Origin of the sequence: Candidatus Methanoplasma termitum, from assembly GCF_000800805.1 — an archaeon.
GTDB classification, from domain to species: Archaea; Thermoplasmatota; Thermoplasmata; order Methanomassiliicoccales; family Methanomethylophilaceae; genus Methanoplasma; species Methanoplasma termitum.
This window is the reverse complement of record NZ_CP010070.1, coordinates 115,343-173,013: the sequence shown is the minus strand read 5'-3', so window position 1 is coordinate 173,013 and position 57,671 is coordinate 115,343. Positions and strand designations below refer to the sequence as shown.

Annotated in this window: 54 protein-coding genes, 2 tRNA genes and 1 rRNA gene (2 of these 57 running past the window's edge); 17 read left to right on the top strand and 40 right to left on the bottom strand. The window is 47.7% G+C overall.

Annotated elements, in window-relative coordinates:
* Positions 1–819: the 3' portion of an NOG1 family protein gene (locus Mpt1_RS00810; RefSeq protein WP_048111376.1), read on the top strand. The gene continues 180 nt to the left of window position 1, outside the view; the window shows 819 of its 999 coding nt (coding positions 181–999); the start codon falls outside the window, past its left edge; the stop codon is at positions 817–819.
* Positions 820–821: 2 nt separating this feature from the next.
* The gene (locus tag Mpt1_RS00805; protein WP_048113563.1) at positions 822–4,196 is read left to right on the top strand and encodes a DNA polymerase II large subunit; all 3,375 of its coding nucleotides are present in this window, start codon (positions 822–824) and stop codon (positions 4,194–4,196) included.
* Positions 4,197–4,230: 34 nt separating this feature from the next.
* Here Mpt1_RS00805 and Mpt1_RS00800 read toward each other — a convergent pair whose 3' ends face one another.
* The 19 genes from Mpt1_RS00800 to Mpt1_RS00710 form a co-directional block, all read right to left on the bottom strand.
* Positions 4,231–5,064 carry a DNA-directed RNA polymerase subunit D gene (locus tag Mpt1_RS00800; protein WP_048111374.1) on the bottom strand — a complete coding sequence of 278 codons (834 nt, stop codon included), beginning with the start codon at positions 5,062–5,064 and terminating at the stop codon, positions 4,231–4,233.
* A 12-nt stretch (positions 5,065–5,076) separates the two neighbouring features.
* Positions 5,077–5,463, bottom strand: a complete 387-nt coding sequence (locus tag Mpt1_RS00795) for a 30S ribosomal protein S11 (protein ID WP_048111372.1) — start codon at positions 5,461–5,463, stop codon at positions 5,077–5,079.
* Positions 5,463–6,110, bottom strand: a complete 648-nt coding sequence (locus tag Mpt1_RS00790) for a 30S ribosomal protein S4 (RefSeq protein ID WP_048111369.1) — start codon at positions 6,108–6,110, stop codon at positions 5,463–5,465. Before Mpt1_RS00790 ends, Mpt1_RS00795 begins: the two co-directional genes overlap by 1 nt.
* Before the next feature lie 10 nt (positions 6,111–6,120).
* Entirely contained in the window at positions 6,121–6,600 is a 480-nt protein-coding gene (locus tag Mpt1_RS00785; RefSeq protein ID WP_048111367.1) for a 30S ribosomal protein S13, read from the bottom strand.
* A 142-nt stretch (positions 6,601–6,742) separates the two neighbouring features.
* Complete coding sequence (locus Mpt1_RS00780; RefSeq protein WP_048111365.1) at positions 6,743–7,219, bottom strand: YbhB/YbcL family Raf kinase inhibitor-like protein; 477 nt, start codon at positions 7,217–7,219, stop codon at positions 6,743–6,745.
* 109 nt (positions 7,220–7,328) lie between these two features.
* Positions 7,329–7,736, bottom strand: coding sequence for a fluoride efflux transporter FluC (locus Mpt1_RS00775; RefSeq protein ID WP_048111363.1), 408 nt, complete (start codon positions 7,734–7,736; stop codon positions 7,329–7,331).
* 59 nt (positions 7,737–7,795) lie between these two features.
* A tRNA-Leu gene (locus Mpt1_RS00770) sits at positions 7,796–7,880 on the bottom strand.
* A 38-nt stretch (positions 7,881–7,918) separates the two neighbouring features.
* The gene (gene map / locus Mpt1_RS00765; protein ID WP_048111361.1) at positions 7,919–8,809 is read right to left on the bottom strand and encodes a type II methionyl aminopeptidase; all 891 of its coding nucleotides are present in this window, start codon (positions 8,807–8,809) and stop codon (positions 7,919–7,921) included.
* On the bottom strand, positions 8,802–9,431 hold the full coding sequence (locus Mpt1_RS00760) for an L-threonylcarbamoyladenylate synthase (protein ID WP_238603153.1): 630 nt from the start codon (positions 9,429–9,431) through the stop codon (positions 8,802–8,804). The genes map and Mpt1_RS00760 overlap by 8 nt, the downstream gene beginning before the upstream one ends.
* A 9-nt stretch (positions 9,432–9,440) precedes the next feature.
* Positions 9,441–10,082 (bottom strand): MBL fold metallo-hydrolase, encoded by a 642-nt coding sequence (locus Mpt1_RS00755; RefSeq protein WP_048111356.1) that lies wholly within the window; start codon positions 10,080–10,082, stop codon positions 9,441–9,443.
* Between the two features lie 225 nt (positions 10,083–10,307).
* Positions 10,308–13,221, bottom strand: a 23S ribosomal RNA gene (locus tag Mpt1_RS00750).
* Positions 13,222–13,674: 453 nt separating this feature from the next.
* Positions 13,675–16,047, bottom strand: coding sequence for a hypothetical protein (locus Mpt1_RS00745; protein ID WP_048111354.1), 2,373 nt, complete (start codon positions 16,045–16,047; stop codon positions 13,675–13,677).
* Positions 16,048–16,078: 31 nt separating this feature from the next.
* Positions 16,079–16,543, bottom strand: coding sequence for a hypothetical protein (locus tag Mpt1_RS00740; protein ID WP_048111352.1), 465 nt, complete (start codon positions 16,541–16,543; stop codon positions 16,079–16,081).
* A gap of 3 nt (positions 16,544–16,546) precedes the next feature.
* Positions 16,547–19,201, bottom strand: coding sequence for a hypothetical protein (locus Mpt1_RS00735; protein ID WP_048111350.1), 2,655 nt, complete (start codon positions 19,199–19,201; stop codon positions 16,547–16,549).
* Between the two features lie 54 nt (positions 19,202–19,255).
* Positions 19,256–19,873, bottom strand: coding sequence for a hypothetical protein (locus Mpt1_RS00730; RefSeq protein WP_148305785.1), 618 nt, complete (start codon positions 19,871–19,873; stop codon positions 19,256–19,258).
* A gap of 11 nt (positions 19,874–19,884) precedes the next feature.
* On the bottom strand, positions 19,885–20,454 hold the full coding sequence (locus Mpt1_RS00725) for a hypothetical protein (protein WP_148305784.1): 570 nt from the start codon (positions 20,452–20,454) through the stop codon (positions 19,885–19,887).
* 54 nt (positions 20,455–20,508) lie between these two features.
* On the bottom strand, positions 20,509–20,937 hold the full coding sequence (locus Mpt1_RS00720) for a hypothetical protein (RefSeq protein ID WP_048111346.1): 429 nt from the start codon (positions 20,935–20,937) through the stop codon (positions 20,509–20,511).
* Between the two features lie 5 nt (positions 20,938–20,942).
* A complete protein-coding gene (locus tag Mpt1_RS00715) occupies positions 20,943–21,866 on the bottom strand; it encodes a PASTA domain-containing protein (protein WP_048111344.1) in 924 nt (307 codons plus the stop codon).
* A gap of 277 nt (positions 21,867–22,143) precedes the next feature.
* On the bottom strand, positions 22,144–22,530 hold the full coding sequence (locus tag Mpt1_RS00710; RefSeq protein WP_052399214.1) for a DUF61 family protein: 387 nt from the start codon (positions 22,528–22,530) through the stop codon (positions 22,144–22,146).
* Between the two features lie 117 nt (positions 22,531–22,647).
* On the opposite strand from Mpt1_RS00710, the gene nifB reads away from it, so the two are divergent.
* Positions 22,648–23,883, top strand: a complete 1,236-nt coding sequence (gene nifB / locus Mpt1_RS00705; protein ID WP_238603128.1) for a nitrogenase cofactor biosynthesis protein NifB — start codon at positions 22,648–22,650, stop codon at positions 23,881–23,883.
* A gap of 143 nt (positions 23,884–24,026) precedes the next feature.
* Complete coding sequence (locus Mpt1_RS00700; protein WP_048111340.1) at positions 24,027–25,787, top strand: alanine--tRNA ligase; 1,761 nt, start codon at positions 24,027–24,029, stop codon at positions 25,785–25,787.
* 20 nt (positions 25,788–25,807) lie between these two features.
* On the opposite strand, the gene Mpt1_RS00695 is transcribed toward Mpt1_RS00700, so the two are convergent.
* The 3 genes from Mpt1_RS00695 to Mpt1_RS00685 all read right to left on the bottom strand — a co-directional run bounded on the left by Mpt1_RS00695 (position 25,808) and on the right by Mpt1_RS00685 (position 29,701).
* Positions 25,808–27,076 carry an InlB B-repeat-containing protein gene (locus tag Mpt1_RS00695; RefSeq protein WP_158386710.1) on the bottom strand — a complete coding sequence of 423 codons (1,269 nt, stop codon included), beginning with the start codon at positions 27,074–27,076 and terminating at the stop codon, positions 25,808–25,810.
* 316 nt (positions 27,077–27,392) lie between these two features.
* Positions 27,393–28,664 (bottom strand): transglutaminase domain-containing protein, encoded by a 1,272-nt coding sequence (locus Mpt1_RS00690; RefSeq protein ID WP_158386708.1) that lies wholly within the window; start codon positions 28,662–28,664, stop codon positions 27,393–27,395.
* A 113-nt stretch (positions 28,665–28,777) separates the two neighbouring features.
* The gene (locus tag Mpt1_RS00685; protein ID WP_048111333.1) at positions 28,778–29,701 is read right to left on the bottom strand and encodes a DUF6508 domain-containing protein; all 924 of its coding nucleotides are present in this window, start codon (positions 29,699–29,701) and stop codon (positions 28,778–28,780) included.
* A gap of 127 nt (positions 29,702–29,828) precedes the next feature.
* On the opposite strand from Mpt1_RS00685, the gene Mpt1_RS00680 reads away from it, so the two are divergent.
* Together Mpt1_RS00680 and Mpt1_RS00675 are read left to right on the top strand one after the other, a co-directional pair.
* A complete protein-coding gene (locus Mpt1_RS00680) occupies positions 29,829–31,037 on the top strand; it encodes a restriction endonuclease (protein WP_048111331.1) in 1,209 nt (402 codons plus the stop codon).
* A gap of 147 nt (positions 31,038–31,184) precedes the next feature.
* The gene (locus tag Mpt1_RS00675) at positions 31,185–32,168 is read left to right on the top strand and encodes a bifunctional N(6)-L-threonylcarbamoyladenine synthase/serine/threonine protein kinase (RefSeq protein WP_048111329.1); all 984 of its coding nucleotides are present in this window, start codon (positions 31,185–31,187) and stop codon (positions 32,166–32,168) included.
* 5 nt (positions 32,169–32,173) lie between these two features.
* Here Mpt1_RS00675 and Mpt1_RS00670 read toward each other — a convergent pair whose 3' ends face one another.
* The 5 genes from Mpt1_RS00670 to Mpt1_RS00650 form a co-directional block, all read right to left on the bottom strand.
* Positions 32,174–33,517, bottom strand: coding sequence for a DHHA1 domain-containing protein (locus tag Mpt1_RS00670; RefSeq protein WP_048111326.1), 1,344 nt, complete (start codon positions 33,515–33,517; stop codon positions 32,174–32,176).
* Positions 33,518–33,524: 7 nt separating this feature from the next.
* Complete coding sequence (locus tag Mpt1_RS00665; protein ID WP_048111324.1) at positions 33,525–33,980, bottom strand: 30S ribosomal protein S15; 456 nt, start codon at positions 33,978–33,980, stop codon at positions 33,525–33,527.
* A gap of 82 nt (positions 33,981–34,062) precedes the next feature.
* A complete protein-coding gene (gene cls / locus Mpt1_RS00660; protein WP_052399213.1) occupies positions 34,063–35,586 on the bottom strand; it encodes a cardiolipin synthase in 1,524 nt (507 codons plus the stop codon).
* Between the two features lie 75 nt (positions 35,587–35,661).
* Entirely contained in the window at positions 35,662–36,030 is a 369-nt protein-coding gene (locus Mpt1_RS00655) for an NUDIX domain-containing protein (protein ID WP_238603127.1), read from the bottom strand.
* Between the two features lies 1 nt (position 36,031).
* Entirely contained in the window at positions 36,032–36,691 is a 660-nt protein-coding gene (locus Mpt1_RS00650) for a fibrillarin-like rRNA/tRNA 2'-O-methyltransferase (protein ID WP_048111322.1), read from the bottom strand.
* 281 nt (positions 36,692–36,972) lie between these two features.
* Here Mpt1_RS00650 and Mpt1_RS00645 point away from each other — a divergent pair, with 281 nt between their 5' ends.
* Genes Mpt1_RS00645 through Mpt1_RS00635 form a run of 3 tightly spaced genes read left to right on the top strand, consistent with a single transcriptional unit; the run spans position 36,973 to position 39,523 of the window.
* Complete coding sequence (locus tag Mpt1_RS00645) at positions 36,973–37,512, top strand: hypothetical protein (RefSeq protein WP_048111320.1); 540 nt, start codon at positions 36,973–36,975, stop codon at positions 37,510–37,512.
* Between the two features lie 38 nt (positions 37,513–37,550).
* The gene (locus tag Mpt1_RS00640) at positions 37,551–39,149 is read left to right on the top strand and encodes an inositol monophosphatase family protein (RefSeq protein WP_202965149.1); all 1,599 of its coding nucleotides are present in this window, start codon (positions 37,551–37,553) and stop codon (positions 39,147–39,149) included.
* On the top strand, positions 39,146–39,523 hold the full coding sequence (locus tag Mpt1_RS00635; protein ID WP_048111318.1) for a Mov34/MPN/PAD-1 family protein: 378 nt from the start codon (positions 39,146–39,148) through the stop codon (positions 39,521–39,523). The genes Mpt1_RS00640 and Mpt1_RS00635 overlap by 4 nt, the downstream gene beginning before the upstream one ends.
* Here the strand turns inward: Mpt1_RS00635 and Mpt1_RS00630 are convergent, their stop codons facing one another.
* Positions 39,524–40,873, bottom strand: coding sequence for a phosphohexomutase domain-containing protein (locus Mpt1_RS00630; RefSeq protein WP_048111316.1), 1,350 nt, complete (start codon positions 40,871–40,873; stop codon positions 39,524–39,526). It abuts the gene before it with no gap.
* A gap of 185 nt (positions 40,874–41,058) precedes the next feature.
* Here Mpt1_RS00630 and Mpt1_RS00625 point away from each other — a divergent pair, with 185 nt between their 5' ends.
* The 5 genes from Mpt1_RS00625 (at position 41,059) to Mpt1_RS07530 (ending at position 44,269) form a co-directional block, all read left to right on the top strand.
* Positions 41,059–41,277, top strand: coding sequence for a hypothetical protein (locus Mpt1_RS00625; RefSeq protein ID WP_238603126.1), 219 nt, complete (start codon positions 41,059–41,061; stop codon positions 41,275–41,277).
* Between the two features lie 83 nt (positions 41,278–41,360).
* A tRNA-Leu gene (locus tag Mpt1_RS00620) sits at positions 41,361–41,444 on the top strand.
* A gap of 168 nt (positions 41,445–41,612) precedes the next feature.
* Positions 41,613–41,933 carry a FeoA family protein gene (locus Mpt1_RS00615; protein WP_202965148.1) on the top strand — a complete coding sequence of 107 codons (321 nt, stop codon included), beginning with the start codon at positions 41,613–41,615 and terminating at the stop codon, positions 41,931–41,933.
* Between the two features lie 70 nt (positions 41,934–42,003).
* The gene (gene feoB, locus Mpt1_RS00610; protein WP_048111314.1) at positions 42,004–44,118 is read left to right on the top strand and encodes a ferrous iron transport protein B; all 2,115 of its coding nucleotides are present in this window, start codon (positions 42,004–42,006) and stop codon (positions 44,116–44,118) included.
* Positions 44,108–44,269 carry a FeoB-associated Cys-rich membrane protein gene (locus Mpt1_RS07530; protein WP_148305782.1) on the top strand — a complete coding sequence of 54 codons (162 nt, stop codon included), beginning with the start codon at positions 44,108–44,110 and terminating at the stop codon, positions 44,267–44,269. Before feoB ends, Mpt1_RS07530 begins: the two co-directional genes overlap by 11 nt.
* A 16-nt stretch (positions 44,270–44,285) precedes the next feature.
* Here Mpt1_RS07530 and Mpt1_RS00605 read toward each other — a convergent pair whose 3' ends face one another.
* Together Mpt1_RS00605 and Mpt1_RS00600 are read right to left on the bottom strand one after the other, a co-directional pair.
* On the bottom strand, positions 44,286–44,549 hold the full coding sequence (locus Mpt1_RS00605; RefSeq protein WP_048111313.1) for a DUF1634 domain-containing protein: 264 nt from the start codon (positions 44,547–44,549) through the stop codon (positions 44,286–44,288).
* Positions 44,550–44,551: 2 nt separating this feature from the next.
* A complete protein-coding gene (locus tag Mpt1_RS00600) occupies positions 44,552–45,373 on the bottom strand; it encodes a sulfite exporter TauE/SafE family protein (RefSeq protein ID WP_048111311.1) in 822 nt (273 codons plus the stop codon).
* Positions 45,374–45,447: 74 nt separating this feature from the next.
* Between Mpt1_RS00600 and Mpt1_RS00595 the strand changes: the two genes are divergently transcribed.
* Positions 45,448–46,287, top strand: coding sequence for a THUMP domain-containing protein (locus Mpt1_RS00595; protein WP_048111309.1), 840 nt, complete (start codon positions 45,448–45,450; stop codon positions 46,285–46,287).
* A gap of 36 nt (positions 46,288–46,323) precedes the next feature.
* Here Mpt1_RS00595 and Mpt1_RS00590 read toward each other — a convergent pair whose 3' ends face one another.
* The gene (locus Mpt1_RS00590) at positions 46,324–46,953 is read right to left on the bottom strand and encodes a 50S ribosomal protein L15e (RefSeq protein ID WP_082007207.1); all 630 of its coding nucleotides are present in this window, start codon (positions 46,951–46,953) and stop codon (positions 46,324–46,326) included.
* Between the two features lie 196 nt (positions 46,954–47,149).
* Here Mpt1_RS00590 and Mpt1_RS00585 point away from each other — a divergent pair, with 196 nt between their 5' ends.
* On the top strand, positions 47,150–48,802 hold the full coding sequence (locus Mpt1_RS00585) for a hypothetical protein (protein ID WP_148305780.1): 1,653 nt from the start codon (positions 47,150–47,152) through the stop codon (positions 48,800–48,802).
* A 297-nt stretch (positions 48,803–49,099) separates the two neighbouring features.
* Here Mpt1_RS00585 and Mpt1_RS00580 read toward each other — a convergent pair whose 3' ends face one another.
* Both Mpt1_RS00580 and Mpt1_RS00575 read right to left on the bottom strand, forming a co-directional pair.
* The gene (locus Mpt1_RS00580) at positions 49,100–49,630 is read right to left on the bottom strand and encodes an IS630 family transposase (RefSeq protein ID WP_048111305.1); all 531 of its coding nucleotides are present in this window, start codon (positions 49,628–49,630) and stop codon (positions 49,100–49,102) included.
* Complete coding sequence (locus Mpt1_RS00575) at positions 49,627–50,139, bottom strand: helix-turn-helix domain-containing protein (RefSeq protein WP_048111303.1); 513 nt, start codon at positions 50,137–50,139, stop codon at positions 49,627–49,629. The genes Mpt1_RS00580 and Mpt1_RS00575 overlap by 4 nt, the downstream gene beginning before the upstream one ends.
* A 160-nt stretch (positions 50,140–50,299) precedes the next feature.
* Here Mpt1_RS00575 and Mpt1_RS00570 point away from each other — a divergent pair, with 160 nt between their 5' ends.
* On the top strand, positions 50,300–51,247 hold the full coding sequence (locus tag Mpt1_RS00570) for a hypothetical protein (protein ID WP_048111301.1): 948 nt from the start codon (positions 50,300–50,302) through the stop codon (positions 51,245–51,247).
* Between the two features lie 90 nt (positions 51,248–51,337).
* Here Mpt1_RS00570 and Mpt1_RS00565 read toward each other — a convergent pair whose 3' ends face one another.
* From Mpt1_RS00565 to Mpt1_RS00535, 7 genes are all read right to left on the bottom strand, one after another.
* Positions 51,338–53,752 (bottom strand): DNA-directed DNA polymerase, encoded by a 2,415-nt coding sequence (locus Mpt1_RS00565; RefSeq protein ID WP_048111296.1) that lies wholly within the window; start codon positions 53,750–53,752, stop codon positions 51,338–51,340.
* Positions 53,753–53,756: 4 nt separating this feature from the next.
* Positions 53,757–54,944, bottom strand: coding sequence for a redox-regulated ATPase YchF (locus Mpt1_RS00560; protein WP_048111293.1), 1,188 nt, complete (start codon positions 54,942–54,944; stop codon positions 53,757–53,759).
* 97 nt (positions 54,945–55,041) lie between these two features.
* Positions 55,042–55,557 carry a hypothetical protein gene (locus Mpt1_RS00555; protein ID WP_048111291.1) on the bottom strand — a complete coding sequence of 172 codons (516 nt, stop codon included), beginning with the start codon at positions 55,555–55,557 and terminating at the stop codon, positions 55,042–55,044.
* Positions 55,558–55,677: 120 nt separating this feature from the next.
* Positions 55,678–56,478, bottom strand: a complete 801-nt coding sequence (gene rsmA, locus Mpt1_RS00550) for a 16S rRNA (adenine(1518)-N(6)/adenine(1519)-N(6))-dimethyltransferase RsmA (RefSeq protein WP_052399211.1) — start codon at positions 56,476–56,478, stop codon at positions 55,678–55,680.
* A complete protein-coding gene (locus Mpt1_RS00545; RefSeq protein WP_048111289.1) occupies positions 56,475–57,023 on the bottom strand; it encodes a DUF655 domain-containing protein in 549 nt (182 codons plus the stop codon). The genes rsmA and Mpt1_RS00545 overlap by 4 nt, the downstream gene beginning before the upstream one ends.
* Before the next feature lie 25 nt (positions 57,024–57,048).
* A complete protein-coding gene (locus Mpt1_RS00540; RefSeq protein WP_048111286.1) occupies positions 57,049–57,366 on the bottom strand; it encodes an RNA polymerase Rpb4 family protein in 318 nt (105 codons plus the stop codon).
* Positions 57,367–57,387: 21 nt separating this feature from the next.
* Positions 57,388–57,671, bottom strand: the 3' portion of a protein-coding gene (locus tag Mpt1_RS00535) for a 50S ribosomal protein L21e (protein WP_048111283.1). 10 nt of this gene lie beyond the right edge of the window; the window shows 284 of its 294 coding nt (coding positions 11–294); the start codon falls outside the window, past its right edge — the gene reads right to left on this strand; its stop codon occupies positions 57,388–57,390.

Sequence of the window (57,671 nt, the reverse complement as noted above, 5' to 3'; positions counted from 1 at the left end):
TACATCGAAAAATTCCCAAGGATCGAAAAAAGAGAGGATTTCCTTCCAGAACTCATCGACCTTATCATCGGTATCGACCAATACAAAAGATCGCTTGGGGCCCTGAATTGGGCCGCCAACAGAATAGAGAAACTCAAGAACGATTCACTGAGAGATATCCGCGGAACAAAGGATGCCTCAATGATCGAAAGTCACAAGAACAGCTTCTACGGGAGAATGTCCTCCTACATAGACAGGATCGATAAGGACCTTCTTTTCCTGCAGGAAGCTAAGAACAAATTCAGGAAATTACCGGCGGTGGACCCGAAAGTGCCTACGGTCGTGGTGGCGGGCTTCCCTAACGTGGGGAAGAGCAGCCTCGTCGCAAAGATGAGCTCCGCCACCCCTCAGATCGCTTCTTACCCATTCACCACAAAGGGCATAATCATCGGCCACGTGAAGGACGATTGGAGAGTGTTCCAATTAATAGATACGCCCGGGCTCCTGGACCGCGAATTCGATGATAGGAACAACATAGAGAAACAGGCGGTTCTTGCCTTGAGATACCTGACAGATGTAATGGTGTTCATCCTTGATCCCTCTGAGACCTGCGGCTATGATATGAAAAAACAGAATTCCCTCCTGGACTCTGTGAAAAAGAACTTCTCAGGCATACCGATAATAGTTGCTGAAAGTAAAAGCGACATTTTGAAAAGAGAGAACGACCATATCAGTTTCTCTGCCGAGACCGGGGATGGGATGGATAAACTTAACGAGAAGATACTTTCCCTTGTAAGGGTCATTTTCAGAGAAAGGGCGGTCGAGTCGGAAGAGGTTTGATCATGGGGGAGATTGCGGCAAGCGAAGAGATGAAGGAATATTTCAGAACACTTTCCAGAAAGAACAAAGAGTGTTATACTATCGCTGAAGCGGCGAGAAGCGTCGGAAAGGATCCGGAGACATTCGTGGAGATACCTCAGGCAGAGGACCTTGCTTCGAGAGTGGAGAAACTTCTGAAAGACTACGGAGTGGACGGGGTCGCAGAAGACATACGCAGACTTACCAAGATACATGGCAACCGTGAGATCGTTGCCCTGATGATCGCGGGAGAGATCGCCGGGAGGCCCGGAGAGAGCCTTGAAAAGGTTGTTGATCGCGCGATCAGGGTCGGTCTTGCCGTCCTTACAGAGGGGATACTTGTCGCGCCGCTTGAGGGAATTGCCGACACGAAGATCAAAACCAATGCGGACGGGTCATCTTATATCGACCTTATTTTTGCCGGACCTATCCGCGCCGCAGGCGGTACAGGGCAAGCAATGAGCGTCCTTATTGCCGACATGGTCCGTCAGGCGCTCAAGATCGGGAGATACATCCCCACCAAAGAAGAGATAGCGAGATTCAACGAAGAGATACCGCTGTATAAGCAACAGCAACACCTTCAATTCTCACCTACGCCGCAAGAGATCGACCTCATTGTCAGGAACTGTCCCATATGCATTGACGGTGAAGGAACGGAAACCGTCGAGATATCGGGATACAGGGATCTTCCCAGGATCGAGACGAATCGCGTAAGAGGAGGAGCGTGCCTTGTTATTGCGGAGGGCATGTGCCAAAAAGCGGCGAAACTGAAGAAGCACGTGGACAAACTACAGATCAAAGGCTGGGAATTCATCGGTGAGTACGTTGATGCGCACAAGCCCGCCCAAACCGATGAGAGTGCACGGAAGACCGTTCAACAATCATTTACATATCTTAAGGACCTGGTCGCGGGCAGGCCCATATTCGGACACCCTTGTGCGGTCGGAGGGTTCAGACTCAGATACGGCAGGGCAAGGACCACGGGCCTTGCGGCATTGGCATTCAACCCCGCCAGCATGTATGCTATGGATGAATTCATGGCGTTGGGCACACAGATAAAGATAGAAAGACCAGGCAAGGCATGCGTGGCGACTCCCTGCGATCTCCTGGACGGCCCATACGTACTGCTGAAGAACGGAGACCTCATACATTGTCAGACCAAAGAGGAGATCATAGCGGTAAGCAAAGAAGTGGCCGAGGTCGTGGACAACGGAGAGATCCTCGTCCCCTTCGGCGAGTTCAGCGAGAACAACCATCCCCTGGTGCCCTGCGGATATTCGCCCGAATGGCATAAAGCAACGATCATGTCCAAGACCGAGCTCCCAAAGGATTGGGAGAGCCCCACATACGAACGCGCAAAGGAGATGTGCAAACAATTCGATGTTCCGCTCCATCCGAAGTTCAACATGTTCTGGTATGACGTCCCCGTGAAGATGCTTGTCCTCCTTAGATCCAAGATACTGTCAGAGGGGAGATTCGAGAACAATCTCGTGATCCCCAAAGAACCGGACACAAAGAGGATATTAGAGAATCTCTGCGCCACACATTGCGTGAGGGGCGAAGAGGTCGTTATCGACGAACTTTATTCGATGCCTCTCATCGACGGGCTGGGTCTTTGTGTCAAAGACGGAAGGTTGTCATCTTTGATGGAGCTTGAAGGGGACGATTCGTTATCCGCGGTGAGCAAAGCGGCAGGATTCGAGATCCGCGCAAAGGCAAGAACACGCATCGGAACAAGAATGGCGCGTCCGGAGAAAGCGAAAGAAAGAGAAATGAGTCCCAAGGTCCATTCGCTGTTCCCGGTGGGAAGGGATGGGCAATACGGGAGAGACATCGATTCCGCGATAAAAGCATCCAAATCCAAAACACCTCATCTGAATTCGAATGCCGAGCCCACTCTCAGCATCGAGGTGGGAAAACGAATGTGCCCGATGTGCGGGAACATAACATTCCGTACGTGGTGCAGGAAATGCAAGATCCACACCCTTCCCTCCAATGCAAAGAAAACATATGGGAACAGCGGCCAATCGACGCTGAACATCAATTTATCAGACGAATACCGCGAAGCGCTTTTAAGTTTAAAGGAAAGCCAACCGGATGAGCTGAAATGTGTCGAAGGGCTCATTTCCAGGACCAAGACCCCGGAGATAATCGAAAAGGGAATACTGCGGGCGAAGAATGATGTGTCTGTCTATAAGGACGGTACGATAAGGTACGATATGACCGACGTTCCGCTGACCCACTTCAGACCCAGAGAGATCGGACTCAGTGTCGAAAAGGCAAATGAGCTCGGATATTCCCGGGATTGGAACGGTGATCCCCTCACAAGCGTTGATCAGATCTGCGAATTGAAAGTGCAGGATATAATCCCATCAAAAGATTGCGGAGACTTCTTGGTCAAGGTGTCCAAATACATAGATGACGAACTTGAGAAGATATACGGGATGAAAAGATACTACAATATCAGCAAAAGAGAGGGTCTCATCGGACATCTGACGTTCGGTCTGGCACCTCATACGTCCGGCTGCATCCTCTGCCGCATCATAGGATATTCCGACATAAGGGGATGCTACGGCCATCCGTTCTTCCATGCGGCAAAGAGAAGGAACTGCGACGGGGATGAGGACTGCGTCATACTGGCACTTGACGGTCTGTTGAATTTTTCAAGGCTGTTCCTCCCCGACAGAAGAGGAGGTCTGATGGATGCTCCGCTTGTCCTTACCACAAGACTGGACCCCAACGAGATCGACAAAGAGGCACACAATATCGACTGCCTGAGGGCGTATCCATTGGAATTTTTTAATGCTGCGATGGAAATGCGCGATCCGAAGGAACTGGAAAAGATAATGGACCTCGTCGGGGGGCGCATAGGAACAGAGAAACAATATCAGGGGCTCGGATTCACCCATGACACTTCCGATATCTCCGAAGGTCCGAAAAATTCCGCTTATACGACACTTGAGAGTATGACGGATAAGATGGATGCTCAACTTTACCTCGGAAAGAAGATACGAGCAGTGGATGAAAGGGATGTTGCCACCAAGGTCATCAACAAGCACTTCCTGCCGGATATGGCAGGAAATCTGAGGAGTTTCAGCACGCAGACCGTGAGATGTACCAAATGCGGAGATAAGTACAGAAGGATCCCGCTGTCCGGGATATGCAAATGCGGCAACCAACTTACTCTTACTGTACACGAAGCCAGCGTGAAGAAGTATCTGGAAGTGTCAAAAGAGATCAGCGATAAATATGAGCTTGATGACTACACAAAAGAAAGGATAATGATTCTCGAAATGAGCATGGATTCTGTCTTTAACAACGACAAGATCAAAAAGTGCAGACTCTCAGATTTCTATTAAAAAGATATTGGACGGGCTTGCGCCCGGAAAAAGTTCAGATCGCCTCATTAATATGAGAAAAGGTAGCTTCTGATTGTGTGGCGATTATCTCCATCGCTTTGTCAAGGACCTGCTTCGCTGTCAAAGAGCCGTCTGTCTCGTACTTGAAGTAGAAGTTTGAATCATCCGCTCCGACAAGTACCGCTCCCTTGGATGTCGATTCGCACTCTTTGCACATTGAGCAGTTTAGTGGATTCTTCACCTTCAGCTTTCCGCTTTTGACCTCAAAGACACCTCTGGGACACATTTCTGCGCACTTGATTGTGCTTGCATCGCCGGCTTTCTTCTCGTCCACCTTTATAATTGGGACATACTTGTACCCTACGCCGAAAGCGGCTTGCCACTTCGCATGCGTCCTGGCTGTTCCCATCACCGCTGTCGCATAGATGAGGACCGCCTGGCCGTCAGTGAGTTCTGCTATCGGAATGAATTGATCTTTGACTGCGAGGTCGGGGTTCCCGAGAGGCATCATATCTCCGGATAGGACGGTACACGGCCCTATTTTGTTAAGGCTGTACATTATGGTGCAGTTGGGACATCCTTCGCCTCCGCAGACGCAATCCTTCTGATAACCGAAGAGCTGATGGTCTGTGGGAACAGGCACCATTCCGAGTCTGTGAGCGATGATCTCATCGAAGAGAGGCGTCACGCTTTCGTACTCTTTGTCATCCTGCATAATGGGACCCAGATGGAACTCTACCTTATCTATGGCCATTTTCGGGATGTCGGTAAGCATTGTCCTTCTGAGCGCGTTCGCCATGGCCGGCGATGAATTCTTCAGTTTGAAACTGCCCTTCATCTCCCCCATTTCGAGTATCTCTATCTCCATCGGAGTGCCTCCTCAGACCCTGCGCCCTCTGCGTCCGCCTTTCTTCTTGGTACCGTCGTGAGGTATTGGTGTAACGTCTTCGATGCGTCCGATCTTCAGCCCGGCCCTAGCAAGAGCGCGGATAGCCGCCTGAGCGCCCGGTCCTGGTGATGCTGATTTGTTTCCGCCGGGTGCACGCACTTTTACGTGTATGCCGACGATGTCCTTCTCCCTGGCAACTTCTGCGATCTTCTCCGCTGCTTTCTGTGCCGCATATGGTGAAGATTCATCCTTTGCTTGTTTAACGACCATTCCGCCGGTGACCTTGCCGAGCGTCTCGGCGCCTGTTATGTCCGTAAGTGTGATCATTATGTTGTTGTAGCTTGCGAATACGTTCGCTATTCCCCATTTAGCTGTCATCAGACCTCACCATCCTCAAGTGTTATTCCCGCCTCAGCCGCATCGGCTTTTGCTTTTGCGGCCGCTTCTTTGTTCGCTTTTGCCAGTGCTTCGGCTTTGACGGCCGCGTTGGCCGCCGCCTGTTCCGCAGATATCCTCATGGGGTGCATCTCATCTGTGAAAGGCGAGGCGTTGTTGTACATGACTGAAGCCTCTTCTTCCCTGTTGACGATGTAGCCCGGGACAGTGACCCTATGGCCGTTCACGAACACGTGACCGTGAGTGATCATCTGCCTTGCCTGTTTGATCGTCGTTGCCAATCCTTTGTCAAAGACGACCGACTGGAGCCTCCTTGAAAGGACGTCATGTGTTTTCAGCACCAGAACATCGTTGAGATCGCCGGTGGTGGGCATCAGACCCATACGGGAACATTTTCTGATGAGTGCGTCAGCCTCGATCTTGGCCTGTGCGTCTCCTCCTCTGATACGTGCCTGAAGCTCTCTGGACTGTTTTCTGAAGTTTCTGAGTATGGTCTCTGCTTTCCACACTTCTGTCTTATTCTTAAGACCGAACTCGCGTACAACTTCCACCTCTGCCTTTATCCTCTCTCCCTGCCAGGGGTGTGAGGGTGTGTCATATGACCTGCGTGAGAATTTTGGATCTCCCATTCATACCACCTCAGCTTGATTTCCTCTGGACACCGATCGTAAGACCCTTCCTTCCGTTGGAACGTGTCCTCTGACCTCTGACCTTGTGTTTGGTCTCGTGCCTTATTCCGCGGTAACAGCGGATCATCTTCATTCTGTTGATGTCATCCTTCTGGATGATGTCGAGATCGTTCCCGATAAGGTGCATATCGGCGCCGGTCTCATAATCCATCTGCCTGTTGACGGCCCAGTGCGGTGCGTATTCGTAATAGGTAAGGACCATTTTCTCAAGCTCCTTCACCTTGTCGTCAGAAAGCGTACCGATCTTTGCGGTCGGGTTGACGTTCGCTTTTTTCACCACAATCTGTGCTACTCTTTTTCCTACGCCTTTGATACTCTGAAGACCGATTACGGTTCTCTTCTGTCCGTCGATATCGCTGTTTGCGATACGAACGATGAAGTTGAAGTTCTCATCTTCAGCTTTGGGCGCTTCCTTCTTTGGTTTCGCCATTTTGATTCCTCCGTAAATGTTCCCCGAGGGGATGTACTCAAGCGCCTTATCCTGTCGGATGCGCTCTCAGTGTTCGTGCGTGACGGGTCCTGAGTTTACGTTAGGGTTGGGATTGCCTCTTCATTATTAAAGGTTCTTATATTCAAGCGCGTGAGGACCTCTTATAATAGCCCGTCAATTCAGCCCTTTGGAGTGTGTGCCCTTCCATTGCTTTCAGCAATTCTTTCTTTCCGGATTTGGATGGGATGTCCAAAGTGCTGTCAAGAACAAAAACATTGAATTGATATCTGTGAGACCAATTGAACGGCGGTTTTGGGCCCTTGTACCTATGTTTGCCGTAACCGCGTCCCTGCACCGCACCCGATAATTTCTCAACTGTCTCCCCATGAGGAATATTTGAAGGAATGACCTGCATCACAGGGATATTCCATATGACCCAGTGGTTGTAGTTCGGCCTGGGATGATCCAGATCGTCCATGGTTATTGCAATGGATCTGGCGCTTTCGTCTATGCCTGATAATTGCAGTTCTGGAGATATGTCTGCTCCGTGCCCCGTATACTCCAAAGGTATCAGCCCTTCTTTTTCAAAAGCGGGCGATACCAAAACTAGTTCTTTCATTTTTTTCACTCCGTCGGAAGATCTGGCATTGAATCGTTTAAGGTTGGGATCGTCTCTCCCTTATTAGAGGCCGTTATATGGGAGAGCAGGCAGGCATGTACGTCCCTTTTTATCTTGAAATGGTGCGTATGTTCGGAAACTGCAGAGTCGAGGCTAACCATCTTCCCATGAATCCTGCTGCGAGACAAATCGCCGCACTCAACACAAAGAATAAGAATGCACCGACCGGGAACACTTCTGTGGAGTATTGGACCATTTCCAGCGACACGGAGGACATTGTTGTGAATGCGCCGAAGAACCCGATAAATAAGAATAATCTTTTTATCTGGGTCATATCAAAGAACGCAAAAGAGATGAAGCATATAAGGAAGCATCCGATAAAGTTCGCAGCGAACACCCCCCATGATAATGGTTCATCTGACGGCACTATGATTGTGAGAATGTATCTTGCAACCGCACCTACAGCCCCTCCGAGAGCCACCATTGCGAATTGTACGGCAATACTGTCGCCTTTCACAAAAATGCGATATTCGATCGAATATAAAACCTATCTGGCACAGAAAGCTATAGTAATAGTGCCGGCAACCGGATTCGAACCGGTGAACCCCTACGGGAAAGGATCTTGAGTCCTTCGCCTTTGACCAGGCTTGGCAATGCCGGCTTATTTGATTGGGTTAGCAACAAAAGGTAAATAAACCTTTACGGAAGGGTCGTTATTTCCGCCCTTTCGCCGGCTATGTAAAAAGTATGCTCATGCTGAGAGACAATACCTTTCCTTGCCTCGATCATTTGACCGTAGCTCATAAGCACTCCATGTCTGATAAGATCTTTAACATGCTTCTCCGCGTCTGGGAAATCGCAGCTCCTGGCACAGAATGGGAATGATTTGAACTCCCCTCTTGCATACTCGAAGAATTCCTGGGACTTAGGATCACTGAGCTTCCTTTCCCTCAGTATCCTTACGATGTTTCCGGGGGGTCCGTTTGTGACCGTTCCTCCTCCGTTGGTTGCGAATGGCTCTATAGCAACGATCATTCCCGGCTTGAGCCTGTCTGTGTTGCCGTCATTGTAGTTCGGTATCGATACTCCCGCATGTAGGTTGTATTGCTTTATCTGGTGGCCGCACAGGTTAGTGATGGGCTTGACCCCATTCTGCTTCATGCTCATCTCCACCACTCTTCCTATCTCATTGATCGGGGTGCCGACGCCGACAAATTCAGCCACAGTGTCTCTTGCGATCTTTGACGCTTCCACCAAACTGCGGTACTTCTTGGTCCCGACCTCCACAGTCCCGGCGGTGTCACCGACAAACCCATCCAACTCTGCCCCGCAATCGACCTTTACTACGTCGCCTAAAGCGAACACCTTTTTGTCATCGACGCAGGGTGTATAGTGTGCGGCGATCTCATTAATGCTGATGTTGCATGGAAAAGCAAGACCGCATCCTTTTGAACGGATGTACCCTTCGACTTCCTGTGCGACATCATAAAGCTTCACGCCCTCTTTGACCATATCCATTCCGAGGCTCCTTGCCGCTGCCGCGACCTCGCCGGCCTTCCTGAGCTTCGACAGTTCTTCCGCATTAAGCATTGAGAACATCCTCTATCTGTTTGATCGTTATCGCTCCCTGCCTAACTATTTCCACTTCTTTGTTCATTATCCAGACTATAGTAGACGGTTTCTTTAACCTGCTAGGTCCGTCATCTATGTACATACTGATCGAAGAGCCCAGATCCTTTACGGCTGAATTGATGTCGGTCGCATCCGGATGCGAATGTACATTTGCTGAGGTTGCCACGATAGGCCCTGTCTTTTTTATTAATTCTAATGCACCGACATGGTCCGGTATCCTGATCCCGACCTTTTTTGACATGGATGTTACAAGGTTCGGTACCTCTTTTTTCTTCTCGATTATTATGGTCAACGGTCCGGGAAGGAATGCTTTGATCAGTTTTTCCGCTTTATCATCAACGACTGCTATCTTCTCCATCATTCTTTTGTCGCTGACCGCAACTGACAAAGCCATATCGAACGGCCTGTTCTTCGCAAGGAAGACATTCTTCACCGCAACTTCGTTGAATATGTCCGCACCGATACCATAAACGGTCTCTGTCGGATAGACAATGAGATTACCTGCGGCGATCTCCTCGGCGGCCTCTTTTATAACGCTCTCGCTTTTTTGATCGATCGCATTGGCACAATCACATTTCACTATTTTCAATCACATCCCTCCTGCCATGAAGAGGCCGTTTCTTATCGCCCTGTTTCCGTCAGACGTTGTGTTCATATGTCCCGGATACAGCATACTTATATTCATACTGCTCAGTTTCCTCAACGACCTTATCAGCTCTTTTGTTGAACCGGATGGGAAATCCGTCCTTCCGATTCCGCTGGCGAAAACCGTATCTCCCGAAAAAAGAGAGTTTGTTGCCTCGTCGTACAGGCATATGCTTCCGCATGTATGCCCGGGTGTGTTTATTACGCGCAACCTGTGTTCCCCGAGATCAATAATGTCACCTTCCACCAATTCTGTTATTTCGCAGCGACCGAGTTCATCACCGAACAGTCCGGATAGGGTGTATGCCGGGTCCCCATTCGCTATGTACGGAGCGTCTCCGACTCCTGCGAATGCTTCCGACCCGAACTCGTCCTGAATACCCCTTAATCCCCCTATGTGGTCGTAATGGAAGTGCGTGAGGACTATCAGATCGAGATGCCTTCCCTTCAGAAGTTCCTTGATCTTGGCAATGTTTCTCTTATTCTCATTGCCTGTCCCCGCATCAATTAATGCGGCCCTGCTGCCGATAACGAGATAAATATTCGAATCGGAAGTCATGCCCGAATTGACTTGATGAACGACCATGTAAAAACGGAATTATTAACAATATTTAACATTGTTCATTTTCGATCTTCAACTCTTTGCGCTTGCCAGAATAATATTGAAACATCACCTGTGAACCGATATCAGTGTTCACGAGAAATAAAAAAATATTTTGAGGATGAGAATTTTCATACGACTACAAAGGTTATCTACAAAAAATAGAAATTTGGAGTCACATACGCAACCTGTTTGACTGCTAGACCACATCCAGCGACGTAAACGAACTTTAGTGAGCCAGGACTGAATATCTCGGCGAACCTCGATACTTACATCCGGCTTCTATCAAACTCATCATTTATGAGCGTCCTGGTACCTCTTTTTCAAGGTGGCTTCGAGCTTAGATGCCTTCAGCTCTTATCCACTGCCGCGTGGCTACTCAGCATGCCTTGTCAGACAACTGATAAACTAGAGGCGACGAACCCCTGTTCCTCTCGTACTAAAGGGTCCTTCTCGTCAGGTACCTACACCTCCATCAAAAAGCAACAAAACTGTCTCGCGACGTTTTAAACCCAGCTCACGATCCCTTTTAATGGGCGAACAACCCCACCCTTGGCAGCTGCTGCACCACCAGGATAGGGAGAGCCGACAGCGAAGTAGCAAGCCTCGAGGTCGATATGAACTCTTGCTCGAGACAACTCAATTATCCCCAGGGTAATTTTTCTGACATCAATCACCCCCATTCAGGAGGTTGATTGGTTCGCTAGGCCATAGTTTCCTATCTCCGAACCCTATTGTCTGGTTCCGAGTCAAGCTAGCTTATACCCTTACATTCTTCGGTAGATTTCTGACCTACCTGAGCTAACCTTTGGGCGCCCTTGTTATCTTTTCGAGGGCGTGGCGCCCCACCCGAACTACCTGCCTATAGCTGTTCCTCCGAAGAGGTGAGTCGTAAAAACTAATAAGGGCGGTATTTCACCGGTGACTCGGAGCGATGCTAGCGCACCGTCCTGGGTAACGTCTCCCGCCTATGCTACACATATCAATTCTTACAACAACAACAGGTTGTAGTGAAACTCCATGGGGTCTTCGCTTTCAGATGGAGGGGTCTGGATTGTGCACCAGACAGATTGATTTCACTAGCGTCAAGGCGGGGACAGTCGAACTCTCGTTGAGCCTTCATGCAAGTCGCCAATTAAGCGACAAGGTATTACGCTACCTTAAGAGGGTCATAGTTACCCCCGCCGTTTATCGGTCCTTCGTTCCGTTGAAACAGAATTTCAGATGCCGACACTGGGCAGGCTTCGGCCTCTATACACATCCTTTCGAACTAGCAGAGACCTATGTTTTTATTAAACAGTCGGAGTTCGCTTGTCACTGCGACCAGTAGATCTCTCTACTGGCACCCCTTCTCCCGAAGTTACAGGGCTAATTTGCCGAGTTCCCTCGCCTTGATTATGCTAACACGCCTTAGGCTACTCACCTAGGGACACCTGTGTCGGTTCTTGGTACGAACAAAATTTCTGTAACCACACCTTTTTCACGGAGACCGAAAATCATCATAAGCGAGATTACTCTCGCCCCATCATGCTTTCACCCACTTCTCACCATTACGGTTCTTCATGGGCCTATACACTTAGATACACAGACAAATGTACAATGACTATCTCGATCCTACGATGTGGACAAAGGAAATTCTGGTACAGGAATATTAACCTGTTTCCTATTCGATAACTTCGATTAAGAGTTATCTTAAGATCGACTAACCCTTGGCTGACGAACATTGCCAAGGAACCCTTGCCCCTGCGGCGACACGGATTCTCACCGTGCTTTGCTGCTACTCTCTCCATGATCCTCGTTGGTACACGGTCCACAGGACCTCACGGCCCCACTTCTGCCCATGCACCACGCCCCCTTACCAAATTACATTTCTGCATTCTAAAGTATCGGTACTCGGTTTAGCCCCGTCCATTTTCTGGGCCCACAATCTCGACCGGTGAGCTGTTACGCTATCTTTAAAGGATGGCTGCTTCTAAGCCCACCTCCCGGTTGTCTTGGACTGCCGACGCCATTTCATATTACACTTGACCGAAATTTAGGGACCTTAACTTTAGTCTGGGTTGTTTCCCTTATGGCCATCAAGCTTACCCCGGATGGCCTTGCTCCCGACGTCTACAATGAACACAATTTCGGAGTTTGACAGAATGCCGAGAAATTTCTTTCCCTAAACACTCAATCGGTGCTCTACCTCATGTTCGATCTCGATCGAGATCTAGCTGCGACTAGTTTCAGGGGGAACCAGCTATTTCCGGCCTAGATTGGCCTTTCACCCCTATACCCAAGTCATCCAAACGATTTGCACATCAGCACTGGTTCGGACCTCCACCTCCCCTTCGAGAGGCTTCATCCTGCTCAGGCATAGATCGACCGGCTTCGGGTATCCGCACCATTGACTCCAGGCGAGCACACCTTGCCCCTCATTAAAAACTGCGGGCAATCGGTTTCCCTTCGGCTTCCTAATTGAATAGTTAACCTCGCCAATGATCAGAACTCCATGGATCGTTTTTCTAAACGAACAAAATAACACTGGTCCACCAATTAATGGTTTCTTTCCTTTGATGCTATTTAAATCTATAACCGCATGGTTTCAGGTCTTTTAACCTCCCGTTAAGGGTACTTTTCAGTTTTCGTTCACACTACTACTGCGCTATCGGACTAGAGTTGTATTTAGGGTTGGAAGTGAATGTCTCCCAGATTCACGCGCGATATCCAACGCACGTTACTCAAGAACTTCTAAAATTTCCATATCGACCTTCTCCTAAGGGGCTATCACCCTCTATGGCATGACTTTCCAGTCAATTTTGGATCTTTCGCTTTAGGAATAAAAGAGCCTACAACACCACATCTCCCTTATATTTCTATAAGGGATTCAGTTTGCCCTATACCGTGTTCGATCGCCTTTACTAACGGCATCTCGTTTTGATTTCTTTTCCTGCGGGTACTAAGATGCTTCAATCCCCCGCGTTCCCGTTCATTACTGAACATTCCGAAGAATAGGAAGTCCCATTCGGTGATCATCGGATCATAGGCTTCTTGCACCTACCCGACGCTTATCGCAGCTTGACACGACCTTCTTCAGCACTCTAGCCGAACCATCCCCCATGCGGCGTAGCATCGCCGCTGGCGTATGATCTAGCACACGTCCAGGTTGCGTATGATCGACGGTCATTGGGCTGTATCCGATCTCATCCTCCATTACGGAGCCCTTCCGTCTCTTCCCCGAAAGAGGACCTCTCTCCGGGTGCATGATTGTATGTCCAGGCTTATTTTTCAAAGCTCAGGGTACTCCCGATGTAGGAGTAGTATATAATATCTACTACAGCAGCAGGAATAGTGTCACGAACTTGCGTTCTGTGAGCGTAATATTCGCGAAATAAATCACGAATCACACGATGGGTTTCATCGCGCAAGACCCCTTTACTCACAAATTGTATATAAATCTTTTTCAGAATGGCCAGCGTAAGAGAACAAATACAACATTGATCACGCTGGGCACAATTTTTCTCAGTTCCTTATTTGCTCATTCATTATTTCACTAATAAGGACGAACGAACAATTCATACCAATAAAGAAAACATCATATTTTCTCTTGTGGTGACTTATCTTCTTTTTTCATGGTCTGATCCATCTCCTTCCCATCGCCATCATTGGTCTTTTTGTTTTTCCCATTAGCGTTATCGATGCTCATTTTTTCGTCTTCGTCCGCTTTCTCGGGAATTTTCATCTTTTCTTTCTTTACGCCAAAAAAAGAATAAAGAATGTCCATGAAACTTGAGATATCGAAATATTTCGCCCATGGATCCGAACCATCTTTCGAAGATGTTTTACTGCCCTTACCGGAGGCAGTTTTTGACGCCGATTTCGAATCCGATTGGGAGGATTTGTTCTCATACACTGCGCGGAAAATTACAAATTCTTTGTACTCCCAAGACCGGTACTTCGCGGGGTTCTCTCCGGTTATGTCTCTACCATTAAGACTATAGTTCCAAGATACTATCGCGGACGGCACCTCAAACTCTTTATCGCCCTCGAAAGGATTCTTAACAGGTTCGATCTCAAACCCTTCGTCCTCACCTGTGGAGAGGCTGTTTTTCATTGTGCCTAAAGATCTTTTTGTATCTGCGTCCAATAATTCAGCTGTTTGGATATTCCAAAAATCCATTCCTTTTATTGAAATATTGAATGCTTTTATGTCATCATACGGGATCATTCTGTGAAGATCCAATGTTTTTTCAATAGACTTCCCATTGCCGAACTTACATTCTATGCGCGTCCTTAAGGTACCTGTTTTTTCAGCGCGTACCTCGAATCGTATCGGACCGTATTCTATCGGTTCGATCTCATCATAATCATTCTGCCTTGCCGTTACCTTCAGCGTCAGTTTTCTGACGGCGTATGCGGGAGCGGCAGCTTTGTACGCATCTTTTTGGCCCAAATAGTCATTGAGGCCCTTGTTCCCTATCAAGCACAGCTTGGAGACAGACATACCCAAAGAAAAAGCACGGAATTCTTTTTCTGCTATGCCATACGGGTATTGGAGGACAACTCTTGATAGCCTCTCTTTTAGTTTGATCATTGTGGCTTCGTCATATGGTTCGGGGGAACCGAATCCCTTCATGTCGTTGTCAAGTGATCCATACAGGCCTGTGGCACCGTCGAATTTGCTGTCAAAGAGAGTATTCACATCCTGATCGCTGAGTTTCTTGAACTCTCCCACTTTGTAAGCTTCTTTCATCCATAAGTACTGATTAGGGAACAGGACCTCCGATATTTCTTTGCCCTCTTCAAATTTCAATGCCCTTAGTTTCGATAGTTCGGAGATCTTTTCATATTGCTCGATTACCTGTTTTATCCCATCTTTTTCTTTATCCAACCCTTCCGGCACTGCAGTGATCTTCTTCCAATGATCTGCATGCCATGTTTTGACGAGTTTTTCCACGCACGGGGCGCCTTCGGCGTTCAAAACCCCCTGCATGATCTTCCCCCATACAGAAATCCACTCTTTGACAGCTTTTTCGATCTCGTCCGCCCATGCTGCGACCTTCTCAGTGGCTCCGTCCGACCCCAGCACTTTTGTATGCACAGACGTTTCTTTTTCGGGGTCATAGACAGTGAAACTTCTGACTGTGTTGAGAATGACAGAAAAATGACGCAAAAGCATGTTCCCCGCCTTGTAGGTCGATAATGTCCCATCAGAGCGTTCGGTACCCTTTTCATCAGCGTATTCCTTCTTTTTTGTTCCTTCTTTAATTAGTATTGTATATTTGCGCTTCTCAATACTTTTTATTTTTTTCTCGATGCCGTCTACATCGGAAAAACATGCTTTCAGGAAGTCTGAAGGTATCGCAGCATTCCTGTCGGCAGTCTTCACAACGCCGGAGACCTTGCTGTCCATGTAGTCTTCTATCGCATTGATGCGTTTTGCGATCGTATCAACCGTACCCGATGACCAGCCAGCGGCATATTCGCTTACATATGCATCGACGAACATGCCCGCGGCATAATTTACAGTCAACCCCATCACAAATGCATAGACATTGTCACGCTCTTTCCCTGGGGGGAGCGCACGCATTTTTTCATAAAGATATTCGACCCACATCCCGGAATCAGTGGGATGAACGATCGACCTGCTGAATATAGTGTCCGGAACAAGACCGCTCCCGGCTGCCCCTCCGCGGAAGTATTCTTTGTTTTCGATGATCGCCCTTCTTACCTCAGGAGGAACCTGAAAGATGCGGTCTTTGATCGGAAAGACCAGGGGCTGTTCGGGTTTTTTATTCTTGTTCTCAAGCTTTTCGATGATATCATCCGATTCTTTTTTGCTGTCCGGCGGAGATTTGAGTGTGCCCCTCTTGTATTCGCCGCTTGAAAAGGAAAAGACCAGTTTACCCGTACTCTCGATCTCCTCTATCAGGAGGTTCGCAAGAAATAGGCTGGTGAGCGGTTTCATTTTTCATCGCCACTCTCAATGTTATTCCTGATCATGGCTCTCCGCCCCCATCAAGATACTCTTTTAAGTTCAGGATCTCTTCTTTCACGGCCACAGCACGTTTTTCATTCAAATATGGGTGTATCCTTTCGAAGAGGTCCAACGCATCTCTCAGCTCACCTGAGTTTTCCATTCTAATTCCTACCTCTAAAGCCATCAAGGCGATCTTTTTGTGCAGGGAACATACAGTCTCGCCATCATTGCCGGTAAGATTGCAGCACTCGGCGACCTCTATATGGGCCAATGCCTCGAAGACATCCCCCTTCAATATAGAGACATTTGCCAAAGACAATCTCGCCATCCCTATTCCTCCTTCATATCCGAACAGCCTGGATGTGTTCTCAATGGTCTCGAACATCCTTTCGGCCTCGGCATATTCTCCCTTGATGATCATTTCGATCGCAGAATTATTGAGTCCTTTCAGACCGTCTGTGATTATGAGCAGTTTCTCATCCATAGCTCAGCCGTCCCCCATCGGATCTTTTCCTTTTTGAACTGTCCATCTCATTATTTTTTTCTTTTTCTCGGTGCCGTTCGCACTGTATCCTTTATCATCCATGGATTTATCCATATCGGCACCGTTCCGCTCTTTCGAACTGTTTTCGGCATCTTTCTTTTTCGGCTGGGTCTCCTGCTCATCTTTATCCATGGCAACGTCCATTTCCTTAGTGTCTTTTTTCTTAAACGATACTTCCAAGCCGCCTTTATCCAGGGTATCTTTCATCCCGCCACCGTCTTTCTTCTCGGATATTTCGCCTGGATCCTTCTTTTTCTTCGGTTGCTCTTCTTCGGCTCCCTCTTTTTCCATGGTCTTGTCCATATCGGTCTTGTCCTTCTTCTTGGATTTGGGCCCCGGTTCTTCTTTGTCCATGGTCTTGTTCGTATCTGTTTTGTCCTTCTTCTTGGATTTGGGCCCCGGTTCTTCTTTGTCCATGGTCTTGTCCATATCGGCCTTATCTTTTTTCTTTGAAGTGGGCTTCTCTTCCTTATCCTCCGTTCCGGACGTCTCATCCTGACTGCCGCTTTCTTTTGTCTTTTTTTGACTTTGCCCACCCTCCTTCTTTGAATCGGGTGCGGGGTTCTTCTGGCCTGAAAAAACCCTTTTTTTCAAAGGAACATATTTCCCTTCAAAGGCGACATCCATCATGTCCCCTTCGGGGGTCTTCGTTATTTCGGCGGGTTCTTCCGTCTTGCCTTCCGTTCCCTCCTTTTCTTTGGACGTTTTCGACTTATCCTTTGTCTCGCCGTAATCCTCGGACAGGATATCCGCTTTAAGACCTGGTTTGAAATCTTTCTTATCGGTCAGTGCTTTGTATATTGCAAAATTTTTGCTTTCCCATTGTTTCTTTTTCTTTTTTTCGTCCTTTGATTCATCTTCCGATCCATCTTTTGATGTGTCCTTCGATTTGTCCTTTGGTTCGTCCTTTGGTTCGTCCCGCCCATCGAGACTATACAGCCATGATATTATTCCTGCTGGCACATCAATAGTTTGTGCGGTGCCCCGTGCCGTTGCTATCTCTTTAAGCACAGTTTCGTCTACTTCCACTGGGAAGTCTTTCCCCGACACCACCTTTGCCGACACGGTCCCTCTTGCGATGGTGGTCCCGCTTTCCTCGTCTTCGATCTCGAGTCCTTTGAAATTCCATTCAAAGTTGCTTGCGTTGAATAATGTGATCTTTTTTATCTCATCGACAGGCACCGGAGCCGTTATTTCGATCAGGGTCTCTCCGGTCCTTGCGAATTCAGCAGAGAGCATCACGCTGAAAGCGACTGTTCTGCTCTTTGTTGATATCTCAATGCCGCAGAGTGTCCTGCCGTCGGGGAATGTATCGATGAGGTGCTTGTCTTCGGTCACCACCAGGTGGACCCTTCTGAGAAAATGCTTCCCCTCATCTTGTTTGAAAGTCTCTTTTCCCAGATACTTGTTCAATTCCTTGTTTCCCATAAGACAAAATTTTGAGGCCGCGAGACAAAGAGAGAAAGCCTTGAATTCGCCTTCTTTGCCGAATGGGTAATCTTTTTCCTTTCCGAATTTTTTGAGATCGTTCTTCAGTTTATCCTTTGGCCTTAGCTCGAGTATCGTCCCCTCTATATCTACTTCGATACTACCTATCGATCTTTTCGGCCCATACATCCCTTCGGCAAGTCTCCTGTACGGTGATGCTGCTTCCAACTCCTTTATGACGGATGGGATCGCTGTCGATGCACCTTCTCCTTTCAGAAGTTTTTGTGCTACTGCGGCCCAAGAGGATACCCACTTTTCCATCTCGCCTGTTTTTTCCTCAACGTCTTGAGGATATAGCGGTTCTGATTGTATGCATCTGACCTCTTTTTCGGCCACTGGGTATTTGAAGGACCTATTGCGCAGCGGAAGAAGTTCCTGCCCGTTGTACGCTGTAATTTTCTCTTTTGCCCGATCTTTGGACCTCTTCTCGACCTTCTTTATCTGGTCTTCAATCCCGGCAGAGTCGGCGAAGCATGAAGCAATGAACCGGCTAGGGACAGATATTGTCCTTTCCTGGTCGGATATCTTATCCGATATTGCTGCGTCGATATAGTCGGCGATAAGTACGTGTTTCTTACCTCCGTCCTTCGCTTTCGGGTCATACGCACCTTTCGCATATTCATTGATATATGCTGTGATGAACAGGTCCGTAGCATAATGGGTCATACACCCGAGAATGAAGGCGTAGACCTCATCCCTCTCCTTTCCTGGAGAGAGCATCCTGAATCGCTCAAACAGATAGTCGATCCATATCCCAGAGTCGGAGGGGTGAATAATGTATCTGCTAAAAATTATATCTGGGAGAAGTCCGCACGCTGCGGCCCCTCCCCTAAAAAATGTTTTGTTGTTCAGGATGGATCTTTTGACCTCGTCGGGCACAGTGTGACTTCCCCCCTTTAGGGGAAAGAACAGGGGCTTCTCCTCCTTGAACCCCGCACTTTCCCATAGCTCCTTCTCTGATTTGCTTCCAGGCTCGGTGTTCGGTGCAAAGGGTTCCCTCAAGCTCCCAGAAGAGTAGTTTCCCTTTACCTCGGGTATATTGAGCTCGCCTGTCTTCTCGATCTCATCTATGATGAGATTTGCCAGATAGACGTGCGTGAGCAATTTCATTAGTCATCTCACTCTAGCACAGAAATGTGCGCCAATGGATATGGCGTTCATTCCTTAGGCCGTTTTCGAAAGTTTTTCTATTTCTTTCTGATTCGCGGCATCCATCTTCTGCATTTCGAGTTCTACTTTTTTCATTTCGATTTCATACTTCAGTTGCTCTTTCTGCGCCCTGAGTTCGATGAAACGCTGTATGATCGGGTTTGGCGGCAACGGCACCAGACGGACACGTAAAGTGCTGCTTGCTTCTTCGGTGAAGTTGTACTTACTCGTATAGCTGGCGTTGATCGTACTCGATTTGATCGATGACTGTTTGATCGTAAAGTTCCTCAGGTTGAAGGAGGTCGTTGTTGATGGACCGTACTCTGTTTCACTGGTGCTACTGTACTCATTCTCTCTACTCATCGTTATTGCCATCTTCACTTCGATTATAGCATCTGAGAACTGATAGAATGTCGGCTGGAAACCTGCTCCTATCATAGAGGTTTTTATCGATTTACTGTCATCATCGTCCAGCAAAGGCAGGGACACGGGTGCTTTATCCACATTCCCCATTATTTTCAGCAGCTCGATCGATGTTCCGTCAAGTTTTGCCTGTGATGTTGCGATCGCAGACGCTACCTGATATACCATGTCTCCAAAGGGGACATCCAATATTTCTTGTCCGATTCCCATTTAATTCACCCTTAACTACCTGTCTTCTCCGTGGTTGCGGCCGGTTTCGCTGTATTCTCAGCTATTTTTGCCTCTGCCTCTTTTATCTTTGCTTGAAACTCAAGCTGTACCATCTGTGCCTTTATCTCCAACAATTTTTGAAGGAATGTGCTCGGCGGGACCGGTGTTATCCTGGTCCTGAGCAGGCTTGACCCGCTTGCTTCATACGAATATTTGGAAGTGTAAGAGGCGTTCATCGATGCGGAGCATACCCCCCAACCACTCGCACTTGCGGATGTAGAGATCGATGCTTCATGGCTTGATGTCGTGGAGATTGCCATCTTAACTTCGATTATCGTGTCTGTGAACTGATAGAATGTCGGCTGGAAACCGGCACCGATCAGTGATGTTTCTATTACCCCGTTGTCATCTGAGAGAACATCCGGTAACTCCACTTTCGCTTTCTTAGAATCGCCCATGATCTTTGCGATCTCACAGCTCACCAGATCCAGCTTCAACTGTCCTTCCGCTATCGCAGAGGCCAACTTTACTACCATCTCTGGGAACGGTACGTTCAATAACTCTTGTCCTACGTCTGTCACATTATTCCTCCTTGTCTTTTATCCTCTGATCTGTTTCTCTACTCCTTTTGCGTTTTACTTGGGCACGGCCCTCACCGATATCTTTATGGTGCTCATGCTTTCGACGCTCCTCGTTTCCGGGTCGGCACTCATGAACTTGAAGTCATTACCTTCCCGCACAACCTGCGCTTTCAGCTCAAGGTCCACGTTGCTCACCATATATGCGACGGACGAATCCCCCCCACTAGCTTTTGAGTTGAATTTATCGATTACCGTTCCAAGATAATTCGAGATATCTTCAGATGTGAATGCATTACTGACCTTTGATTTAGCCAGTTCCAGATCGTTTATCCTCTTTTCCAGAACGGCCTTTGCATCGGGAGTCAGTACAGATGCAGCGTACAGTGTCCGCGATGAGGCTCCAATATTGGCGGGTTCCACACTCAGTGCTTTCTCTAATGCCTCCACTCTCATCGCAAGATCGTCGATAGTTGGTGTTACCATTGTGCTCACTCCTTTACCGTTACTACAAGCGTGTTATCTGCCAGCATGATCTCTCCTCCCGCTGTGGATTGAGCTACTACGATCCCGGTCTCTTTGTTCCAGGCCGAACCGTCCTCACCTATGAACGAATATTTTATCGCCGCACCCAGCAGGGTCTTCTTTGCCGAATCTGTTGTAGAACCGAGCAGATTCGGTATCTTTATTACTGTTGGCATGGGAACCGGAACGAATCTTACCCTGAGGGTGCTCTCTTCCGTTTTTTCTGATTTGTATAGATTGTTATATTTGGCGTTTAAGGGCGTGGCAAAAAGTCTTGTACGTCTTACGCGTTTAGTGCCGTCTTCTGTCTGCTGCGTCACAACGCTTAGCGTTATTTTCAGAGTGAACTCCAACTCCGGGATGACGTACCAGTTTGCGGAAAGCCCGTAACCGGAGAGGACATCATCCTCTAATATCTGCTTCTGCGTCATCAGTGCGCTTATGTCCAGCTGCCTTTGGGCATTTGCAAGCCCTTCCCCGAGATTGCTGAGAATTTCTGCAATATCCGAATACATCTCATCAGCGCTTGCCTTTCCATTTGAGGATTGTGTTGCCGTTGCAGATGAGGCCCCATCTATAGTACCTGTTTTGGGATTAGCGGGGACAGTCGGGGCTTCAGATGGTGACTTGTTCTCCACCGGCGCGGGTTCTTTCTTTACATTTTCGGCGCTTCCGACAGGAGTTCCGACCTTCACGGTACCGGATGCGGCATTTCTGATCACTTCCTCATTTATTTTTGAAGGATCGATCGATATTTTTGTTGCGGGGGCGTCTCTTATTTTTGCCGCAACAGGGGTCTCTGCAGAATTTATTGCCAGCTTAGCCTTTGTTTTGACCGCCTTTACGGGTTTTGTTGCGGTTTCCTTTGCTGTATTATCTTCTTCTGGCATATCTCCGCCTCAAAAAATATATCCTATAGATAAATATATCATATTATTTACTATTTAAAATCTTCACGAATCAACCAACCTCTGAACACAAACTTATGAGGACAGAAATCCGCATTGAGAACACTCACTCTGTACATTCCGTGCAAGCCAGGCGTGAGTGTTCATCATTAGAAGGTGAGCCCCTGGCCTATGCCTACGTGGGAGGATCGATATCGCCGAAAGTCTTCCAGCTCTTAACCTTTAAGAAGTCGATCGATATAACGCAGAGTGGCCAGCGTCACGGAACGAATACCACATTTATCACACTGGGCACCATTTTTCTGAGATCCTTGAGGTCCGGGAAATATATCCTCAGAAAGTCGTCTGTGTGTACTCTTTTGTTCAAAAGCTTAGACACAACAGCCACCTCTGCCTTCCCTTCGATCTTCCACGCTCCGCCTTCGTATGATGTATCCGTGCTCACAAATATAGGTATTCGAAGCCTCATCTTCTCGATCTCAGTGCAGTTGGCTGCGAGAAGCTCGATATCTTTGCGGTCTACAGAGCATTTCTGACCGTCTTTTGTATCATATGAATCTAATCCGGATTCCAAGTACTCAAGAAGGGTTTTCCTGGAAACGGCAACATGTCTGTTCATGTCGCGGATGGTGCGCTCTATGTCCACAAATTAGGAATTGTGCAGCTGTTCTTTATTTTATCTGTTACATTAGTAATATGTGGGAATCGAAACAAACATTGGTTGGCTGTAAAGTAATAGATATTCGAAGGATATTTAGTGAATGTGGACAAAAAATTGGAAGGGGTTATCAAAGAACACCCGTGCTATGATTCCGACGCTCACACCAAATTCGCAAGGATGCATGTTCCTGTTGCTCCAAGGTGCAACATTCAGTGCAACTACTGCAATCGGAAATATGATTGCAGCAACGAATCCAGGCCGGGAGTCACTAGCGAAGTGCTTTCCCCGGAAGAAGCGGTCGAAAAGATCAGATTTGTGAAAGAGAAGATATCTGCCCTGAAAGTGATCGGTATCGCAGGGCCGGGGGATCCTCTCGCCAATGAAGAAACATTCCGCACGCTGGAGCTTGTGAACAAAGAGTTCCCAGAGCTTACGTTGTGCGTCTCGACCAATGGTCTGGCCCTCCCGAATAATGCACAGAGATTGTACGATCTCGGAGTGAGGTTCCTGACCGTCACTATGAACGCTTCCGACCCCGATGTCGGAGGATTGGTATACGACAGGGTGCAATGGGGCGGCAGAACATACAAAGGAAAAGAAGGCGCAGACATCCTTTTGAAGAATCAGCTAGAAGGCATCAGGAGATGTGTTGAGATCGGAATGGTCGTGAAGATCAACATAGTCATGGTGCCCGGAGTGAACGACGAACACATACCTGAGTTGGTAAAGAAAGTAAAGTCGCTTGGTGTGTACATCGTCAACATATTGCCTCTGATACCGGTAGAAGGTACGAAATTCAGCGATAAGAGGGCTCCGACGCCTGAAGAAAGGAAGAAGCTGATGGATAAATGCGAGTTGGACATCAAAATGATGAGACACTGCAAACAATGCAGGGCAGATGCGATAGGTCTCCTTGGAGAGGATAGGTCCTCCGAGTTCGCAAAGATGAAGAACTGTCAGGCGGGATGCGGCCCGTCACCGGAGAATTCTACTCCTTTGATGATCGATATCGATGAGAGCGACCCTTTAAGGGTCGCGATTGCTACGTCCGACGGAAAGAACATCGACAGCGGATTCGGGAACGCTTCCAGGTTCGATGTATATTCGGTTTCGAATGGGGGAGTAAAGCTGATTAGGACAGTAAACGTCGATACTTCAAAACAGGTTGTCGGCAGTTCACACAAAGAGCACATAAACGGCATCGTTGATCAATTGAATGACTGTACGGTATTTGTCGTAAAAGAGATAGGACATATGCCCTCCAAAGTTTTGGCGGAGAGGGGAAAGACCGTCAGAATATCTTCCGGGATGATCAAGAAAAGTACATTTAGACCTTGAAGTAGTCTAACATATAAGCCACATTATGGTCCAAAAATGAGTGGAATTAATACTCAATTTTGTATCGTATCTCGATTGTATCCTTTCATAGCGTATATAAATAAGAAAAGTATCGCCACACCATTCATATCAGGTGAACAGAAATGGACGCTCAGGGACTCAGGGACGCATACGTGAATTTCTTCAAAGAAAGAGGACACACCTACATCAGATCGGCTTCGCTCATACCCGAGAACGACCCTACCGTCCTTTTCACAACGGCGGGGATGCACCCTCTCGTTCCGTATCTTCTGGGAGAGAAGCACCCGGGCGGAAAGAGGTTGGTGAACTTCCAGAAGTGCATCAGGACCGGAGACATAGAGGAAGTGGGCGACGATTCCCACTTGACGTTCTTCGAAATGTTAGGGAACTGGTCCCTCGGAGATTACTTCAAAAAAGAATCGATAAGGTTCAGTTACGACCTTCTGAAGGATGTACTGAACATCAAACGGGATCAGCTTGCGGTGACCGCCTTCGAAGGAGAGGAGGGGATACCAAAAGACACGGAGACCGCCCGGCATTGGAAAGATCTTGGGTTCAGGGACGATCAGATATTCTTCTACGGAAGGAAGGATAACTGGTGGGGTCCGGCCGGACAGACCGGGCCTTGCGGCCCGGACACGGAGATATTCTTCGATAACGGCAAAAAGAAATGCGGGCCGAAATGCGGGCCCGCCTGTAAATGCGGGAAATACACTGAGATCTGGAACAACGTTTTCATGCAGTATAATAAAGACAAAGACGGAAAGTTCGTCCCTCTGGCACAAAAGAACGTTGACACGGGGATGGGGCTCGAAAGGACGCTTTGTTTCGTCAACGGGTTGAAGAATGTGTATGAGACATCCTTGTTCACAGGGATAATCGGAAAGCTTGAGGAACTATCAGGAAAGAAATATTCAGATGACATAAGGTCCTTCAGGATCGTTGCCGATCACCTTCGAGCATCGACTTTCCTGTTGGGTGACGGGGTCGTTCCGTCAAAGATGGGACAGGGATATATCCTGAGAAGATTGATCAGAAGGGCAAGCAGATACATGTCCAAACTCGGGATCGAAGGAGTGAATATGCAGAAGATATCCGAGGTGATCGTTTCGGAATATTCCGCGGCGTATCCTGAATTGGAAAATAATAAAGATTCGATCTACGCCCAAATAACCGCCGAAGAAGAGAAGTTCCACAGAACTTTGAACAAAGGCTTGAGGAGATTCGACGAAATGATCTCCGAAAGCGGGGAAAAGAAAGAGCTTGACGGCGAATCCGTATTCAGGTTGTATGACACATACGGGTTCCCGATCGAATTGACGCAGGAGCTCGCGGCGGAGAAAGGGTTCACGGTTTGCATAGCCGACTTTGAGAACAGATTCAAGGAGCATCAGGAGAAGTCCAGAGCCGGGTCGGATCAGGTATTCAAAGGAGGATTGGCCGATGCTTCCGAGCAAACAACGAGATTGCATACTGCTACGCATCTATTGAATGCCGCACTTAAAAGATTCGTCGATCCGAACATACACCAGAAGGGATCGAACATTACCGCCGAGAGACTGAGATTCGATTTTAACTTGGACAGAAAGGTCGAACCTGAAGAGCTGAAGAAGATCGAGGATTTTGTCAATGAAGTGATCAACGCGAATATACCTGTGGTGTGCGAGGAAATACCTTACGAAGAGGCTCAAAAAAGGCATGCTGAGGGAGTTTTTCAGTGTAAGTACGGAGAGATCGTCAAAGTTTACTCCATAGGAGATGTTTCTGTCGAGCTGTGCGGCGGACCTCACGTCAAGAACACCGGCGAGATCGGATCATTCAAAATAATGAAAGAGGAGAGCTCTGCGGCCGGCGTCAGAAGGATAAAGGCTGTTGTCGAATGAACGTCCCGCAGTGATCTCTTTTAGACTATCCATGTCTCTACTATCTTATATCCTGACGGAATATACCCCACGTCTGCCTGGTTGACCCAGCTTGAACCTACCTCGGCTGTAGACTCACAGTAATAATATTTTTCACCATCCAACGTTGTATAATATCCGCTTCCGCCATCTACCGCGACGCCCGCAGCCACATGTGCGGCGGTAAATGTGGAGCCCGAATAGATATACACGTGGTACAGAACAACCTTATAATCCATTGCCTTCATCATTGCGGCAAATAGTATCGCATGATCTTCGCAGTCTCCGTTGTCCTGCCAAAGGGTCTCCACCGGCAGCTTATAGTAATCGTTCACTCCTTTACTGGCAATATCTTCTTCGAACGGAATACTCTGAACAAACTTAAGCACAAAGTCAACACGTTCTACATCGCTCATTTGTGCTGTGAATATCTCAATGTCATCTGCCATTTGCATTATCACCGGATTGTCCGCAGTGACGAAATCCGCAATTACATCATATGCACCGCTTGCGCCGTCCCTTGGGATGGTTGATTTCTCTGCCGCGTGTTCCTCAGCATAAGGGATCGTCAAAGACCACGAAACAGCTCCGTTGTTGATAGAGAGGACATTGGCTACTTCCGAGAATATCTCGTCCTCTTGATACCTCCATACAAAACTCTTTACCATATCCTCGTTGACAATGACAAACAGATTCTGCTTCTGACTTTCCCCATTGGGATGGGTGGTTGTGAGAGAGATGGAAATGGGGCATCCATTCGACACGGAACACGTGATGCTTCCGTCATTGTTCCCCGAATCCGCGTAATTTAATTCTTCCAATGTGGACATGTCTTCAATCGACCACATCAGCTTGTCCGCACTATCGCGAGATATCGGCGTCAGTGTTATTTCCGTTGGGGCCTCGATGTTGGTCTGCGTGATCCTGAACGCTGCATCGGACACTTTATGGAATCTTGCTTCCAGGCTCGAATCGCACTCTACCACATATTTGAAAGAATTCGATGTCGAGACCAACGTCTGATCACTGTACCACCCGTCAAAAACATATTGGGAAGAAGTGGGCGTTACGGTGCAGACGAAGGAGCCACCGTGTTGGACGTATCCTCCTGTGGAGGACAGTGTTCCCGCGTCCAGATAATTTTCAAATAAAGAGATCTTGTGATAATTATTTGGAACATGAGTGCTGTTGTACTCGTTGATGTTCGTTACGTGCGAAAATGAATAGAGCATTACCCCTAATACAGACGCAGTGCAAACTACGATTACCAATACGACTATCCGCCCCCTCTTATTCATGATCGTCCTATTATATTTACTATATACGCATCCATATTATATATTATGTACTTCGACAACTTTCTCTGTTGGTCATAACAATAAAATTTCTTAAGAAAAAATTAAATATTGATGGATATAACATTTTGACCTCCAAGTCGGAGATATCTTCCGGGATCTCTGCGATTGGCCCTTAGAAATGTGAAAAGTCTGCTTAATCGGGGCAACAGAAAAAAGTAATTTTCTGTTGCGGCGTGAGAATAGTTGGAGTGAGACCGGGCGAACTTCCGCCCGATCTCTTTCCTTTTTTTTAGATCTTCCAAGTTTCAACCACCGTGAATCCATCCGGTTTGTACCCCACATTTGCTTGGTTTATCCAGCTTGTGCCGACCTCGGCCGTTGCCTCGCAATAGAAATACTCCACCCCGTCAACCGTTGTGCTGTATCCGCTTGCTCCTTCCACGGCAATGCCTGCCGCCACATGCGAACCGGTGTACTTGCCGTTCGAATCGTAGCAATATATGTGGTAAAGAACTGCATCGTACCCCAGCGCCTTCATCAGTGCGACAAATAAGATGGCATGGTCTTCGCAGTCTCCCTTTCCTTCCCAAAGGGTCTCTATGGGCAATTTATAGTACTCGCTTACTCCCTTTCCGTCGAGATCTGTCTGGTACGGAAGGCTTTGAACGAATTTAAGAACAAAATCCGCACGGGCTATATCGCTCATCTGGGATGTGAATACAGAAAGGTTCTCTGCCATATGCACTATCACGCGGGAATCTGATGTAACGTAGTCCCCCAACACCCTATATGCGCCGGTGGCGCCTGTCCTCGGCAACGTTGATTTTGTTGCGTAATAGTATTCTGTGAGAGGGACCAGAACATTCCACGAAACTGAACCGTTGTTTATCGAAAGGAGGTTGGTTACAGGTGAGTAGATATTATCCTTCATATATCTCCAATTAAAGGTCTTGGTGACATCCTCGTTGATCACAACGGTCGTGTTCTGTGTCATGCTGTCCCCATTGGAATATTCTATCGTATACGAGATTAGTAGCGGCGTTCCCTTTGCTACAGAGAAGGTTATACTGCCGTTGTCCTGTGATTCTGTATAACTATATTGCTCCCCAGTAAAAGCATCTTTGATGACCCATTCTCTCCCAACGATGTTGTCGACGGCATTAGGGGTCAGTGTCATTTCCGTCGGAGCAACGATGTTCGTCTGAGTGATCGTGAACGACGCATCGAATAATTTGAAGAATCTGGCTTCCAGCACAACATCGTGATCGATCACAAAGTCGAACGACATCTCTTTCGACACCAACCTGTGATCGGAGAACCACCCCTCGAAAACATACCCGGGCGAGACGGACGTCACTGTGCACTCAAAAGTATCGTTATAAAGGACCCACCCCTCGGTGGAAGCTATCGTTCCGGCATCCGGGTAATTAGTGGAAATGCTCACGCTATGGTGCTGATCGGACGGACGATTGGCATCGTTGAATTTGTTCATGTCCGTTCTTTCTAACGAAACATAAAGAGTTATTACAAAAATAGCCACTACAAGCATTACTATTCCCAACACAAACATGCGTCTTTTTTTCGTAGTTATTACTCTCCGATTTATATATGTAATATATGTATATATTAATTACATATATGCTCAAAGCGGAATTGGGGGTCTAATTTTGAACGTTAACCATTCAGAAAGAGTTCTCTGAGCCTGTAAAGTGCTGTCAGAATTGTACCGTTGTAGGCTCCGACATTCCATAGTCCCGCGTCGAATCTTTCCCATTGGCAGTAGAATGTAAGCATTGCTCTTGATATCTCGGCATCTGAGACGCTTATCAGCTCAAGCAGATCTTCGGTCGTTCCCTTGTATTCCAATATCACAGAATAATCGAAGTCCCGAAAGCCGGTATCGCATATCAGTTTGAAGAACTCCGACAGCGTTTCATCGTATGTGAGGTGTGAAGTTTTTCTGCAGGCCTTTCTCGGACGTTCTTCCGGATACCAATCCACAGGCAGCTTGCCCCTTATATTCTCGAAAAACGGAATGAAAAAGCAAAGTTTTTCAGTGCACGTTCTGTAATAATTATATGAGGATCTGTCCTCCATCACCCTGTATTTGTATCTGTACACTGAGTAATGCTCCTCTGGATGGATATTTTGAAGATATCTCCCGCTGAGTGACATCTCTCCATTCTCGAGTATCTCTTTCAGTCTGTAGAGCGCCATAAGAATGATGCCGTCCTTGGTTCCCTTTGAAGAAAAATAGTCTGAGAATCTCTCAAGATAGTAGAAGTATAATGTCTCCAGAACCGTTGCGGCGTCTGCCTGTCGGATCGACTCTTTACGTATGTCCGGTCCAACGGAATCGCTTAGGAAATTCTCCGGTTCCAGCCCTATCCCCATGAACAGACCGAAATAGAAGGAATCGAAAAAATCTCTTAACTTATAGTGTTCCGAACAGTAGAACACCCTTATTGTTCTGTCCGGGGACTGTTTACCCAAAAACCACCCGCATCCTTCCATTCCCTCAATGCTTTCAAAGTATGGGATGTATGTGCACAATGCTTCCGCCCAGTCCTTCAGTTCTTTCCCGATCTTCTCGTCCATTCTTTTTCGATTTACGTTTTATGGAGATTTATAATGTGCGTGTAAAATGATATTTGTGCATAGGTAATAATTCTGTTATTTTGAGTCCGCACAAACAATCAAAAACATTCACCCCCATCACAATCCGATGAGAACGCTCTATACTGAAGGTCTCGACGGCGATGGTTTCGTCAATATATGTGAGGAGATCCTCTCCGCGTTCTACAAATCCAAAACAAAACGTCCTTACCTTTATGAGAATGAGAGCACAGATTTCCTTATTCTCGGCAAGGACCACATCTCCGTCCTCTGCCTCCCGCCCGCCAAGGCCCCGATCGGAAAAACGGCGATCGAGAAATTCTATCTGGCAATGAAAAATAAGAGAGTGAAAGAAGGCATCATCGTAACGAACGGCCGCTTCGCAACCACCGCACAGAAATACGTTGAGGACAGCAACATACCCATCACATTAATGGAGATCGAAAAATTAGCTTCCGTAGCATTCAAGGCAGGCATCAAACTTGTTTACAAGAAAGAAGAACCTGAAGCATACATTTTAATGAAGAACAGCGACCGCGAGTTCCGCGAACATCTTTCGAAGAAGTTAAAGAACAGCATCAAATGCACAGATGATATCGCATTGAATCTTTCCATCGTCAAAAGGGATATTTCCCTCGTTCTTTTCTACAAGATCGATTATTCCGTGAACGCCGAATTCGAAGCATCCAAAAAGATCATTCATAAGGAATCGGGAGAAGGGAGCTGCTACATCAGCGAAAGATATTCGAAGATCATGGACGATGAATTCATAGAGATCTACGACATGGTCCCTAAGATGGCCTATGAGCCTAAGGGAAAAGAGGCTGATCTCATGAAACCCAGGAAACAGATACTGGATGTGCTTTACGATCGCGTAATAGAAAAACACACCAAATATATTCCAATCAAAACAGGTCCCGACAAGATCGTCAACAAGAAGTGCGCCCCGTCGAAAAAGGACATCATCGTTCAGAATGTTACGTGCCTGTTCGTTCCCCTTTCAGATACGGAATATGAGATGTTCGGAAGAAAAAGGACCATCCAATCATTAGAGAGCGGCACCGAGAATTTCTTCGCGCTTGAACCAAAGTGGTTGGTATGTGACGTGTGTGACAAAAAGATAACAGGAGATATCTTCCTCTGCAAGAAATGCGGAAAAATGACGGACGATAAGCACACGGCGATCTGCAGCAGGTGCAACACTATTCTGTGCACAGAGTGTTCGCTCTTCATCAGTAAATTCCTCGGGAAGAATGAGCCTATATGTCCTTCATGTGCGGAAAAAGAGCCGGGGCTCAAGATCAAAGGCAACAAATGAAGATGATGCTGGCACTGTGAAAATTCTGCTAACCTAATGGCCATTATCCTAATGGCCATTAGGTTAGTTCGAGTGCCGTTGGACAAATCAATAGAAAATAGAAGGAGATAGTAAAGAATAAAAGACAGTTGCGGTTTGCAAACAGTAATGATAACCCTCGGTATCGAAGGAACGGCCCACACACTCGGAGTAGGTGTGGTTGATTCTGAGAAGAAGGTCCTATCGAACGTTATCGACATGTACAGGCCGCCGGAGGGAGGACTGCATCCCAGGGAAGCGGCAAATCATCACACGGAAGTTGTCGCTTCCACAATAACAAAAGCAGTTGAAGAGGCAAAAATATCTTTGAAAGATGTCGATCTTGTTTCATTCTCCATGGGGCCAGGACTGGGTCCTTGTCTGAGGGTGGCCGCCACGGCGGCACGTTCACTCTCATCAAGACTGAACATACCGATAGTCGGAGTCAACCACTGCATCGCACATATAGAGATAGGCAATGCCACAACAGGCTGCCACGACCCGGCAATGCTGTATGCGTCCGGAGGCAATACACAGGTGATCGCTTACTCGGACGGAAGATACCGTATTTTCGGAGAGACGCATGATGTCGGCATAGGGAACATGTTGGATAAGCTCGGCAGAGAGTTAGGTCTTGGTTTCTATGCGGGACCCACAATAGAGAAACTCGCTAAAGAAGGCGACAAGCTTCTGGAACTGCCTTATTCCGTTAAAGGAATGGACATTGCGTTCTCCGGAATAATGACCGCTGCACTCACTTTGAAGAAGAAAGGAAGCCGGCTAGAAGATATCGCCTACTCAATACAGGAGACCGCCTTTGCAATGCTTACCGAGGTCACAGAAAGGGCGATGGCACACATAGGCAAGGATGAAGTTCTCCTGGGAGGCGGCGTGGCTCAGAACAAGCGCCTGCAGGAGATGGTCAGCAACATGGCAGAGGATCGCGGAGCGGTCATGTTCGTTCCCGACAGAAGACTGTGCATAGACAATGGCGCAATGATCGCTTGGCTTGGGAACATCATGTACAATTCAGGGATAAGAATGGGTATCGGCGATACTGCCGTAAGGCAGAGGTTCAGAACGGACGAAGTGGAAGTCGCTTGGAGAGACTGAAGAAATTAACTCCTTAGCTGTTCCCCGATTATCTCATCGAGATTCGCGAGGAACTCATCGCTTCTTTCGCTCGGGCATGATCCTCCACTGGCTATTCTGTGTCCGCCGCCGCTGCCTCCGACTGCCGCACACGCTTCCTTCAAAGCCCGAGAAAGATCCACTCCCTTATCCAAAAGGCCGAATGTCGCTCTGGACGATATCTTTGCAGTACCGCCCGAACGGTTTATGCCTATGGTCGGCTTCGACGGATTCCCCATGAACTGCATTGCGATACCGCAGACCATTCCCGTGAACCCCAGTTCCGAACTGTCGAACCATTGTATGTGTTTCATTTGATTCAGCCCGTTTTTCTGCAGAGACAGCACGCTCTCCATTATTTGTGTTTTAGAAGTGTTCTCCAGTTCAGCTGCCTTAGACAGACACTTTGTGTCACCCATCCCCGCCGACACTCCGATCCCCCCAAGACCCAGGCGACCGCATCCGTTCAATAATGATCCGAGCGTCTCGGCGTCCATGTTCCAATCTTTCAGGTAGTATCTTGTACGTGTCAGTTCGAACATCGTCTGCATTGACGTCCCCTGCCCCATCAGTTTCAAAGCGATCAGCGAAGATAACTTTCTTCTCTCTTCCTCTGTCAGGTCTTTGTTGTATTTCTCTCTCCCAATGCCGGCTGAGTCAAGCAATGCGGCGACCCCATCGGCATTGCCGCTGACACCGGCGATATATGGGTCGGTAGAGAGGAACAACTCGGATATCAGCTGTCCGGGAGGTATCATCGAACCGTCCGCGACCTTGATGTATCCTCTCTCCAATCCGCCCTCGTAAAGATAGATGTTAAGCCCCTTAAGGCCGTTGATGTGCTGCCTGTCCCCTGCTATTCCGGCAAATGCGACCTGGACCAGATCCCAATTCCCCTGACTCATTGAAATGGCAAATAAGAAGGCCATTGTCGCTCCGCACCCTGACGTCATACCGTCGATCCCGTACAAATGCGGGTTGGCGTAGCATATCCTTTTTGCTTGTTTTTCGACAGTATGGTGATCCAGGACAATGATGTCGCATTTCAAAGCATCCAACTGTTCTATGTATGATGCACCAAGATCTGTGACCATTATGCACTCGGAGGGCGCACTCCTTATGGTATTCATGTTCTCATCGTTCAGGCTTGTGAAAAGAGTGATCTTGAATTCTTTACCTGCCCTGAGAAGCGTTTTTGCTATGATGGACGCCGCGGTGATACCGTCAGCGTCATAATGCGAATATACATGTATAAAATCGTGGCCGTTCACAATTTTGACTGCCTGAGATAAGGTTGTAAGAAGTTTGGAAGGTAGGACGGTATCGTCCATAAGACCCTCATTTGAGCATTATCTCTGCGTTCGAGAGAGAGTACTTCCATGTTTGGGGAAGAACGCCGTTCTTTTTGTAATAGCGCTCCAATCTCCTGATCCTTGCTTCGATCAGGTTGAGTCCCCTTATGTTGGCAACATCCCCTCTGTGGTTCTTCACGTGAACGTTCAGGGAGATCGCTCTCCTCATAAGATTCGAAAGGTCTTCCGGAAGGTCAGGCATTACTCCTTTCTCCTTCATGATCTCGGTAACGGTCTTCCCGGTTGCCAATCTCACATTGGGCACTCCATATTGGTCTCTGAGAACAAGTCCTATCCTTGCGGAAACCATTCCGTTCTCGGTGAACTGAACGATGAGGTCCTCTATTTCGGTGGCTGTAAGAGGTACCCACTCAGGGTTCTCAGATATCATGGGGCGCTTCGAACAGGATTTGCCCTTTCTTCTTGTCTGCATTCTTGCCATATTTTGATTCTCCGATCATTATATACGCGGCGAGGCTGAGCCCACCTATAAATAAGGAGTATAAAAGATTGACCCTCGTTTTTTAAGCCAATGAACTGAAAAGACGTGCGAAACTGATCTTTGCTCTTTCCCATCTGGTCAGTTTACCGTATTTTTCCGGGGTGTACTCGGCGCAATGTTCTATATCCTCCAGAAAAGCATTGTGCATTATCTGTCCGATCTTTTTCGAGTAGATCATCGCATTGGACTCGAAATTCAATCTCATACTTCTTTGATCCAGATTTGCCGAGCCGACCGAACAGAACACACCGTCGGCCACGAATGTTTTCGAATGAACGAAACCTTTTGTGTATTGGAAGATCCGCACTCCGTGTTTCATAAGTTCTCCGGCGTGCAATATGCTCGCCCAGAAAATGAAAAGATGGTCCGGCTTATCGGGCATTATTATCCTGACGTCCACACCGGATGCGGCAGACAGTATCAGCGCCTTCTGGATCTCGCTGTTCGGCACTAAATACGGAGTGTGGATGTACAGTGTTTTCTTTGCTGCGTTTATCAGCTTAAGATATTGAAATTCGATGGGGTTGCTCTTTGTGTCGGGTCCGCCGGATATGAGCTGCATGATGTCGTTCCCGTATTCTTCTTTATTGACGGGAAAGTACATGTCCATCTTGTCCGAGTTGGCATCGAGCCTGTCCTTCGTTGCATATCCCCAATCCATGAAAAATCTGGCATTTATGGGAACGACCCCATTCCCCCGGATGCGCACTCCCGTATCTCTCCAGTTCCCCATTTCACCCTTTCCCATATATTCGTCACCGATGTTAAATCCTGTGACATAGCCTATATTGCCATCGATCACCGCCAGTTTCCTGTGGTTCCTGTTCTGTTTTTTCGGACTCAGAAGTACGGTCACGGCCTTGTGGAACAGCCTGAACTGTCCGCCCGCTTCCTTGAACTCTTTCATCCTGTTCTTCGGTCCGAGCTTGAAGCCGATGGCGTCGACCATGAATCTTACTTCCACACCGCTTTTGGCTTTCTCTATCAAAATATCCATGAATTTGTTAGTGACCTCATCGTCTCTCACAATGTAATATTCTACATTGATGAACTTCTCGGCTTTGGACAGGTCATTGAGGAAATCGTCGAAGAACGGCTCCCCCATGGTGTACACCCTGATGTCGTTGTTGTTACTGAAAGCCGAGCCCCCGACATCCAGCATCGATCTTGCAAAACGTATCCCGTCCTCATTCTCGGGCGTCATGTTTTGTTTGTTCAGTTCTTCCATGGCCTCTGCTTTGATCCCCATAAGCTGTTGATCGCCGATGTTCTTGATCCCGAACAATTTTCTTTGATAATATGTCTGCCCGAAACATAAATAAATAAAGAAGGCCACGGTAAAGAAAAGACCGACAGGAAGTGTGAGCAATATACCCAGCCACACGGCGAGCGGTAGGAATATCATGACCGTGAGCCACATGGCGATGGTGCGTTGCTCGGCGCGCTCTAAAAATACCATTATTAATATCATCATAACCGCTAAAATTGCCGATGCCCACTGCACTGCGACGGAGAAAATCCCATATGCGTCCAGGAAGGCCTGCATCGGTCTGTGAATGCAGGAGTATTTTTAAATAAGTTTTGCAGAAAGAACCCGGAAACACAGATAAAATGTGTGATTTCACTGAAGATGGCGATCCTTTCCACTGCGTGAAACAGAAGAACGTGCCCATGAAATAACGGTTTCATATTCATCTCTGTCAAAGGCGAGGTCATATGGGATCGCAGAAAAAAGATCGGAGATCATCTCCGGCGAATCATTGATCCTATCGAGAAGCAAACATGCACAAACATGACATTGGCCGATGTCCTTCGTTTCGAGGATGTCTATCTCATATCCCGCTTCTTCCGAGAATTCTCTTTTCGCAGCGACCTCGACAGATTCTCCGTCTTCAACATGGCCGCCGGGCATCTCCCATCCATTGCGTTTTTTATTGAATACCATTAAAAAACGGTCACCTTTGAAAGCGACCGCGTAGACCGTCCCCAAATCAATTCCTCTCGAAAACGATCATCCTATGAGCATTCTCATAGGGTTCGAGGTCTCTCGAATCCAATATTCTGAATCCTCTTTCTTTCAGCCTTTTTTCTGACTCTTTGTACACTTCTAGAGGGTTCGAGGCCACGTCCTCCGACCTTGCTTTAATCGCCACCATCCCCATATCCACATGGAAGAAATCCATATTATCAGCGATGATATCAGCCTGTCTCTTTTGAGCAACATCGGAGTAAACGACATCCACTTTGCTTACGGCGAATTGGTACTCTTCTGGGGTTATCGCATCCCCGAGTATAGGGAGCATGTTCGGTCTTGCTTCGCACGTGTTCAAAAGGTCCCTGAACATCCTGGGCGCAAACTCCACACAATAGACCTTCCCTTCGGCGGCGATGTCTGAAATATGCGATGAAGTGGTCCCGCTGGAAGCTCCGAGATATAGTATCCTGCTGTCTTTTTTTATCGGAAAGATGTTGCCGCCGGTTTTTATGTATGCAGCAAGCTTGCTTTTCCTGGGATTCCATTCACGATATTCTTGGTCGCCGATCCTCACAAGCTTCTCGCCGTAGACTTTGATGCCTGGTCTGGAAGATAAGGTATAAAGGCGGCTGTTTTCGGAATAGACCAAACCGCCCGCAGAGTCGATGGGGATCATCTGTTTGTAATCTATGTGTAATTTAATAATCCATCGTACTTTTCTTTGTGATTGCCGCCATACTGTTCTACACATATCCTGAAACAGAAAACGGATGTACCGTGAGTATGTCTGACTATGCGGGAATCGAAATATGGCTTGCTATGATCGTTGGAATACTTTTGATAATATTCGGAGCGTTGAGACTGACGGTCGAAGACAAACCGGCCTGAACTGTTCACACTCAAATGTACATAAACCTCTTACAACATCCTTTTAATTATCAATCCTTATCCTCGGCCGTGCCTGATGAAAACTCAGACTTTGCCAAAGGTTCCATCGAACTTCTGAAGATATTGATGCTGACCGGGGCCATTGTAGGTATATTCAGCGTGTTCCAGTTATGGTTTGCCTCGGGCGAGGGGTTTCAACATATCGAATATTCCGGAATAGATTTCTTTCTGAGGAACCACACTTATGGCGGCCGTGCATACCCGGACACAGGATATTTCCTCTACATGCCGCTCATAGTATTGGTCGCATCTGTGGCAGCTGTTTTTATTGCCGCTCTTTCGTTCACAAAACATGAGAAGAAAAGTGCGGTCGCCGGAATTATTGTCGGGGCATTAATAGTGGCCGCCGTGCTGTTGTACATACTCTATCCGGAGAGGGAAATATGGATGGTGAACTCTGCGGCCATTATAGCGGGGCCCGTCCTTCTCAGAGATTCCTTGGGCGAAGGCGTTTATTCTGCCATTATCGGCGGCATTTTCCTGATCGTCGGCGGACTGGTGATACTGATCAACAGAAAGGTCCATCCCATCACCGAAGAGGAAGAGTAATCAAAAGAGCAATATATCCCGACCATATCTTCACGTTCATGATGGATGTTCTCAGCAAGATAGCCGATGCGGTAGAGGAGGCTGTCAAAAAGATCCCAGACTCAAAGTGTAAAGGAGAATGCATCGGTATCGGCGCAGACGGAACTTCTACATCCCAGATAGACAAGATCGCCGAGAATGTGGTCCTTGATTACCTTGAAAGGCATAATATCCCTTTGAATGTCCTGAGCGAAGAGATAGGGTACGTAGATAATGGAGGAGAAGAAACACTTATCTTGGATCCTGTCGACGGAACATCCAACGCTGTCGCCGGGATCCCGCTTTATACAATATCAATGGCAATCGGTACAAGGTCGCTTTCCGATGTTCACACAGCATATATCAGGAACATCGCCACGGGCGATGTGATAACCGCAGAAAAGGGGAAGGGTGCATACAAGAACGGTTCGAAGATCTGCGTCAGGAAAGCCGATATGGCAGACCTGTTCATGATGATATACATGGGGAACTCTGCGACCCCCGAGTCGTTCGGCCTTGCAAAGAGGGTCAGCTCGTCCCGCTCCCTCGGCTGCGCATCCTTAGAGATGGTATTGGTGGCCGAGGGTGTAGCGGACGGCTTCATGATGCATGTCGAGAAGTACACCCGCGGCATAAGGGTCGTGGATATCGCAGCGAGTACTCTCATTCTAAGAGAAGCGGGGGGCGAGGTATACGACCTCGACGGAAATGCGCTGGACATGGGATTAGATATCGGATGCCACTCCAGTTTCATCGCTTTCGGAGAAAAGAAGGTTTACGATTTCATCATCATGGAGAAAGAGATGTTCGAGCCAAGATACGGGATATGTGTGAACACAAAGGTCCCCGAGGCCAAAGAGTACACAAAAAGGGTGTTAAAGGCGCTTGAAGGCTGCGACTATGTCCTGGATGAAAGTATCGCAGGCGAACTCGGAATGGAAGGGCTCCCGATAGAGGAAATGAAAGTGGATATAATGATCACCATAGGCGGCGACGGAACGATACTCCGAACGTTCATGAAGAATAAAGCTCCGCTCTTCGGCATAAACGCAGGCGGAGTGGGATTCCTTACCGAAGTAGATGTAAAGGATCTCGAGGAGGGGATCAAAAGGCTCCGCAACGGCGACTATGTGGTCGAGGAGAGATTCAAACTCAGCTCTTGGTATGAGGGAGAGTATCTTGCGGAGGCAGTGAACGAGGCCGTTGTTCATACCGACTCGATCGCAAAGATCAGGCATTTCAAAATTTATGTTAACGACAAGTTCATGATGGAACTCCGTGCGGACGGCATAATGATCTCTACCCCGACGGGCTCGACATGCTATGCGATGAGTCTCGGCGCTCCGCTGATCGACCCGCGCGTGAATGCGGTCGTTGTGGTCCCGATGGCGGCCTATAAGTTTGCGTCGAGACCGTTCGTCATACCTGCTAATGCAAAGATAACTGTGGAAACGGTCATGGACAGCGGCTGCCTGCTGGTGGTCGATGGCCAGGAAGAATATGAGATCCGGGGAAAAACACGTATCGACTTCATAAGATCCCCTGAAACTGTCAAATTCATAAGGTTCAATACAGATTTCTACTCAAGAGTGAGGAACAAGCTGGTGAACGCTATATGAGCAAAAAAGTATACGGAGTAAGCGTTGATTTCATAGACGGATTCAACGAATCCGCCAGATCCGCATATCCCGATGAGTTTATTTGCTTTCATAGGGAGTATGACGGCGTTATATCAGAGATAATATTGGTCCCTGGTTCAGTGTACGGTGAGAGTCACAGCTTCATTAACGATTGGATGTCGCCGATCGATTTTCACAAATCTGGATCGGCACACTCGCACCCCGGATATCGTAACGATCCGTCCGATGCGGACCTGGATTTCTTCAACCAGATGGGGGGAATACATTTCATAACGTGCCAGCCATACGACCGCAGCAGCTGGAAAGCGTACGATTCTTCCGGAAGAAAAGTGGACCTTGAACTGGTCTTCTGATCACACTATATCGCGGACGATCTTCTTTGCGAACTCCATCATGCTTACGGCATATGCTTTATCCTTTGCTTCCGCCGTTATGGTAACATATTCCGGATTATCTGATGCTCTGGAGACTGCGAACCATCCGCCAGGCATGCCGACCCGGCCTCCATCGATATCCCAAGTGTTGTCTGAATTAAGCTCTTCCATCTTTTCGCCGAACTTTCTGTTGAAGTGCTCGGCGTTCATGGGGACATGGACCGACGCTCTGATGAGAATATACTTAGGGAATGACGCCAACAGACTACTCAGGCTGTTATCTCTTGACATCTTTGTAAGAATGACCGCTGCATTTATCGCATCCGGGCAGAGGGTCACATTGGGGAAGATGAATGCTCCGTCCGTCAGCACCCCCATCTCTGCGCCTTCCCTCTTGATTGCCGCGGTGATGGATTCGATATCTTTGTCGGCACGTATTATCTGCCTCTCTTTGCCTGGCACGGAGTCTGTGAAGACCTCCTCCTCGATGATACCTTTGAATGCATCTTCAACCACAGCGGAGACATCGATCGGCACGACCAACGATGATGGTTTCAAAAATAGAAGCAATAACGCAAGTACATGATCCGGGTCAACATATTTTCCTCTCTCATTGATCAGCGCAAGCCTGGTGCCGTCGCCGTTAAGTGCGATACCTATGTTGCCCAGACCTGTGTCGATGATGCCGATCAAGTTGGAGACATCCCTGATGCTTACTCCGGGAGGCCTGGGGCTGTATTGCGGATCATTTTGTGCATTGATGGTCGTTACATCTGCACCTAAGGATGCTAAGATCTGAGGTGCACACACTGATGTGCATCCGCAGCCGCAATCCAATATTACTGGTGTGTCTATTTTTTCCGGATATTTATTACAAATGACCCTGTTGTAATCCTCGGCGACAGAATCAATAATTCTCAGATTACCGATGCCTTTGTATCCTGGAAGAGGCCGATCTGTCCTTCCGTTCGTTATCAGCTGCCGAATTTGTTCCTTCGTGAACATAGAACCATCTGAATTCATAATGTAAATTCTGCTGATGACTCCCTGTTCGTTCGGCTCCCCCACCATAAGCATGCAGTCGGACCCCTTGGACGCCAAAGCTACGGCCGGGGCAGGGGCAATCCCTGCATCGTTGACATTGGCGCCTGCAGAAAGCAGCCCGCTGATCAGAGAGTTCTTGATCACTTTGCTGCTGGGGTTGGTATCGGAACCGATACATACGTTCTTGTAGGTTCTGCCGATCATACGCCCTATTTTTAGGGCCTTCTCCGCTGTCATGTCATCGTCCGTTATCGAGCGGAGCGTCAAAGAGTGGGCGTTGTTCATCAGTATCCAAAGAAATATTCCGATTGATATTTCTTGCGATTGCGCGGAACCTGAGCCAGCACAAAAAATACCTCAAAAATATTGTTTTTCGCCCCAATTTCCCTCTTTATGGCAATAACTTTTAAATATTTCCCATCTGGATATTTATTTTACACTATGCCAGCAGGCATAAGGGAGTGAAAGAGATGGTAATGGAAAAAATTGACCTCGCGAAAGCGAAGCAGATCGCACAAAACAAGGGTCTTAAGCCCGGAAAAGTAAAGGGAACATCGGGTGTCCAATTCACAAAGGGAAGCAACAACAGATTATCGGTCATCACATGGGATGAGTTCGAGTCGATACTTAAACAGAGAAAGCTCGCCATCTATGAGAGCGGCGGATGGATGAAAATAATGAAGGCTTGAGCCTAAAAAAACAAAAATACGTGCACAAATTTTAGAATGTGCACGTACCTCTTTTATATGAAAAAGTGAATCAGCCCGAATAAGCAGGGGTAGTCAAGCCTGGCCAACGACGCTAGATTCAGGGTCTAGTCCTTAGTGGTCCAAGGGTTCAAATCCCTTCCCCTGCACTATTTTGACTATCGGTAGGTCGTGTGTCTGGCGTCATTTCATATGAGCATAATATAAGAATATTATCAAAAACGGCGTCTGGGTCTTTAAGAGGATTTATCTTCTTTCTTTAAAATCAAGTTTTTAGGAATGCCTAATATTAAATACTTTTAGGATATCCTAAAATCATGGACAGAGGATGTGACTGCAAGAATGCGGAGAATAACATATGTAAGGGGGTGTGCACAGGAAGTATGTGCATCCCGCTCGAAGATGCGTCTGCAAGCGGCGTACCGTTGGTCACCGCGAAGATCGGCGACGGCGGAAAGATAGTAATGGTCACCGCAAAGCAAGATACAAGGAAATTCCTTTGTGAGCTCGGATTCGTTATAGGGGCTCGTGTATCTGTGATCAATGAGAATGCGGGGAACATGATCCTTGACATAAAGGGTTCGAGGATAGCTATGGACAGAGCGATTGCGTCGAAGATATTCTATGTTCCCGCCTGAAGCGATCGAACGCCTATATGCGTCCCGAACCGCAGACGGAACCTTACTTGTTCAATGAGAGAGGGAGAATATGACAGTAAAGATAGCCTTGGCAGGAAATCCGAACTGCGGAAAGACTTCCCTTTTCAATAAACTCACAGGGAGTTCACAGCGTGTCGGGAATTGGACCGGTGTTACGGTCGAATTGAAAGAAGGAAACCTCAGGAACAGAGAGGATGTGATAATCGTCGATCTTCCCGGCATATATTCATTATCTCCGTACTCGCCGGAAGAGATCGTTACGAGGGACTTTTTGCTGAACGAACGTCCCGACGCAGTGATCAACATCGTGGACGCTTCGAATTTGGAAAGGAACCTTTATCTGACGACCCAGATCTTGTCTATTGGAATTCCGACCATCATTGCGCTTAACATGATGGATGTGGCTGCCAATAGCGGCATCAGGATAGACGTTGCCAAGTTATCAAAAGATCTTGGTTGCAAGATAGTCGAAACGACCGCAGTGAAAGGGCATGGCGTCAATGAGCTCACCGAAACCGTGATGTCAGTGGTCGGAACAGAACACAGCACTGGGTTGAGATTCTCAAAAGAACTCGAAATGTACGTGTCCATGGCAGAGGGCTGCATAAAGGGAAAAGTACCTGATAATGTCAAAAGATGGTATGCTATCAAACTTCTCGAGAAGGACGAGAAGGCAGGAGCAAAAATAGATCGAGAGACCAAAGGTGAGATCGAGACCATCGTTTCCTTGATGGAAAGGGAGATGGGCTGGGACGCGGACAGTATTGTCGCTGAGGAAAGATATGAGCTCATCGGCAAGATCTTGGGCGGATCTCTTGATAAAAGCGGCGTGATAAGGAATGAAACGACCTCTGACAGAATAGACCGGATAGTAACGAACCGCTGGCTGGGCATACCGATCTTCATTCTCATTATGTTCGCGATCTATTTTATTGCTATAGAGACGATCGGGGGCTGGGGGACCGCCGAACTCAACAACTACATCGCAAACACAGTGATGCCTTCCGCCAAGAGTTGGCTGACGGATGCCGGCGCCGCCGATTGGCTGACCGGACTTATAGTCAATGGGATAATCGCCGGTGTCGGTGCGGTAATAGGTTTCCTGCCGCAGATACTCGTGCTGTTCCTGGTGCTGGTGATACTCGAAGAATGCGGCTACATGGCAAGGGTCGCCTTCATCATGGACCACATTCTACGCAGGTTCGGGCTTTCGGGGAAGTCGTTCATAGCCGTTCTGGTGGGAATGGGGTGCGGTGTGCCCGGCATCATGGCATCGAGGACCATAGAAGGCAGGACAGAGAGAAAGATCACCGCGATGGTGGTAACGTTCATTCCATGCTCGGCAAAGCTGCCTGTCATAGCCATGATAGCGGGTGCGCTTTTCGGGCGCAGCGCCTTTGTTGCCATTTCTGTGTATGTCATAGGAATAATATGCATACTTATGTCTGGAGTGATCCTCAAAAAGTGGAAGTCGCTTGCGGGCACTCCTTCGCCCTTCATAATGGAACTTCCTCAATATCACATTCCGCATTTCGTTAGTGTGGTGAGATCGATGTTCGAAAGGGCGTGGGCATTTGTCAGGAATGCTGGAACGTTCGTTTTGTTGGCATGCATCGCCGTTTGGTTCCTGTCCACGTTCGACTGGGGAATGCACACGGTCGATCCGAACGACTCGATGATGGCGGACATAGGAAACGTCCTGAGGTACGTATTTGTACCGCTTGGATACGGCGATGATTGGCAGTTCACCACTGCTACGATCACAGGCTTGTTGTCAAAAGAGAATATCGTCGGAACGATGGGGGTCTTGTTCAGTTCCGAAAGCAGCGGAGAAGGATTGTGGAACATTGTCGGAAGCATGCTGACGCCTGCGGCTGGGTATTCTTTCCTTATCTTCAACATGATATGCGCCCCGTGTGTCGCAGCGATGGGTGCGATGCGGGCGGAACTCGGATCATGGAAAGAGACCGCGAAAGCGGTCGCATACCAATGCATATTGGCATACTCGATCTCTTTGATCGTCTACCAATTCGCAGGATTGTTCTTCGGTAATGGGTTGGGGTTGGGGATCGTTCCGGCAGTGATCGTACTTGCGGTATTGATCTATATTGTCATCGCAAAGGAACCGTTCGGCATATTGAGGAGGAGGACCAATGTCTCCTGAAGCAGCCACTTTTCTTATAGGGACCGTCGTACTGGTCGTGATCATCATCTCCGCTTACTTCACGTACAGATCTATCAAGTGCGGAGGATGCGCCGGGTGCTCAACTGTAAAAGATGGTTCCGTCTGCGCGCAGTGCAAAAAAAAGAGATGAGTGAACACTTTCTTACTCACTTCAAAATGGACATTACTATAGAAACTGCGATCACCGCGATCAGCACCGATGCGACCTTTACCCATTTCCAGTCCTTTTCTGAGATCAGATATACATATGTCGTCAGAACGCCGACGAATGGAGATATAACCAGGATAAGGATGCCGACCCAAAGTATATCCCGCCCGTAATCCTGATCTGATAGTACCAATCCCAATGCAAGAACGATTATCCCCGAAAAAAGGCAGATCCTGAGGGCAAGAGAGGTGGCCGCATTCATCTTCAAAGGATACCACCTGCCTCAAGGAATATTATTATCGAGATCGCAAAGAGCAATATTGAGAAGTATCTTCTCATAGGTCCGGCATCGATCATCTTCGCCACCCTCGTACCAATGAATGAGCCGATCAATGCGCCTACCGCAATAGCGGCCGCATAGTCGAGAAGAAGCTCTCCCTGTATGAAGTAGATTATTGCACCCATAAACGCGGTTATTCCTATCATATAGCTGCTTGTCGGGCTTGCGACCTTGATCGGAACGTGCATGTGGACGTTCATCAAAGGAACTTTGATGGTGCCTCCGCCGACCCCGGTCATGGATGAAAGAACGCCGGCACCTGTGCATACCGCAAGGCCGCTTTTGATGTTGATGATCTTGTACCTTTTTTCTGCCGGGTCTTTTTCGTCGCAATAATAAAAGCACATATCGCTTCCGTCGTCTGCGTCGGCTATCACTCTTTCTTTCTTGAGGATCATTGTCGCTCCGCTGTAGATCAGGACGCAAGCGAATACACAAAGCAGGATCCAATTGGCAACATATATGGCAAGGAATGCACCCATCATGGCGCCCAGCGTTGTGGTTATCTCGAGAAGCAATCCCAATCTGACATTGGAGGCGCCCTGCTTTACATAGTATGATGCTGCACCGGTGGAGGTCGCGATTATACCCACAAGGCTCACGGCAACGGCCTCGTTCGCTGACAGTTTTAATAATACCGTCAGGATCGGAATGAATATTATTCCGCCGCCGATACCAAAGATCGTTCCGATGATGCTTGCGCCGATACCGACCGCTAAAAGGGCAAGTATCAGCATCGGGTCCATATCTCCGAAAGAGCGTACGAAGATATTAATTCTTGAGGTGAAAGAATATATCCGAATGGCATATTGGAGAGACAGTGTCCATCATACTTGCGAGATATTCGGAGATAGGCCTGAAAAGCACGCCGGTGCGTGTAAGGTTCGAGAACAGGCTCAAAGACAACATAATGTCAATGTTGGCCGCGGACAGGATAGAAGCATTGGTGACGAAAAATGATTCGAGATTCTACATCGAATCCGAGGATACAGATGCAGCGGTACGCACGATAAGAAGAGTGTTCGGGATAGCGTCCCTCTCTGTCACGGAAACGTGTTCTTCCGCAATGGAGGACATCTGTTCGACCGCAGCGAAATACTCCCTGAATATACTGAAGGGGGGTGAATCCTTTGCCGTCAAAGCGAGAAGGGAAGGGAATCAAAAATACACAAGCATCGATGTGGGAAGAGAGGCCGGTTCCGCGATCTTCCTTGCGAACGAGAGCAAGAACGTGAGGGTAAAACTCACTGACCCAGATGTTATCTTTTTTATTGAAGTAAGGAACAATAAGGCCTATGTTTTTGTAACGACAGTAAGAGGCCATGCAGGCCTCCCGTTAGGCACTCAGGGCAAGGTCTTGGCGGAGGTCAAAAGCGAAAGGGATGTCCTCTCGGCATGGCTGATGATGAAGCGCGGCTGTAAGGTCATTGTCAGGGGGGATAAACAACCGCTCCTGGAAAGGTATGATCCCGAAATGAAATACGGGGATGTCGTTTCACCGGACATCCTGGGAATAGTTAGGGGAGCATCGTTATCTGACCTGGAACAACAGGATGTGACGGAATACAAGATACCTCTGTACTTCCCGACGGTCGGCATGAGCGATGAGGAAGTCTCCCTTATGTTGAGAACAATAAAAGAAGAAGCATTCCCGTCATAAAGACGGGAAATAAGTTTGTTAATGTTTATGAAGAGGTTACTTTCCTCTTCTTCCCTTTGCTTTGATCGAGGGCCTGTTCTTCTCGGCACCGTTGCCTTTGTTCCTCAGACCGCGGCCGGCTATTCCTGCCGATGTCAGTCCGCGGTAGACGCGGTTCTTGTTGTTGGACTCACAGATCCAGTTGATTTTCGGATCCGCTTTGATCACAGGGTGCGCAGGATCGACCAAGATGATCTCGTACCACTCCTGTATTCCGTCCGCTCCGACCCAGTAGGAGTTCAGTACCTCAAGGTTGGGGTATCTCTTCGCGGCTCTCTCCTCAGCCATTCTCTGGAGGCTCTTGCCGGTTGTTATCTTGTTGATACCTTTTCTCTTAGGTCTCCTTCCCGCAGTGATAGCTCTCTTCTGGAAAGAACCTTTCCTTACGTGTCCCCTCACCACGACGTAGCCCTGTTTGGCCTTGTATCCGAGGGCTCTTGCCCTGTCAAGCCTTGTGGGTCTCTCGATCCTGATGAAGTTCTCCTCTCTCCTCCACTCGATCCTTCTCTGGTGGTTGAGCTCTTTCAAATAGGTCTTGCTCGGGTTCTTCCAAGCTTCCCCGATATAACTGTACATACTTTTCCCGTTGACCGGGCGTACTTCTTGCTGTTGATCTTCGTCAGCCATTTAAATCACCTTTTCGGATTCACCCAGAGGGCACATTTCCGGCAGAACACTGAGTTCTGTACTACCGCCCATACAAATTAGCTATTTAAAGGTACTTTTTAAGAGGGGTGTGCGGGTCTATTTATAGTAACAATGGCGTTTCGAATGTAACAGTGAGCATGGGGGGATTGTGCCCGCTTGCATATGGAGGAAAACTATGCAACTGAATAAAATGAAAATAGACACCTCTGGCAAAATAAGCACCATCATGCTTGCGATCGTCGCGATCATTGTCGTTATCATTGTGGTCGTCGCAGTATTTATCATAGTAACAAACAACGGCGATAACCAGCAAAAGGGTACCCCTGAAATGGCGCCTGGAACAACACTGGATTTCACAGTTACCGGAGGAGAGCCGATTACAGAGTTGAAAGCAGAAATAATCGGACAAAGTAAGGACATTTATTTCGCTAAAACTACGTACACTGTGAACGGAAACGATATCGTGCTTTATTCCACAATGGCTAAGCCCGGCGGCAGTAAATATCAGGTTACTGGCACAGAGAAGATAACTACTATACATGACGGCGAAAAAATGCTGGATGTGGCAACTGATCTGACTGACGGCTCAACATTATTTGTAGATCCGTCAACCGGGTTGGTGTACAAGATAACAACGATTAATGGGGACTCTACCGTCACCGCTGTTTTGAATGAGTATAGTCTTATAAGGCAAAATTCGGGCTCGTATAAGCAATCTAGCGCAATAGGCACCGGAAAAAGTTACACGCTGACATACGACGGAACACCATATACAGTGACGAGCACGTGCATCGCTGATTGCCGGAACGGACAGTATGGCGTCGAATATGATCTCAGTTCTCTCGGTGGATCCACAATAGACACAATTAGCAACAGTCCGCTTGGATTGCCGATCGATGCGGTGGAAACAAATATGAGCGGCATCACATCTAGCGGTGCCACCACCCACATATGGATGTACACAGACGGTATGGGCGATACGCTGTACCTGTATTATGACCCGGTCGCAAAGGTCGTGGACAATATCGGTACGGACATTGAAATGGCACCCGGATCGATGATGGATTACACAGTTACAGGGAGCCAGTACACCGAGATGAAATTGGAGTATATTGGTCAAAATGCAGATTCAGATTTTGTAAAGACCACATATTATGCATCAAGTGGAAGCAGCTCAGATTATATTCTGGAGTCTAAAAATCCAGACACCAGCGGCTACCAGCTTGTTGGCACACAGGCAATGGATACTGTAGACGGACAGAAAACGCTGAATGTAGTCAATACAACAACAAGTGGAGTAACGACAACACAATACCTTGATCAGATGACAGGATTACCGTACAAAATGATATTGATGGTTTCCGGAAAAACAACAACCTTCGTACTGAAAAACTATGCTCTGAAAATGCAGAACTCAGGTTCATACACCCAATCCGACTCGGTAGGTACAACGTATAATTATGCACTTACAGACCCCGCCGGAACCGGCTATACGATGAAGGTTAAATGTGTTGCGGATTGTACAAACGGCCAATATGGATTTGTTTATGATCTATCATCAATGGGTATCGGTGAAATGTATTCTCTTGGAAATAATCCTCAAGGGTTATTGGTCAATGCACAAAACAGTGGCTCTGTTAAGACACTCGAAACGAGAGATGGCACTAGGTCTGTCCAAATATGGAATGATACAGCGGACGGACTTACCTTCTACATTGATTCTGCGTCTAAAGTCATATACCAGATCGACATGATATCTGGATCCACGACAATAGTATTCACACTGAAAAGCATATCACAAGAGGGCGGCTCATCAACTGTGGTGTGAAATAAACAAAACAACCTTCAAACTCCTTAAAATCTTTTCAATGTCAAGCTATTCAAAGACTGAAAAATTAAGGCTGACGAGCATTTGGCCATGAACTGCCTTATCTAACACAAAACAAGAAATATTGCTATCTCCGCAAGTTGCTATCACTAAATTTGGTTCAATTTAGGCAGTATTTTAAGACGACCTCATTATAGTTAAGAATAATTTTAGAAATGCAACAAATACTACAAATATCGCACTGCTGCATCACATGTCCCTCTGAATTCTCAAGATGAATTATAATCACGAACCTAACTATTTAGACTCATGGTCGATTAAAAAAGTCCTCTTCCATCCTTCAGCATAGCTCATTTTCAGGGATTCTTTCATGAATGTCTCTTTAACAAACTCCACCAGATGATCTTTGCAGAGAAGGAACATACCGGAGACCCTTGCTTTGACGGTCTTCCATATGAATTCGATCGGATTGAACTGCGGAGAATACGGCGGAAGGAAAAGGAACTCGATATTGAGTTCGGCCGCATGGGATCTCACTGCCTTTGTATGATGGATCCTGCCGTTATCCAATATCATCAGCACTTTCGTGTTTCCGTTGGCTGCGCGGATCGCATCAAGAAAAGCACACATGTCAGCGCCTTTGGATGATTCCGGGAACAGCACGGAAGAATTACCGTTGATCGCATAGAACCCGAATGTGTTGGCGTTCACACGATCGGAGTTCATCTTTCGAACGGGTCTTCCCAACGACCACACTCTTGCGGTGTTTACGCTGATCCTCTGTGCGGATTCGTCTGCGAACCCCCAGGCGATATCGTTCAGGCTCACAGAGTCCAGCGCTGTTCCGAGTCTTTTTTTAAAATGCCTTCCGCATCGGCAGGGCGCCGATAATCGACATCATACGGCTTGGCATGTCTGAATCCCATGGACCTGAGCATGGAACGGATGTGTTTCGGAGTGAATTCGATACCGAAATGTTCTCTTACGAACGCCCCGGCCTCAACGGTGGTCATCATGTCCCTTGCCACCGCATCCCTGAACCTTTCTTTCTGTTCAAGGGTCATGGCGGAGGGTCTCCCGCCTCCGTAGTTAGGCATTACGGAATCAATGCCGTTCTCGTTCCAGGAACTCTGCCAATTGTATCCGGTCTGAATGGTTATGCCTTTGATCATGCACGCTTCCGGGACCGAATATCCAAGATACCTCAATCTGATGAACTCAAGTCTTTCGCCCGCTTTCTTTTGTTTCTTGCTCTCTGCCTCTATCTCTTTCAGCTTTCCTTCGATGAACTTCAGGTCGACAGGCTTCGAGATCGGTATCAGTTCAATTCCCGCCATGAAAGAGATATGAACTTAATCATTCAAATAAGTTAGGTTCGCAACTATAGTAAACACAGTTTTTAAAAAGAGTTGCGCATTGGCTTATTTATATTAACAAAGGCGTTTCTTATCTAACAGTTAGCATGTGGGGTATGCCCGCTTGCATTGGAGAAAAACTATGCAACTTATTAATAAAATTAAAACGGACAGGTCCGGCAAAATAAGCACGATCCTGTTGGTCGTCATAGTGATCATTATTGTGGTCATTGTGGCGGTTGCGTTGTATATTGTCTTATCCGGCGATAACAATAAAGAACAAGAATTAGCACCCGGGACGGTCCTCGACTTTGATATCAACGGGGTCGCCACGGTAGACTCTTTAAAGATGGAATTCGTCGGTCAGAATGCGGACGAATATTTTGTAAAGACAACCACCGGCGTGATCACAACCACGGCCACAGGCACGACCACAACAAACACAATCCAATATACACTTATGCCCAAGTATTCATCGGATAATGATACACAATTCAAAGGCATAGAAGAGATAGAAACGGCCAATTATGGCAAATTGAAATTGAATGTGTACTCGATGGTCACTGATGATGTTACAGCCAAGATCTACGCTGACACAAAAAATAATATACCGTATCGGATGGTCTATACATATCCAACATACACAATGACAGCCGAGCTGAGAAACTATGGGGTCGCAGTGCAGGATAAGGGCTCATACAAAGAATCGGATACCATCGGTACTACCAGTACTTACTCGGGAACAGCAGGCAGTTTCACGACAGTATGCGTTGCGGACTGCATCGATGGTCAGTTTGGATTGAAATACGGAAACACGGATGTATACTTCCTCTGTAATGGTCCTCAGGGGTTACCTGCTGATGCATTCGACACCGGAAGTACCATTGCACTGACCGTAGAAGGCAACGATGTGGACGCAGAAGTATGGGCTCTAACCAACATGGCAGTAGGTTATGATCAGGAATCAAAGATGGTATACACCGTCGGCATCGTGATCTCAGCGACGACTTCGATAATACTGTATCTCTCTGAGGTAACCGACAAAGCCGGCACAACAGAGCATTACAATGTGGATCAAAGAGCGACCTGAGAGTGAATGTGCCATAGGTACATTGCCACGATAAACCATTTCCAAAAACAATTTTTGTTCGTTTTCAAATAGTTGGGTTCATTCTTCCAATCAGAAGAAATCATCCAGTTTAGGTCTTTTCGGAGGAGCCTTTGCCGAAGTCACGGTCTCTTCTTTTTTCTTTTTCTCCGGTGCGCTTTTCCCGCCAAAGTCGTCATCGAACAGGGTCTTCTGTTGGCTTCCTGCCAAGAGATCGCTCTCGGTCCAACCGAATACCTCCGTGATCCTGGAAGCCGTCTGTGCCAATCTTTCCGCATAATATTTGTAATCCGGTTCCGCTGTGAACTCTACGCCGCTCATGTACGGTTCCACCTGCTGCGGCACAACGCCGCCGTTCGTAACTATCCAGGAGACCTTCATTCCCGGAATGAAGTTGTATTTTCTCTCTTTCATTTTCAACGCCGCCTGGACATTGCTCATTCTCTCCGGGTTCTCATATGATGCTGGGTCCTTACACGTTCGGGATATCACCAGGTCGGCGACGTCGACATTCTTGGAAATTGTGTCTTTGATCATGCCCTTGACCATTGCCATGGCCTCATCGTTCTTCTCGTCGAGGATCTTTTCGAACAATTCCTTTAAAAGACGGCTCTGGAGATCGAATGAGTCCGACCTCCTTATCTCATACCCTCTTACAAGGAGTTCTTCGCTCTTTGTAGGCCAGACCACCCTTCCCACATACCTCTTCTTCTTTCCGTGTGAGAAGAGGGGCTCCATCAATTTCTCGAATTCCAAGGTCCTTCCCTCTTCGGAGAATCTCTTTGCCATCCTCTTTCCGAACTCTACCGCGCCTTCCAGATCCTCTTTGGGAGAATGCATGAACACAGAGTCCGTGTCCGAATAGATCACGGATATCCCTTCGCTCTCAACGTCGCTGATGATCCTCTTCACATTTTCCCTTGCGAATGCGGTTATTGCGGCGCCTATGCTCTTATCTGTGAATCTGTAAAAGGATGATGCGAAAACCCCGTAGAATGTGTTCATAAGCACCTTTACGGCCTCCTGAAGACCGTTGAGGTATCTCTTCTCATATTCGTCCGATGTCGCTTTCATTCTCGCTTTGATCTCATCTCTTTGACGCATCAGGTCTTTCAGGATCTTTGGCAGTATCCCCACTCTTTTCTCGGGAGACAGGAACCTTGCGCCGGAGGGCGCAACGATAGTACCTTGTTGGGACAAAGTAGTGAAGCAGATGTTCTTGGCGATTATCAGAGAAGGATACATCGATTTGAAATCGAGTACACATACCCAGTGGTACAATCCCGGGTTCATCGTGTGAACATATCCTCCTTCGATCTGGTCTTCTGATTCTCTCCTTCCTGTGAGAGGGATGCCTACTTTTTGCCTGTCCGCTTCCCTTATCAAAAGGGAATCGGCAAGCTGCGAAGAACCCGCATTAAGAGCATCGTCGAGCGGAAGCTTTGCTACGGTCGCTAGATCCATCCCTTTCCTTACTGTTCCCACGTTAATGAGTATCTTCAGAGCAAGCTCTGCATCTTTCTTACAATATTCGATGACCTTTTCTCTGTTGTTCTTCCATTCATCATCCATTTGCTTAGGATCGACATCCATCTTCGATTCGCCGAGAAGCTGCATGGAAACTGCGTTCAGCGTCTCTTGTTTAGGTCTGAGTTCGCGCTTTACCGCCCACCACGCATCGATTATTATTCTTCCTTTAAGCCTCCAAAATCTGTCGTTCACATCACGCGGCTGTCCGAGATCCCTGCCCCAGGGCATCGCTTCCTTCATTTTGTTGGCATCTGCCCTTTTCAGTATGTGTCTGATATCGTAGTTGTCTATGTTGTACCCTGTAATGACGTCCGGATCCTCTTTCCTTATCTGTTCTGCAAATCTTGTTATTATATCCTCTTCGCCACCTGTCAGGGCTTCGAGTGTCCGATATATGCCATCCTCTTCGACTACCGAACAAATGGTGTAAATGGCATCATTCTTGATGCTGTTCTCGATATCGAACGAAAGGATCCTCAGTCCTGGATCGAAGGACTCGATGTTCTCGAAAGAGGACATCTTCATGATAATGTCTGTCGTATAGGGACCTTTTGTTCTCTCTCCGACGACCCTTATACAGGAGCCCATATCTTTGTCGTAGACAAATCTGTGATGGAAAGGTATGTCTGCTGCCAGCACTATGAAACCTTTCTTTTTCCACTCGTTCCTGTAATCGGGGACCTTCCATGGGGACTTGATGGTGACCTTCAGAACATCATGGTCTGCTCCTTTGTAAAAAAGGCGGTTCTTTTCCGTTCTTATTATCTCCGGATCCGGTTTCAGGCTCGCTTCGGTATTGCTGCTCGGGTCCACAATGAAAAAATAAGGATCGAACCCGCCGTAAAGGACGGTTATGGATCTCTTGTCTCTTGTTTTACCGAACAGCTCAACAAGGACGTTGCCGGCGGCGTCGCTGCTGTAAGATGCCGTTATGAGTCGGATATCGGTAGTTTCCATCTGATCACTTGTTTGCCACTATTCTTATTACATCCCCATCCTGAAGCACATAATCCGCACCGACGGTCCGTTTCGTCTTGGCGTTTATCGCTCTTATGAACTTGTCCCCGAGTTCGGTGTGTACCTTATATGCCAGATCCCTTGCGTTGGAGCCTCTTTTCATCAAGATGCAATCTGGCAGCACCCGGTTGAAGTGATCGGTGTACTTCGACTCGTCCTCGACCGGATAAACGGCGATAAGGTCCAATATCCTAAAGACGCATTCCTCTAAACAAGACTGTACGCCTGTGCCGTTGAACAGTTTCATTTTGTCCGCCATGTAGCCAAGCGCTTTCTTCTGACCGTCGTTAAGGGTGATCCCGGGTTTGATAGTAAAACTTGGATTGCCCGGTATATAATCAATAAGTCCCGCCGTAGCTGCTTTTTTCAAAGCGAGTTCGGTCTCGGCGAGTGTCGGGATCGCGTGATCCCCCATCTTCCTCAATTTTTCAAGGTTCTCGGGCGGAGCGATGTCAGATTTATTCATTGCGATTATCATCGGTTTGGACAATTCTCTTATCCTTATGCATAGTGACAGCAGAGTATCGTCATCCCATAATGTGGGGTCCTGCGGCAGTTCCACATGCCTCAGAGCTTCTTTGATCTGCCCTTCGGTGATATTGAGGCCGGTGAGTCTCTCCTGAAGTATGGCCTCCTGTTTTGTACCCTGGATCTTCGCCTGTCTTGCGATCTTGCCCAGTCCGTTCTTTATGATCTCCCTCATCCAAAGCGCGATCTCTTTTCTCAGGAAGACAACATCTTCGGTGGGATCGTACTTCCCCGCGGCGATGACATTCCCTTCAATATCAGTGGTCCCGCTGGCATCCACCACATTGATGTACGCATCCGCCTGTCTCAGATCATCCAAGAATTTATTTCCGAGACCTTTTCCTTCCCAGGCGTCCGGGACCAGACCCGCGACATCCAGCAATTCTATCGGGACCATCCTCGTCCCGTTCATACAAATTGAGTTGTGTGGGGTGCATTGAACTCCGAGGATCTTGCATGCGCAAGGCGTCCTGACGTATGCGATGCCTTTGTTCGGAGCTATCGTGGTAAAGGGGTAATTTGCGATCTCCACCGTAGCCATCGTTGCGGCGCTGAAGTATGTCGACTTCCCCACATTCGGTTTTCCTACTATACCGACCTGCATATGTCCATGGTATGCGGTCAAAGAGTTATACCTTTACTGTTCTCGGCTCAGAAAAGAATCGGTTTCATCAAATCCCGCCGCAGGATATGAGGCTTCCTTAATCACAGAGTATAGCCACAAAGATATCTCCATCATTAGGATTCAAATAAGGAGTTTTCGTGACCGGATCGATCTGCGTTAATCCCAAGTAATAATCTGTTCCCTCTCCGAATGCATAGTGCGGTACCGAGTCCATTTCCACCCACCTATTGCCATAATCCTCAGCATTATAGTCATATTTCCATATGACCCAGCTCTCTCCTATACTTTGATCGGGAGCGACTCCGTTGATTGAAATGATCCTTCCTTCAGAGTCCACTGTTGTGTCGGTCAATTCCTTCAACACCAGAAGCGGATCTTGACCGGCTTCAGTAGTTTTCCCTGTCCAACCATTTTGCAATATCTCAGTCTCATAACTCCCATAGTCTATGTAATAATTATAATATGGATCCCTTTCCCACGGAGCCGGCGGCTGCTCTTTTGACAATACATTGAACATGACTACGATGGAGGCAATGCTGCCTGCAATAACAAGAACGCCAAAGACTATCAGCGCGACCTCAATTTTCTTCATTTGTCACTCCCGTTGTTCTGTTCTGCTCAGAAAGCGCATTATCTATTCCACTGATTTGTATGTATATATATCAAATTGTATTTTTTAAGTGTTGGCATTTGCCGCCGCATGCACCGGCGTTCAACGAGTGCATTCTTTCTTTAAAACAAATACAGAGTTGGCTATCTCGGCGATCTCTGCCGGGCGCAGTTCCTCCACCCTCGAGTCCAAGAACGGGACATCCCAATCGTCTTTGATCATCTTCGCTGCTTTCAGAGATGTTCCTATCTTCTTCCTTCTGTGATTGAATGTCGCTTCTGTCACATCAAAGAACGTTTTCTCATCCAGTACTTCAAAGGGAGCGGGTCTCGGGACGATCTCCACTATCGCGGAATCGACCTTGGGCTGAGGTTTGAATCTCGACCTCGGTACCTTCTCCAAAAGCCTGCATTCCGCCTTATAGAACAGGTTCACTGTCAGCCTTGAATAATCGGGGCTTCCTACGTCGGCGATCATCCTGTCGGCGAATTCTTTCTGCACCATCACGATCGCTTTCCTGAAATCATACTCCAGAAGCTTGAATATTATCGGCGTGGAGACGCTGTAGGGGAGGTTGCTGACGAACACATCGAACGGCGGGAACGGGATCCTGACGGCATCGCCCCTTATCAGATCCAAACGGTCTCCGTATGTGCTCTCGACATGGCCCGCAAGGATCTCGTCGATCTCTATGCATGTCAGGTGATCGGTGCGTTCTATAAGCCTCGAAGTCAGTATGCCGAGCCCGGGGCCCACTTCCAATACTCTATCCTCTTTGGATATGCCTGAGAAATTCACCTGACGGTCGGCTACTCTGTCATCGATAAGAAAATTCTGACCCTTGCTCTTCTTAGGGACCACGCCGGTCTCGGCCATCAGCCTTCCCGTTTCGCCTCGGTTCATTTGGACACGAATAGGTAGCGCTTCATGTCGTTGCTTTTCACTTCAAGCGCAATGCGTGCGGTTATCAGCTTCTCGGGATTCTTTATGGCGGCACGTTCGCTGAGATCCTTGAAATCCTTGAAGTGGCCGTTCTTGCTGCGCTCATCGAGTATCGCGGTCATCGTCTTCTTTCCCAGCCCGGGTAGTTCTTCAAGAAGGTGCTTCCTCATTGATATCGGTTCTGCCTCGTTGAAGAATCTGATGAATCTCTGCTGATTTGCCATAACGATATCGGTGATGCAGTATTCCAGCTCTGACAGCGCGCTGTTCGTGAGATCTCCCGGTCCGACCCGCCTCTTTACGTGGTCGATGACCATCCTCTTTGCGGGATCCTTCCCTATGTATACTCTCTCGCCGATGTTGACGATCGCGGTCGGTTTCGGAACAAGCTCGAAAAGTTTGAATTCGTCATCACCCAAGGCATAGCAAACCGGCTCCTTCTTGCCGAAATTACTTGTGGGCACACCCTGAGAAAGATAGTCCAGAACGTATGCGTACTCTTCCAAATGCAATCACCAACGCTGAAACGTGTTACAGATATTTACCTACTACCTCGATTATTCGATCGATGGTCTTTTGGTCAAGTGTTATCCTTTCTTTTGAAAATATCGCCCTTACGTCTTCCGGGTATTGGGGAAGTATATCCGCAACCTTTACCGCGGTATATTCCGTCACACCGTTTATTGTGCGGACCTCTTCGATGATCTTCTTTGCGTTCTCTGCGGAGAGCTCGCAAATTGTCCTCGCATGTTCCATTGCGGCCTTCTGCGAAGTAAGGAGCTCCCTTTTCTCATGCTCTTCAGTGAGAAGGTCCCTGACCTCGGCCAATGTTATGTATTGCTCAGACATTTGTATCACCGGTCAAAATGTTTATGCCCTGTTCCTTACAAGGTGCTCCGGGCGTGCAACGACCATCTTGGTCTTGTCGCCTTCCTTTACCTCGACCTCATACGCCGCCCCTCTGGGGCCGACGACGACGCCGGTCTTCCCGTGGAATCTGGAAAATGGCATTCCCTTGTGGACACTCGGGTCTATAATAATGTTGACCTTCTCTCCGGCCTCGAACTGCTGGAAAGCTTTTGTTATGGGCGAAAGTCCGCGCGCCCTCGGTTTCTTCTGCAACAGCTGGCGGGTCTTTGTCCTTGTTCCTCTGG

What these genes read in the sequence shown, in the direction of transcription:
- Mpt1_RS00805 (WP_048113563.1), top strand. Translation starts at nt 822, where the DNA reads ATGGGGGAGATTGCGGCAAGCGAAGAGATGAAGGAATATTTCAGAACA.
- Mpt1_RS00800 (WP_048111374.1), bottom strand. Translation starts at nt 5,064, where the DNA reads ATGGAGATAGAGATACTCGAAATGGGGGAGATGAAGGGCAGTTTCAAA.
- Mpt1_RS00795 (WP_048111372.1), bottom strand. Translation starts at nt 5,463, where the DNA reads ATGACAGCTAAATGGGGAATAGCGAACGTATTCGCAAGCTACAACAAC.
- Mpt1_RS00790 (WP_048111369.1), bottom strand. Translation starts at nt 6,110, where the DNA reads ATGGGAGATCCAAAATTCTCACGCAGGTCATATGACACACCCTCACAC.
- Mpt1_RS00785 (WP_048111367.1), bottom strand. Translation starts at nt 6,600, where the DNA reads ATGGCGAAACCAAAGAAGGAAGCGCCCAAAGCTGAAGATGAGAACTTC.
- Mpt1_RS00780 (WP_048111365.1), bottom strand. Translation starts at nt 7,219, where the DNA reads ATGAAAGAACTAGTTTTGGTATCGCCCGCTTTTGAAAAAGAAGGGCTG.
- map (WP_048111361.1), bottom strand. Translation starts at nt 8,809, where the DNA reads ATGCTTAATGCGGAAGAACTGTCGAAGCTCAGGAAGGCCGGCGAGGTC.
- Mpt1_RS00755 (WP_048111356.1), bottom strand. Translation starts at nt 10,082, where the DNA reads ATGGTCGTTCATCAAGTCAATTCGGGCATGACTTCCGATTCGAATATT.
- Mpt1_RS00745 (WP_048111354.1), bottom strand. Translation starts at nt 16,047, where the DNA reads ATGAAACCGCTCACCAGCCTATTTCTTGCGAACCTCCTGATAGAGGAG.
- Mpt1_RS00740 (WP_048111352.1), bottom strand. Translation starts at nt 16,543, where the DNA reads ATGGATGAGAAACTGCTCATAATCACAGACGGTCTGAAAGGACTCAAT.
- Mpt1_RS00735 (WP_048111350.1), bottom strand. Translation starts at nt 19,201, where the DNA reads ATGAAATTGCTCACGCACGTCTATCTGGCAAATCTCATCATAGATGAG.
- Mpt1_RS00730 (WP_148305785.1), bottom strand. Translation starts at nt 19,873, where the DNA reads ATGGGAATCGGACAAGAAATATTGGATGTCCCCTTTGGAGACATGGTA.
- Mpt1_RS00720 (WP_048111346.1), bottom strand. Translation starts at nt 20,937, where the DNA reads ATGGTAACACCAACTATCGACGATCTTGCGATGAGAGTGGAGGCATTA.
- Mpt1_RS00715 (WP_048111344.1), bottom strand. Translation starts at nt 21,866, where the DNA reads ATGCCAGAAGAAGATAATACAGCAAAGGAAACCGCAACAAAACCCGTA.
- Mpt1_RS00700 (WP_048111340.1), top strand. Translation starts at nt 24,027, where the DNA reads ATGGACGCTCAGGGACTCAGGGACGCATACGTGAATTTCTTCAAAGAA.
- Mpt1_RS00685 (WP_048111333.1), bottom strand. Translation starts at nt 29,701, where the DNA reads ATGGACGAGAAGATCGGGAAAGAACTGAAGGACTGGGCGGAAGCATTG.
- Mpt1_RS00680 (WP_048111331.1), top strand. Translation starts at nt 29,829, where the DNA reads ATGAGAACGCTCTATACTGAAGGTCTCGACGGCGATGGTTTCGTCAAT.
- Mpt1_RS00675 (WP_048111329.1), top strand. Translation starts at nt 31,185, where the DNA reads ATGATAACCCTCGGTATCGAAGGAACGGCCCACACACTCGGAGTAGGT.
- Mpt1_RS00670 (WP_048111326.1), bottom strand. Translation starts at nt 33,517, where the DNA reads ATGGACGATACCGTCCTACCTTCCAAACTTCTTACAACCTTATCTCAG.
- Mpt1_RS00665 (WP_048111324.1), bottom strand. Translation starts at nt 33,980, where the DNA reads ATGGCAAGAATGCAGACAAGAAGAAAGGGCAAATCCTGTTCGAAGCGC.
- cls (WP_052399213.1), bottom strand. Translation starts at nt 35,586, where the DNA reads ATGCAGGCCTTCCTGGACGCATATGGGATTTTCTCCGTCGCAGTGCAG.
- Mpt1_RS00650 (WP_048111322.1), bottom strand. Translation starts at nt 36,691, where the DNA reads ATGATCCCCATCGACTCTGCGGGCGGTTTGGTCTATTCCGAAAACAGC.
- Mpt1_RS00640 (WP_202965149.1), top strand. Translation starts at nt 37,551, where the DNA reads ATGATGGATGTTCTCAGCAAGATAGCCGATGCGGTAGAGGAGGCTGTC.
- Mpt1_RS00635 (WP_048111318.1), top strand. Translation starts at nt 39,146, where the DNA reads ATGAGCAAAAAAGTATACGGAGTAAGCGTTGATTTCATAGACGGATTC.
- Mpt1_RS00630 (WP_048111316.1), bottom strand. Translation starts at nt 40,873, where the DNA reads ATGAACAACGCCCACTCTTTGACGCTCCGCTCGATAACGGACGATGAC.
- Mpt1_RS00625 (WP_238603126.1), top strand. Translation starts at nt 41,059, where the DNA reads ATGGTAATGGAAAAAATTGACCTCGCGAAAGCGAAGCAGATCGCACAA.
- Mpt1_RS00615 (WP_202965148.1), top strand. Translation starts at nt 41,613, where the DNA reads ATGGACAGAGGATGTGACTGCAAGAATGCGGAGAATAACATATGTAAG.
- feoB (WP_048111314.1), top strand. Translation starts at nt 42,004, where the DNA reads ATGACAGTAAAGATAGCCTTGGCAGGAAATCCGAACTGCGGAAAGACT.
- Mpt1_RS07530 (WP_148305782.1), top strand. Translation starts at nt 44,108, where the DNA reads ATGTCTCCTGAAGCAGCCACTTTTCTTATAGGGACCGTCGTACTGGTC.
- Mpt1_RS00605 (WP_048111313.1), bottom strand. Translation starts at nt 44,549, where the DNA reads ATGAATGCGGCCACCTCTCTTGCCCTCAGGATCTGCCTTTTTTCGGGG.
- Mpt1_RS00600 (WP_048111311.1), bottom strand. Translation starts at nt 45,373, where the DNA reads ATGGACCCGATGCTGATACTTGCCCTTTTAGCGGTCGGTATCGGCGCA.
- Mpt1_RS00590 (WP_082007207.1), bottom strand. Translation starts at nt 46,953, where the DNA reads ATGGCTGACGAAGATCAACAGCAAGAAGTACGCCCGGTCAACGGGAAA.
- Mpt1_RS00585 (WP_148305780.1), top strand. Translation starts at nt 47,150, where the DNA reads ATGCAACTGAATAAAATGAAAATAGACACCTCTGGCAAAATAAGCACC.
- Mpt1_RS00575 (WP_048111303.1), bottom strand. Translation starts at nt 50,139, where the DNA reads ATGGCGGGAATTGAACTGATACCGATCTCGAAGCCTGTCGACCTGAAG.
- Mpt1_RS00570 (WP_048111301.1), top strand. Translation starts at nt 50,300, where the DNA reads ATGCAACTTATTAATAAAATTAAAACGGACAGGTCCGGCAAAATAAGC.
- Mpt1_RS00565 (WP_048111296.1), bottom strand. Translation starts at nt 53,752, where the DNA reads ATGGAAACTACCGATATCCGACTCATAACGGCATCTTACAGCAGCGAC.
- Mpt1_RS00560 (WP_048111293.1), bottom strand. Translation starts at nt 54,944, where the DNA reads ATGCAGGTCGGTATAGTAGGAAAACCGAATGTGGGGAAGTCGACATAC.
- Mpt1_RS00555 (WP_048111291.1), bottom strand. Translation starts at nt 55,557, where the DNA reads ATGAAGAAAATTGAGGTCGCGCTGATAGTCTTTGGCGTTCTTGTTATT.
- rsmA (WP_052399211.1), bottom strand. Translation starts at nt 56,478, where the DNA reads ATGAACCGAGGCGAAACGGGAAGGCTGATGGCCGAGACCGGCGTGGTC.
- Mpt1_RS00540 (WP_048111286.1), bottom strand. Translation starts at nt 57,366, where the DNA reads ATGTCTGAGCAATACATAACATTGGCCGAGGTCAGGGACCTTCTCACT.